Source organism: Pseudoxanthomonas jiangsuensis, assembly GCF_010093185.1.
GTDB classification, from domain to species: Bacteria; Pseudomonadota; Gammaproteobacteria; order Xanthomonadales; family Xanthomonadaceae; genus Pseudoxanthomonas; species Pseudoxanthomonas jiangsuensis.
Map to the genome: position 1 here is coordinate 56,912 of NZ_PDWL01000004.1, position 54,742 is coordinate 111,653.

Genomic DNA, 54,742 nt, shown 5'->3' on the forward strand with positions numbered 1-54,742 from the left:
GGTCGGGGTACCGGCCGGATTGTCGCCCCATTGCGGAGGCGGGGCCATGGCCGGCATGCACCGGGCCCTGCAAAGGCGTGACGCGGGATGCCTCAGTGCAGCGCGGTGCGCACCCCGCCGGCGTCGATCAGGCGCTCGCGGATGCGATCGACGTCGCCGGCTTCCGGGGCCAGTTCCAGGTAGCGGCCCAGGTCCTGGCGGGCGCCGGGCAGGTAGTCCAGCTCGAGGTAGGCCAGGCCGCGGTCGCGCAGGGCCTCGGGCTGTTCGGGCGTGAGCCGGAGCACGCGGTCGGCGCTGCGCGCGGCGCGGTCCCACTCGCCGGCCTCGGCGTACAGGCCGTGCAGGTTGCGCAACACCCGCACCAGGATCGCGCGGTTCGGCGCCGGGGTGAGGATCTGCAGAAGCACGGTGTCGTCCGGGGCCTCGCCCAGATGCGGCTTGGCGCGTTCGCGCAATTCCTCGACCGCCAGCGGGCGGCCGCCGTTGAACGGGTCCATCACCAGCAGGCCGCCGTCGACCGGCAGGCGCACCAGGAAGTGGCCGGGGAACGAGACCCCGTCCAGCGGGATGCCCAGCCGGCGGGCGACTTCCATCTGCACCATCGCCAACGAGATCGGGTTACCCAGGCGCCGGTCCAGCACCTGGTTGAGGTAGCTGTTGCGCGGGTCGTAGTACTCGTCGTGGTTGCCGCTGTAACCCAGCTCCTCGAACAGGTGGCGGTTGATCGCCGCCATCTTCAGCGCACGCGGGCCGATCCCGGCGATCTCGCTGCGCAGGTGCTCGACGTGGGCCTGGACCCGGGCCTCGTACGGCTGCGGATCCAGGTCGGGGTATTCGTCGCGCGCGATCAGCAGCGCGGCCTCGAGCAAGGGCATCGACTCGTCGTCGAGCGTGGCCAGTGCGTTCCAGTCGGGCAGGTGCTGCATTTCTCGGTCCCCCATGTCGCAAGACTGGGGCCGCCGGATACCTCGATCAAGCCCCGCCTCGGCTTCTGTATCGGCCGCCGGCGGCAAGGATTGAGCCGGCCTTCAGCCGCCCGGCGCGGCCGGGATGCCCGGGCCGAAGTCCAGCACGGCGCCGTCCTCCAGCTTCAGCCGCGCGGCCTCGCCGGCGTTCAGTTCCAGCACGTACAGCGCCGGCCGCCGGCTGGGGTAGGCCGGGCAGCGGTTGCCGGCCGAGCAGGGCGGCACGTCGCGCTGCTGCGCCACCAGCCGCCGCTCCCGGTCGAAATAGAGGATGTCCAGCGCGATCCGGGTGTTCTTCATCCAGTACGCCTGCGGCTCCTCGCGGTCGTGGATGAAGATCATGCCGTGGCCCGGCTCCAGCGCGTCGCGGAACATCAGCCCGCGCGCGCGCTCGGCATCGTCGTCGGCGACCTCGACCTGGAAGCGCTCGCCGCCCAGTTCCACCCACGGCGTACGCGCGGAGGCGCAGGCGCTGAGCAGCAGCAGGAGGGGCAGGGCGAGCAGGCGGGGCAGGCGTGACATGGCAGGCAGGGCCGAATGAACGGAACGGGCACCTTCGGAGAAAGGCGGTTTGCGGTCAAGCCGCGGTGCTCCGTCCTACAAGGGGAGTGCGCTCCCAACTGGAGGATGATTCATTGACTGTATCTCTTTTGAGATACATCATGGATCGACTGATCGAGGGAGAAGACCATGGCCGCCCATACTTCGATGCTGCACGTGCGCGTTGACGAGCGACTCAAGGCTGAGGCTACCGAAGTGCTGGCCAATGTCGGCCTGACCGTGTCCGACGCGGTACGGATCCTGTTGACCCGGGTGGCCAGGGAAGGCGGTCTGCCCGCCGGTCTTACCACCGATCCGGATGCGCACGACGCCTGGTTCCGAGCGAAGGTGCAGGAGGCCATGACGGACACCCGCCCGGCTGTGCCCCATGGGCAGGTCATGGATGATGCCCAGGCGCTGATCGACCGGAAGCGTCGTGCCCGCCGCTCTTGAATGGCGGCAGGCCGCACGCCAGGATCTGCTGGCCATCGTCGACTACATCTCCGACGACAACCCGACGCTGCGCAGCGACTGAAGGACGACATCGAGGCCAAGGCATCGGCGTTGCCCGGGAGCCCGAAGATGTACCGGGTCTGGAGGGTGCCCGGCACGCGGGAAATGGTGGTGGGCTCGAACTACGTCGCCGTCTACGCGGAAGACGCGCGTGCCGTCACCATCCTTCGGGTCCTGCACGCCGCCCGGCAGTGGCCGCCGGCTGACACCTGATCCGCCTTACAGCACCCGCGGCGGCTCCCCGCCTACGATCACGATGTCGGCCGCACGGCGGGCGAACAGGCCGACGCTGACCACGCCGGGGATCTGGTTCAGTTCGGTCTCCATGCCCACCGGGTCGGCGATCGAGAGGTTGTGCACGTCCAGGATCCAGTTGCCGTTGTCGGTGACCACGCCGTCGCGCCATACCGGCTGGCCGCCGGTCAGGGCGAGGATGCGGCGGGCGACCAGGCTGCGCGCCATCGGGATCACCTCCACCGGCAGCGGGAAGCGGCCCAGCACCGGCACCTGCTTGGCCGGGTCGACGATGCAGACGAAGGTCTCGCTGGCCTCGGCGATGATCTTCTCGCGGGTCAGCGCGGCGCCGCCGCCCTTGATCAGGCGCTTGTGCGGGTCGCACTCGTCGGCGCCGTCCACGTACAGCTTCAGCGGGCCGGCGGCGTTGGCGTCCAGGACCTCGATGCCCAGCGCCAGCAGCCGCGCGGTGCTCTGCTCGGAGCTGGAGACGGCGCCGGCGATGCGGTCCCTGATCCGGCCCAGGGCCTCGATGAAGTAGGCCACGGTCGAGCCGGTGCCGACGCCGACGATCATGCCGTCCTGGACGTAGTCGATGGCCTTCTCGCCGGCCAGGCGTTTTGCTTCGGACATGGTGGGATTCCGGTTCCTAGAGCAGGTTCATTCCAGCGACAGCAGCAGCTTCCATTGCGCCGCGGTGACCGGGAACACCGACAGCCGGCTGCCGCGCGCGGTCAGCGGGAAGCCTTCGCCCAGCGCGTCGGTGTGCTGCTTGATCTCCTCCAGCGGGATGACCCGTTCGAGCTTGCGCTCGAAGGCCACGTCCACCAGGAACCAGCGCGGCTGCTCGCGGGTGGCCTTGGGATCGTGGTAGGGCGATTTCGGGTCGAACTGGGTCTCGTCGGGGTAGGCGGCGCTGGCCACCCGGGCCACGCCGACCACGCCGGGGACCTTGGCGTTGGAGTGGTAGAACAGCACCCCGTCGTCGACCTTCATCCCGTCGCGCATGAAGTTGCGCGCCTGGTAGTTGCGCACGCCGTTCCAGGGCTCGGTGCCGACCCTTTGGAGGTCGTCGATGGAGAACGCGTCCGGTTCGGACTTCATCAGCCAGTAGCGCTTGCGGGCGGTCATGCGGGTTCGGTCTCGCGGTGCGGCGTGCTGGCGCCGGGGCGCAGCAGGGTCCGGGTTTCGGTGCAGATCGCGTCGGGGACCACGTCCCAGTCGGCCGCTTCCAGCGCGTCGGCCTGCTGGACGTCGAAGCCGGCGCCGACCAGCCAGGGCGGTGCGGCCCGGGTGGTGCGGATCGCGAAGCTGCGATCATACCAACCGCCTCCCATGCCCAGCCGCTGGCCGGCGCCGTCGAAGCCCACCAGCGGCATCACCGCCAGGGCCAGTTCCTCGGCGCGCAGGCCGGAGGCCGGCTCCACGTCCGGTTCCGGGATGCCGAAGCGGTTGGTGACCAGCGGATCGCCGGCGCGCCAGGGGGCGAAGCGCAGGACGTCGCCGTGCAGCAGGGGCAGGCAGTACACCAGGCCCGGCGGCAGCCGCAGCTGCAGCACGTGCAGGCCGATCTCGCCGTCCATCGCCCAGTAGCCGGCCACGTAGCCTTCGCGCGGCAGGAAGGGCAGGGCGAGGATGCGCTGGGCCAAGACTTCGGCGGCGGCGATCCGGGCGGCGGCGGGCAGTTCGCGGCGGCGCTGGCGCAGCTGCCGGCGCAGGGAGGCGCGGTCCTGGGTCATCGATGCGTCGTCCGGGAAGGACCGGCATGATCGCGGAACGCGCCGGCGCCGCCAAGGGCGCGAAAAAAACGACGCCTCCCGGAGGAGGCGTCGTCGGTAGAGGTTCTCCACCATGCCGATGCGGCGAAACGACCTTGAACCCGGGGTTCAAGTGGGAATGCTTGGAAACCATCGGGCTTTCCGCTCATGGCGGACATGCACACCCGGCGTCGTCGCATCCCCGGTGTCGTTTTTAAGGGACAAGGCGAATGTTTTGCCAGCTGTCGAACACGGCAGAGAACGCGAGGGGATTATAGCGCGCGCGCCGGGATTGCCTAGCCCGTCCGTCGGTGCTTCCAGAGGAATCGGCAATGCGGGGTTCAGCCATGCAAGACGGCGTCGATGGATCGGCGCATTCAGTCCGGTGACGTGCCGAGCAGGCCGTCCAGGCGCCGGTGCAGGGTATCCAGGGTGCGGGACAGTTCGCGTTCGCGCGCGTCGCGCTCCTCGCGGGCCTGCTGCAGTTCGTGGGCGAGGTTGAGCGCGGCCAGCACCGCGACCCGGTCCAGCGAGACCATGCGGTTGCTGCCGCGGATCTCGCGCATGCGCGCGTCCAGCAGACGGGCGGCGGCCAGCAGGCTGTCGCGCTCGTCCTCGCTGACGCCGACGGTGTACTCGCGGTCGAGGATCCGCACTTCGACCGGGTGGTTGCCGCTCACGTGTGCTGCTCCAGCGACTTCAGCCGCGCGATCATCGCCTCGACCCGCGAGCGCGCCTGCTCGTTCTTGTTGAGCAGCTGGGCGCGCTCGCCGACCAGCTGCTCCTGCTGCTGGCGCAGGCTGCGGTTCTCGTCGGTCAGGCGCTGGCAGCGCTCGGCCAGCGCCTCGACCCGCGCGGCCAGGGCGCGGAGCTGGGCGATGGCGTCGGCGGAAGGGTCCATGGGCGGCCACGATAGGCAGCGGCCGGCGGGGCGGTCAAGCGGGCGGCGGCCTCAGGCCGGCAGCAGCCCCGGCTGGTGCAGGAAGGCCAGGCAGGCCCGTGCGTCCATCGCCGCGGCGATGTAGTGGCCCTGGATCTCGTCGCAGCCGTGCTCGCGCAGGAACTGCAGCTGCTCGGCGGTCTCCACTCCCTCGGCGACCACGGTCAGGGCCAGCGAGTGGCCCATGGCGATGACGGTGCTGGTGATGGCCTCGTCGTCCGGGTCGTGGGCCAGGTCGCCGACGAACTCCTGGTCGATCTTCAGGGTGGTCAGCGGCAGGCGCTTGAGGTAGGCCAGCGAGGAGTAGCCGGTGCCGAAGTCGTCCACCGCCACGCCCACGCCCAGGCGGCGGCAGGCGTCGAGCACGCTGGCGCTGTGGCTGATGTTGTCCATGATCGCGCTCTCGGTCAGCTCCAGCTCCAGGCAGCGGGCATCGACCCCGGTGTCGGCCAGGATCCGCTGCAGGGTCGCCGCCAGGTCGCCACGCAGGAGCTGGATGGCCGAGACGTTGACCGACATGCGCAGGCCGTGCAGCCCGGCCGCGTGCCACTGGCGCAGGGTCAGGCAGGCCTGGCGCAGCACCCACTCGCCGATCTCCAGGATCAGCCCGGTGTCCTCGGCCAGCGGGATGAACTGGTCCGGCGGGACTACCCCGAACTCCGGATTGCGCCAGCGCAAAAGGGCCTCGGCGCCGACCACCCGGTCCTCGTGCAGGGAATAGCGCGGCTGGTAGACCAGCGCCAGCTCGTCGCGCTCCAGCACCCGCCGCAAAAGGCCGGCCAGGGTGGCGCGGCGGCGGGTGGACTCGTCCATGTGCGCCGAATACACCTGCCAGGTGCGGCGGCCGGCGGACTTGGCCTGGTACATGGCGGTGTCGGCGTGCTTGAGCAGCTCGGTCGGCACCTGGGCGTGGTTGGGGAACAGGCTGATGCCGATCGAGGGCGAGACGGTGATCTCGCTGTGCTCGCCGTAGACCAGCGGCGCGGCGAAGGCGTCGAGCACGCGGCGGGCGGCCTCCTCCGACTCCTCCGGCCGGACCAGGCCTTCCAGGACCACGGTGAACTCGTCGCCGCCCAGGCGGGCGACGGTGTGCTGCGGGCCGACCGCGTTCTGGACCCGCTCGGCCGCCGCGCGCAGGACCCGGTCGCCGACCGCGTGGCCGAGCGAGTCGTTGACGTGCTTGAACCGGTCCAGGTCCAGGAACAGCACCGCCACGTACCCGCCCTCGCGCCGCGCGCGCACGATCGCCCGGGCCAGGCGCTCGGACAGCAGGGTGCGGTTGGGCAGGCTGGTCAGGGCGTCGTAGTTGGCCAGGTAGCGTAGTTCCTGCTCGGCGCGCTTCTGCTCGGTGATGTCGCTGAGCACCACCACGTGGAAGCTGGATTCGCCGCTGCTGTCCTGGATGCCGTTGTGCTTGACGTGGCAGAGGATCTCCTCGCCGTCGCGGCGCGCCATCCAGACGTTGCCCTGCCAGTGCGGGCGGTGCGCCAGCTCGTCGCGCAGGGCGCCGGGCTGGCCGTCGTAGCGCTCCGAGTCCAGGATCGCGAACGGCCGTCCCAGCGCCTCGACGTCGCTGTAGCCGGTGATCTGGCTGAAGGCCGGGTTGACCGCGACGAAGTGCAGGTCGCGGTCGAGCACCGCCACCGCCTCGCTCATGCTGCGCAGGACCTCGCTGGCGATCCGGCGCTCGGCGTCGGCGTGGCGGCTGGCGGTGGTGTCGCGGGCGGTGCCCGCCAGCCGGCGCGGGCGGCCGCCGGCGTCGCGGTCCACGGTGCGGCCGCGCACCCGCATCCAGATCCAGCTGCCGTCGCCGTGCAGGTCGACCCGGTGCTCGGAGGTGAACAGCGGCTCGTGGCCGCGCAGGTGCGCGCGCAGGCGCCGGCGCAGGTGCAGGCGGTCCTGGGGGTGGACCAGGGGCAGCTGGCTGCGGCGGCTGGTTACGGCCAGGGCGCTGCCGTCGCTGCGGCCGCCCTCGTCGCTGCACAGAAGGTGCAGTTCGCGCCGGTCCAGGTCGAAGTCCCAGAACTGCTCGCCCGAGCCCCACAGGGCGACGGTGAGGTGCTCCTCGCGCGCGCGCAGGATCTCGGCCTGCTCGGCATGGCTGCTGCGCCAGTGCCACAGCAGCACCAGCACCAGGAGCAGGAGGCCGGCCGCGAGGGCCATCAGCGCGGCGGTCATCGGCCACCGGTCCGGCGCGGGATTCCACTCGGGCGATGGCGCGCAGCGGAGGCGGGCGGCATGGGGCGACCGGCGTGACGGGGCGATCGCGGCGAGTGTAGGCATGCCGGGGCGAGGCCGACAAGCCGCGTGCACGGAGCGGTTGCTACACTTCGCGGGCCCGCCGCGGGACAGCGCGCGGGCCCGTCCGGACCACAGGGAGCACTCCACGCGCATGCAGCAACTGCCGATCGCCGAAGAGGTCGCCGCGGCCAGCCGCGAGCTCGGACTGGCCGCCTCGGCGGCCGAACTGCACGGGGCGCTGTGCGGATGGCTGTCCGGCGGCGGCGAGGATGTGCCCGCCTGGCCGGGCAGGGTCCTGGCCGATCCGGCCTTGCCGGTCCCGGTCCCGGGTAGCGCCCTGGAGCGCCTGCGCCAGGCCACCGTCGCCCAGCTGGACGACGGCGAGTTCGCCTTCCAGCTGCTGCTGGGCGACGACGGCCAGCCGCTGCGGCAGCGCGCCCAGGCCCTGTTCGACTGGTGCCGCAGCTTCCTCGGCGGTTTCGGCCTGGCCGCGGGCGCCACGCCGCCCCTGTCGGAGGAAGGCGCCGAGGCCCTGCAGGACCTGGGCAAGCTGGCCGGCGCCCGGGTCCAGGACATCGACGAGGACGACGAGGACGAGGACTCGCTCTCGGAACTCGAGGAATTCGTGCGGGTGGCGACCCTCTTGCTGCACGGCGACTGCGTGCTCGGCCCGCGCCACCGCCGCCGCCTGAACTGAGATGCTGCGCGCGCTCACCGGGATCGCCGCGGCGGAGTTCGCGCGCCGCCGCCGGCAGCTGATGCGCATGGCCGGTGAGGACGCGATCCTGGTCCTGCCCGCAGCACCGGTGCGCACCCGCAGCCACGACACCCACTACCCGTACCGCCAGGACTCGGACTTCTGGTACCTGTGCGGCTTCCCGGAGCCGGAGGCGGTGCTGGTGCTGGTGCCCGGGCGCAGGCACGGCGAGGCCCTGCTGTTCTGCCGCGAGCGCGATCCCGAGCGCGAGGGCTGGGACGGCGCGCGCTTCGGCCAGGAAGGCGCGGTGGAGGCGTTCGGCATGGACGACGCCTATCCGATCGACGACCTGGACGAGATCCTGCCCGGGCTGCTGGAAGGGCGCTCGCGGGTCTACTACCACTTCGGCCGCGACGCCGAGTTCGACCTCAAGCTGATCGGCTGGATCAACCGGGTGCGGGCCCAGGTGCGGCACGGCGCGCAGCCGCCGCACGAGTTCCTGGAACTGGGCCACCTGCTGCACGAGCAGCGCCTGTTCAAGTCGCGCGAGGAAGTGCGCCTGATGCAGCAGGCGGCCGAGATCAGCGTGCGCGCGCACCAGACGGCGATGCGCGCGGCGCGCCCTGGCATCCACGAATACGAGCTGCAGGCCGAGGTGGAGCGGGTGTTCCGCGCCTCCGACGCCTGCCCGGCCTACGCCAGCATCGTCGGCGCCGGCGCCAACGGCTGCGTCCTGCACTACGTGGCCAATACCGCCCGGGCGAAGGACGGCGAGCTGGTGCTGATCGACGCCGGCGCCGAGTACCGCAACTACGCCGCCGACATCACCCGCACCTTCCCGGTCAACGGCCGGTTCTCGAAGGAGCAGCGCGCTTTGCACGACCTGGTCGGGGCGGCACAGGCGGCGGCGCTGGCCTGCGCCCGCCCGGGCGTGGCCTGGTCGGCGATCCACGATGCGGCGGTGGAATGCCTGACCGAGGGCCTCCTGCGGCTGGGCCTGCTCAAGGGCGGGCTGGAGAAGAACATCGCCGACGGCCACTACAAGCGCTTCTACCGGCACAAGAGCGGGCACTGGCTGGGCCTGGACGTGCACGACGTGGGCGACTACCGGATCGATGGCGAGCCGCGGCTGCTGGAGCCGGGGATGGTGTTCACGATCGAGCCGGGGCTGTACGTCGGCGCCGACGACAGGTCGGTGCATGCGAAGTGGCGCGGGATCGGCATCCGCACCGAGGACGACGTGCTCATCACCGGCGAGGGCCACCAGGTGCTGACTACCGGGCTGGCGCGTTCGGCGGACGAGATCGAAGCGTTCATGGGGCGGTAGGGCCGGCTCCCAGGGGATTTTGGCCTGGTCGCCCATGCAAAGTCGCTGGGTCCCGGCGTACGCCGGGACGACGGAGGGGCGCGCCACCTGAACACCTGCCTACCCCGATTTCCGGCGACTTGAAATACCTGCCTAGGCAGTTATATCCTGCGCACCCATGCCCCCCCGTACCGACCCCCGCGAAAGCCTCGGCTACCAGGTCGTCGACATCAGCCGGCTGTTCGGCCGCGTGTTCGACCGCCGCGTCGCCCACCTGGACCTGACCCGCGCGCAGTGGCGCACGCTCAAGCGCCTGGCCTGCACCGAAGGCGCGACCCAGGTCGAACTGGCCGACCAGCTCGACATGGAGCCGATTGCCGTGGGCCGGGTCATCGACCGCCTGCAGAAGGCCGGCTTCGTCGAACGCCGCGCCGATCCCAACGACCGCCGCGTCTGGCGCCTGTACCTGCTGCCGCAATCCGAGCAGGTGACCGGCCCGGTCGAGGAAGTGGCCCACGCCCTGCGCAAGGAAGCCACCGCCGGGATCAGCGCCGCCGACCTGGCCACGGCCCTGGCGGTCCTGGACCGGGTGCGCGAGAACCTCCTTCAGCTCGACCGCGAAGGCCGCGGCGAACCCTCCCCCAAGAGTTGATCCACCCATGACCAGCACCTCCGACTCCGCCGCGCCCGAAGCGGCTCCGTCCCCCGTCCGCAAGCGCCGCGTGCCCCTCTGGCTGTGGATCGCCGGACCGCTGGCCGTGGCCGGCTTCTTCGGCTGGGAGTGGGTCCAGTCCAGCCGGCAGGTCGGCACCGACAACGCCTACGTCAAGGCCGAACGCATCCTGGTCGCGCCGCAGGTCGGCGGCCGCGTGGTGGAGGTCGCCGTCGGCCAGAACCAGCCGGTGAAGAAGGGCGACCTGCTGTTCCGGATCGACGCCCAGCCGCTGGAGATCGCCCTGGCCCAGAACGAGGCCCTGCTCGCGCACATGGCCAACAGCGCCAGCGCCAGCCGCGCCAAGGTCAGCGGCGCCGGCAGCTCGATCCAGGCCGCGCGCGAGACCCTGGCCTGGGCCCAGCGCGACCTGGCGCGGATGCAGCAGCTCGCCGGCCAGCAGCTGGTCTCGCGCAAGATGCTCGACGATGCCCGCCACGCCGTGGCCGAGGCACGCACCGACCTGGCCGACGCGATCGCCTCGCAGAGCGAGGCCGCGGCGACCCTCAGCGGCAGCGCCGGCACCGCCACCGAGGACCTGCCCGACTACCGCGCCGCCCTGGCCATGGTCGCCAAGGCCAGGCTCGACCTGGAGCATGCCGAAGTGCGCGCCCCGGCCGACGGCGTGATCGGCACCCACGACCTGCAGGTCGGCGAATTCCTGGCCACCGGCCAGACCGCGATGCCGCTGGTGGCCACCGATCCGGTCTGGATCGAGGCCAACTTCAAGGAGACCGAGCTGACCAGGATGAAGGCCGGCCAGACCGCCACCATCGAGGTCGACAGCTACCCCGGGGTGAAGTGGACCGCGCACGTGGCCTCGATCGCCCCGGCCTCGGGCGCCGAGTTCAGCGTGTTGCCGGCGCAGAACGCCACCGGCAACTGGGTCAAGATCGTGCAGCGGATCCCGGTGCGGCTGGAGATCGACAGTTCGCAGGCCGACGCCCCGGTGCTGCGCGCCGGCATGAGCGCCGAGGTCAAGATCGACCTGCGCAGCGGCGAGGCGGACACCGCCACCGCGGCCGCGCCGCCGGTCCAGTCCGCCGCCGGCCGGCACTGACGCCCGAGGGCTGCCCGCCTCGCCACCGCGGCCGGCAGCGTCGTTCCCCGTTTTCCGAGTTCCCTCCCCATGATCCAGCGCTTCAAGGCTTCCGAGGGCGGCAACCGCGCGTTGCTGGTCGGCTCGGTGATGCTGGCCACGCTGATGCAGGCGCTGGACACCACCATCGCCAACGTCGCCCTGCCGGACATGCAGGGCTCGCTCTCGGCCACCCAGGACCAGGCCTCGTGGGTGCTGACCAGCTACATAGTCGCGGCCGCGATCCTGACCCCGGTCACCGGCTGGCTGGCCGGGCGCCTGGGCCGGCGCCGGCTGCTGATCATCGCGGTGGCCGGCTTCACCGTGGCCTCGCTGCTGTGCGGCATCGCCAGCGGGATCGGCGAGATGGTCCTGTTCCGGATCCTGCAGGGCGTGTTCGGCGCCTCGCTGGTGCCGATCTCGCAGTCGCTGCTGCTCGACGCCTTCCCCAAGGAGAAGCACGGCGCGGCGATGGCCCTGTGGGGCATGGGGATCATGGTCGGCCCGATCCTCGGCCCGCCGCTGGGCGGCTGGCTCACCGAGTACTACAGCTGGCACTGGGTGTTCCTGATCAACCTGCCGGTCGGGATCCTGGCGCTGGTCGGGATCATGGCCAGCGTGAAGAAGGACGCGCCGCACCAGCGGCCGCTGGACGGCATCGGCCTGGCCCTGCTGGCCCTGGGCATCGGCGGCCTGCAGCTGTTCCTGGACCGCGGCGAGAGCCAGGACTGGTTCGGCAGCCTGGAGATCCAGGTCGAGGCCGCGATCGCGTTCCTGGCCCTGTACCTGTACGGCCTGTGGTGGTGGAAGCGGCGCGACCACGCCCTGCTGGACCTGGGCCTGCTGGGCAACAAGAACTTCGCGGTGGGCTGCGTGCTGATCTTCGTGGTCGGCATCGTCCTGTTCGCGACCCTGGCCCTGCTGCCGCCGTACCTCAACGCGCTGATGCACTACCCGGTGCTGACCATCGGCCTGGTGCTGGCCCCGCGTGGGGTGGGCACGATGTTCTCGATGATGCTGGTCGGGCGCATGCTCGGCCGGGTCGACGCGCGCATCCCGATCTTGGCCGGCATGGGCATGATGGTCGCCTCGCTGCAGGGCATGGCCGACTTCGGCACCGAGGCTTCGATCCAGTCCATCGTCTGGCTGGGCGTGCTCCAGGGCGCCGGCCTGGGCCTGGTGTTCGTGCCGATCTCCACGATCGCCTACTCGACCCTGCATCCGTCTCAGCGGACCGAGGCCGCCGGCCTGTTCAGCCTGGTCCGCAACATCGGCTCCTCGGTCGGCATCTCGATCGTGGTGACCCTGTTGTCGCGCGCCAGCCAGATCAACCACGCCGAGATCGGCGCGCGGATCCCGGCCTTCGGCGCCGAGCAGACCCTGATCCCGGCGATCTGGAACCCGGCCACGGCTTCCGGCGCGGCCCTGCTCAACAACGAGCTGCTGCGGCAGTCGGCGGCGATCGGCTACTCCAACGACTTCTGGCTGATGATGGTGCTGACCCTGTGCGCGATGCCGCTGGTGCTGCTGATGCACAGCGGGCGGCATGCGGGCGGCGGCGACCCGGGCGAGGCGGCGGCCGCGGCGCATTGAGCGGCCGTGGCTAGCCCAGGTCCGTGGCCCTGGCCTTGAGCGCGATCAGGATGCGTGCACGGGCGGGTCGCTAGGATCCGTCCATCCCCCACGGAAGCGCATGCAATGAACGAACGGATCGCCCACCCCGGCCTGGCGGCGAAGCGGATGACGGCCGAGCAGGCCGCCGCGCTGATCGGCCCGGGCATGTCGGTGGGCATGAGCGGCTTCACCGGCGCCGGCTATCCGAAGGCGATCCCGCTGGCGCTGGCCGAGCGCATCACCGCCGCCCACGACCGTGGCGAGCCGTTCGCCCTGCGCATCCTCACCGGCGCCTCGACCGCGCCGGAGCTCGACGGCGCCCTGGCCCGCGCCGGCGGCATCGACTTCCGCCTGCCCTACCAGTCCGATCCCGACCTGCGCGCGCGCATCAACCAGGGCGAGATCGAGTACATGGACATCCACCTCGGCCACGTCGCCCAGTACACCTGGTTCGGCTTCCTCGGGCACATGGACGTGGCGGTGGTCGAGGTCAGCGCGATCCTGCCCGACGGCCGCCTGGTGCCGTCCACCTCGGTGGGCAACAACAAGACCTGGCTGGATTTGGCCGACCGGGTGATCCTCGAGGTCAACCACCGCCAGCCGCCGGGCCTGGACGGGATGCACGACATCTACTACGGCACCGCCCTGCCGCCGCAGCGCCGGCCGATCCCCCTGGTGCATCCGGGCGACCGCATCGGCGAGCCCTACCTGCGCTGCGATCCGTCCAAGGTGATCGCCGTGGTCGAGACCGACGCCCCGGACCGGCTCGGTCGCTTCGCCGCGCCGGACGAAACCTCGCGCCGGATCGCCGGCCACCTGGTCGAGTTCTTCCGCCACGAGATCCGCGCCGGGCGCCTGCACGAGAAGCTGCTGCCGCTGCAGTCGGGCGTGGGCAACGTCGCCAACGCGGTGCTGGCGGGGCTGCGCGAGGCCGGCTTCCGCGGCCTGACCGCGTTCACCGAGGTGATCCAGGACGGCATGCTGGAGCTGATCGGCGACGGCACGATCGAGGTCGCCTCGGCCAGCTCGTTCGCGCTCAGCCCGGAGGGCGTGGAGGACTTCGTCGCCAACATCGACCGCTACCGCGAGCACATCGTGCTGCGGCCGCAGGAGATCTCCAACCACACCGAGCTGATCCGGCGCCTGGGCGTGATCGGCATGAACGGCATGGTCGAGGTCGACCTGTACGGCAACGTCAACTCCACCCACGTGGCCGGCACCAGCATCATCAACGGCATCGGCGGCTCGGGCGACTTCGCCCGCAACGGCTTCCTGTCCTGCTTCCTGACCCCGAGCACGGCCAAGAACGGCGCGATCTCGGCGATCGTGCCGATGGTCAGCCACGTCGACCACACCGAGCACGACGTGGCAGTGGTGGTCACCGAGCAGGGCCTGGCCGACCTGCGCGGGCTCTCGCCCAAGCAGAGGGCGCGCAAGCTGATCGAGCACTGCGCCCACCCGGACTACCGGCCGATGCTGCAGGATTACTTCGACCGCGCCTTGCGCGACAGCCGCGGCAAGCACACCCCGCACCTGCTGGCCGAGGCCTTGTCCTGGCACCAGCGCTACCTGGACACGGGCACGATGCGGGCGTGAGCAAGCGCGGGTGCAGGAACGAAAACGGGCGGCACTTGGGTGCCGCCCGTTCTGCTTCAGCCCGCGCGCAGGCTCAGCCCAGCGACGCCAGCCACTCGTCGTCCGAGCCTTCGTTCACGCCCTCGAACAGCGGGGTGGAGAAGTAACGCTCGCCGGTGTCCGGCAGCACCGCCAGCAGGACCGAGCCCTTCGGCGCGTCGGCGGCCACCTTCAGCGCCGCGGCCACGGTCGCGCCCGAGGAGATGCCGACGAAGATGCCTTCCTCGGCCGAGAGCCGGCGCGCGGTGGCGATCGCTTCCTCGTCGGCGACGTTGACGATCTGGTCGGCGACCTCGCGGTTGAGCACTTCCGGCAGGAAGTCCGGGGTCCAGCCCTGGACCTTGTGCGGCTTCCACTCGTTGCCGGCCAGCAGGGAGGCGTTGACCGGCTCGGCGGCGGTGATCTTCACCTCCGGGCGGGCCACGCGCAGGACCTCGCCCACGCCGGTCAGGGTGCCGCCGGTGCCCCAGCCGCTGACGAAATGGTCGAGGCGGCGGCCGGCGAAGTCGCGCAGGATCTCGGCGGCGGTGGTCTGGCGGTGGTAGGCCGGGTTGGCGGGGTTGGCGAACTGGCTGGCCAGGAACCAGCCGTGCTTCTTCGCCAGCTCCTCGGCCTTGCGGACCATGCCGGTGCCGCGCTCGGCGGCCGGGGTCAGCACCACCTTGGCGCCGTAGGCGCGGATCAGCTTGCGGCGCTCGACCGAGAAGGTCTCGGTCATCACCGCCACGAACTTGTAGCCGCGCGCGGCGGCCACCGCAGCCAGGGCCACGCCGGTGTTGCCCGAGGTCGCCTCCACGATGGTGTCGCCGGGCTTGAGCAGGCCCTTGGCCTCGGCGTCGAGCACGATCGCCAGGGCCAGGCGGTCCTTGACCGAGCCGGCCGGGTTGAAGGCTTCCACCTTCACGTACAGGTCCACGTGCGCCGGGGCGACGCGGTGCAATTTGACGACCGGGGTGCGGCCGATGGTGTCGAGGATGCTGTCGTAGATGGCCATGGAAGCTTCCGTTGTGGGTCGTGGATGGGGAAACGCGGGATGAGGGATCAGGCGGCCCGCGCCAGGGCCGGCGCGGGCGGGCCCAGCGGCGCGGCGCCGAACCAGTGCAGCTGCCCGGCCAGCGCGGCCACCTCGCCCAGCACCAGCAGGGCGGGCGAGGCCACGCCGTGGACGCGGGCGGTATCGGGCAGGTCGTCGAGGGTGCCGGTGACCACGCGCTGCTCGGGGCGCGAGCCGTTCTCGATCAGCGCGAACGGGGTGGACGGCGCGCGACCGGCGGCCAGCAGGCGCTCGCGCAGGTGCTCCAGCGCGGCCACGCCCATGTACACGGCCAGGGTCTGGCGTTCGCGCGCCAGCGACTCCCAGTCCACGTCGTCGACCGAATCGCGGCAGTGCGCGGTGGTCAGCCGCACCGACTGGGCGTGGTCGCGGTGGGTCAGCGGGATGCCGGCATAGGCGGCGCAGGCCACCGCGGCGGTGATGCCGGGCACCACCCGGAAGGCGATGCCGTGCGCGCGCAGGAACTCCAGTTCCTCGCCGCCGCGGCCGAACACGAACGGATCGCCGCCCTTGAGCCGGACCACGCGCAGGCCGCCGCGGGCGTAGCGCAGCATCAGCGCGTGGATCTCCTCCTGCGGCATGCTGTGGTTGCCGGCCGACTTGCCGACCTCGACCTTCAGCGCGGCCGGGTTGACCAGTTCCAGCACGCCGGCGCCGACCAGGCGGTCGTACAACACCACCTCGGCCGCCTCCAGCGCACGCAGCGCGTGCAGGGTCAGCAGGCCCGGATCGCCGGGGCCGGCGCCGACCAGGGTCACGCTGCCGGGGAGCAGTTCGAAGGCCCCGGGAATGGCGGTCGGGACGGGTGGCGGCAGGCTCACGGGCGGAATCGGAAACAGTGGGATGCCGACCGTAGCGCCCGCTCATAACAGGCGGAAATAACTTGCCGCGCAATGCACATGCGCTCGGGTTATAAGCGGCGAGGCGGGATGCGGCTACATTCCGGTTCCTGCAGGCCCCTATTCACGTTAGTGTCTCCGCCATGACCCTCACCCAGCTCCGCTACCTCGTGGCCATCGCCGACGCCGGGCTCAACATCACCTTGGCCGCGGCCAGGGTGCATGCGACCCAGCCCGGCCTGTCCAAGCAGCTCAAGCAGCTGGAGGACGAGCTGGGCTTCCTGCTGTTCGTGCGCAAGGGCCGCAGCCTGGAGGCGATCACCCCGGCCGGCGGCGAGGTGCTCGAGCGCGCCCGGGTGATCCTGGCCGAGACCGCCAACATCCGCGCCTACGCGGCCAACCAGCGCCGCGAGAGCCACGGCCAGCTGACCATCACCACCACCCATACCCAGGCGCGGTTCGTGCTGCCGCCGGCGATCGCCCGGATCAAGCGCGAATTTCCTCAGGTCAGCGTCCACCTGCAGCAGTCCACCGAGGGCGCGGCCCTGGACCTGCTCGGCCAGGGCGATGCCGACATGGCCGTGGTCAGCACCGCCGGCGGCGAGCCGCAGGGCGGGGTTGCGGTGCCGCTGTACCGCTGGCGGCGGCTGGCGCTGGTGCCGCGCGGGCACGCCCTGGACCGCGCCGGCAAGGGCCCGGACATCCAGGAACTGGCGCAGTACCCGCTGATCAGCTACGAATCCTCGACCCGGCCCGAGTCCTCCCTGCAGCGCGCCTTCGCCAGCGTCGGCCTGGAGCCGAACCTGGCCCTGACCGCGCTGGACGCCGACCTGATCAAGACCTACGTCCGCGCCGGGCTGGGCGTGGGCCTGCTGGCGGAGATGGCGGTCAGCGCCGGCGACACCGACCTGCGCGGCTGGCCGGCCCCGACCGAGGTCGCCGAATGCATCGCCTGGGCGGTCCTGCCGCGCGAGCGCGTGCTGCGCGACTACGCGCTGGAACTGGTCCACGTCCTGGCCCCGCAGATCGACAAGCGCGACCTGCGCCGGGTGCTGGACGGCAACCAGGACCCGGACTGGCCGCTGCCGCCGACCTGGGAATCGCTGACCCAAACGATCAGCATCTGAGGTTCCCGCTGCCGTCCGCGCTTCAGGGGTGCGGGAAGCGCTTGAGGTAATCCTCGAAGGGCTCGAGGCCGGCATTCCTCCTCCGCTCCTCCAGCCCTTCCGGGTTTTCGATGAGATAGGGCGTTCCCGCTCCCCGGATCTGCGTTCCGTAGATATGGGGCATGCCCTGGCGCACGCGGATCCGGTCCTCGAGCAGGGGCAGGGTGCCGGGCGGCAGTTCCCCCGCCCGATCCGCGGCACGCAGGAGCGGGACCAGTTCCATCTGCAGGTCCAGGTCCGCATGCTGCAGGACCAGGAACGCGCCCAACGACGCCTCCCGCCCGAATTCCGAGACCGGGGGCCATCCGCAGTTGTCGACGATTCCGGCCAGGCGGACCGCGTTTTCCTTGTCCACGTCGGGCGCATTGCCGGTTCGCGAGGCCTGGTCCGAGTGGAGCCTCCGCTCGAGTTCGGTGCGGACGGACCGGGTGTCGCAGATGGCGGGAACCTGGACACCGGTGCCCGCGGCGGAAACGAGCGCCATCAAGCAGGTGCTTTCCTGGCATGGTTGAGTGGCTCGTTCCGGAGGTGGCGGTGTCCTCATCCTAGCGACTGGTCGCCTAGCGGAGGGTTCCAGGTGGCAGGTGTTGGACGCCTTAGCCCTACCCGCCGGCCAGCCGCTCGTACCACTGCCGGTACGGCGTGTTCCTGGCGAGGTGGCGGTTGAAGTCCGGCGTTCCGTCATCCCACCAGACCGGGCCGCGCTCGCCGAGGGCGATCTTCGCGGCGTCGACGGCGCTGCGCGCCGCGGCCAGCGCGTCCGGGTCGGCGGCCGCCATCGCGGCCTTCACCTGCCGCCGCGCGGCCATGAGCGCGGCGACGAGCGCCTCGCGTTCCGCGGCTGGCAGATGCGGATTGGCGAGCCGCCAGAGGCGGTCGCGGACCACCATGTATCGTCCGTCGGGTGTCTGCGGATGTTCCATGTTCGTGGATGTGGCGACTCAGGATGCGTCGATCCGGCGGCGGGGCGTGCGCCCTAGCATCCAGCCCAGCCTGCCCAGGGCCCAGCCGGCGCCGTAAAGCAGCGCGAACGTAGGCAGGCCGATCAAGGCGTAGGCGGCCGTCCAGGACAGCCGGGACAGGCCGGGCACGCCGAGCCAGTCCAGGGCGCCCAGTTGCATCGCCAGCGGCAGCTGGAGCAGGACGAAGGCGCCTTTGGGATCGCCCTCGGCGGCCATCGACCCCCAGACGCAAAGGCCGATGAGCACCGCGTAGAGGACGCACACGGCGAGGCCGATCCTGCTCATGCGACAGGGCTCCCGGAAGATGCCGGTGGCAAGGCGCCCCGGCCTGGATCGCGCCCGCTGTGGCGGATGCGGGGAGCAGGGTAACCGAGACTCAGATGTCCTCGTGGATCCCGCACTCCCGCTTCAGGCCGAAGAAGCGGGTGTCCTCGTCCTTCATGCCCGGCTCCCAGCGGGTGGTGGTGTGGAAGTCGCCGATGGAGACGTAGCCTTCGTGCCACAGCGGGTGGTAGGGCAGGTCGTGCTGCTTGAGGTACTGCCAGACGTCGCGGTCGGACCAGTCGGCGATCGGGCTGACCTTGAGCCGGTCGCCGCGCCACTGCAGCACCGGGGTGTCGGCGCGGCTGGCCGACTGGCTGCGGCGCAGGCCGGTGAACCAGGTGCCGGCCGCCAGCTCGTCCAGGGCGCGGCGCATCGGCTCGACCTTGCGCAGCTGGTTGTAGTTGTCCAGGCCTTCCACGCCCTGTTCCCAGAGGCGGCCGTGGCGGGCCTCCATCCAGGCGCGGCTGACCAGCGGGCGGAACACCTTGAGGTTGAGCCTGAGGCGGTCGGTCAGCTCGTCGGCGAAGCGGTAGGTCTCGGGGAACAGGTAGCCGGTGTCGACCAGGATCACCGGGATGTCCGGCTTCTGCTGCACCAGCATGTGCAGGGCCACCGCCGACTGCGCGCCGAAGCTGGAGGACAGCACCGCATTGCCCGGGCCGTGCTCCAGCGCCCAGGCCACGCGCTGTTCCGCGTCCATGGCCTCCAGCTGCGGGTTGAGCGCGGCCAGGTCGAGCGCGGGCGCGGCGTCGGCGCTGTTGGCGGCTTCGGGGACGTGGGTGGAGGCGGCGGTCAGGCTCATCGGAGATTCCGGACGCAGGGATGCAACGCGGGGATCAGGCGGCCTCGCCCAGCGCGGCGTTCTTGCCCGCCGGCTCGACCAGGACCTGGGTGTGGGTGGGGTAGGGCGGCAGGGCGACCACGCCGGCGCGGTGGAGGAAGTCGCCGAAGCCCTCGCCCTGGCCGCGCTCGGCGGCGTAGCGGGCGAACAGCGGCTCCAGTTCCTCCAGGATCTGCGCTTCGGTGATGTTCTCGCGGTGCAGGGTGTTCAGGCGCTGGCCGCGGTGGTCGGCGCCGAGCATCAGGTTGTAGCGGCCGGGCGCCTTGCCGACCAGGGCGATCTCGCCCAGGTACGGGCGCGAGCAGCCGTTGGGGCAGCCGGAGATGCGCAGCAGGATCGGCGCATCGGCCAGGCCGTGCTTCTCCAGCAGCGGCTGCAGTTTGGCGTTGAGGTCGGGCAGGTAGCGCTCGGCCTCGGCCATGGCCAGGGCGCAGGTGGGCAGGGCGACGCAGGCCATCGAGGCGCGCGCCAGCGCGGTCGGGGCGCGGTTCTCCTGGTCCAGCGCATGGGTGCGGACCAGGGCGTCGATCCGCTCGCGCTCGCCGGCCGGCACCCCGGCGATGATCAGGTTCTGGTTCGCCGTCACCCGGAATTCCTGACCAGGAGCGCCGCCGCGAAGGACGTTGGCGATCTCGCGCATGCCGGTCAGGTGCGGGGCGCCGGGGCGGTCGGCGATGCGGCCGGTCGGCAGCGACAGGGTCAGGTGCCAGCGGCCGTCCTCGCCCTCGACCCAGCCGAAGCGGTCGCCGTTGTGGTCGAAGTGGAACGGCCGCGCGGGCTGCAGCCTGAACCCGGCGCGCTCCTCCATCTGCGCGACGATGTAGTCCAGGCCGTGCTCGTCGATGGTGTACTTGAAGCGGGCGTGCTTGCGCTCGACCCGGTCGCCGTGGTCGCGCTGCACGGTCACCGCGGCGGCGGCGATCGCCAGCACCTGGTCGGGGGCGACGAAGCCGATCACGTTGCCCAGCCGCGGGTAGGTCTTGGGATCGCCGTGGCTGGCGCCCATGCCGCCGCCGATGGCGACGTTGAAGCCGGCCAGGCCGCCGTCCGCGTCGACGACGGCGATCAGGCCGAAGTCGTTGGCGAACAGGTCCACGTCGTTGGTCGGCGGCACCGCCACGGCCATCTTGAACTTGCGCGGCAGGTAGACCTTGCCGTAGACCGGGTCCTCTTCCTCGCCGCTGTCGGCCAGCTTCTCCTGGTCCAGCCAGATCTCGTAGTAGGCGCGGGTTTTGGGCAGGAACTCGAGCGACAGCCTCTGCGCCCACTCGTGCACTTCGGCGTGCAGGCGCGACTGCAGCGGGTTGCTGGCCGCCAGCACGTTGCGGTTGACGTCGCCGCAGGCGGAGATGGTGTCCAGCGCGGCGGCGTTGATCGCCTGCATGGTCGCCTTCAGCTCGCGCTTGATCACGCCGTGGAACTGGAAGGTCTGGCGGGTGGTGATGCGCAGCGAGTGGTTGGCCCAGGTGGTGGCGATGGCGTCCAGCTTCAGCCACTGCTCCGGGGTGAACACCCCGCCCGGGGCGCGCACCCGGATCATGAACTGGTGCGCCGGCTCCAGCTTCTGCCGGCGGCGCTCGTCGCGGATGTCGCGGTCGTCCTGCTGGTAGGTGCCGTGGAACTTGACCAGGCGCTGGTCCTCGAACGACAGCGAGCCGGTGACCGGGTCGGCCAGGCCCTCCAGCAGCGTGCCGCGCAGGCCGCGGCTCTTGATCTTGATGTCTTCGACGGAAGGGTGGCTCATGGCGTTGGCTTTGATCCGGTGGGGTGCGCGGGCGGGCGGCGTCGGGTTCAGTAGACGTCGCGGCCGTAGCGGCCTTCGGTCTGCAGGGCGGTGAGGTACTCGGCGGCGGCCTCGGCGTCGCCGCCGTTGTGCGCGGCCACCACGTCCAGCAGGGCCGCGTGCACGTCCTTGCCCATGGCGATCGAGCCGCAGACGTAGAAGTGGGCGCCGTTCTGCAGCCAGGCGTACAGCTCGGCGCCGCGCTCGCGCAGGCGGTCCTGGACGTAGACCTTGGCGGCCTGGTCGCGGGAGAAGGCCAGGTCCAGGCGGTGCAGCTCACCCCTTTGCAGGGCTTCCTGCCACTCGGTCTGGTAGAGGAAGCCGGTGTTGAAGTGCTGGGCGCCGAAGAACAGCCAGTTGCGGCCGCTCGCGCCGGTCTCGGCGCGCTCCTGGACGAAGCCGCGGAACGGGGCGATGCCGGTGCCCGGGCCGACCATGACGATGTCGCGCGAGGCGTCGGCCGGGACCCGGAAGCGCTCGTTCGGCTCGATGTAGACCGGCACCTGGCCGCCTTCCTCCAGCGCGGCGAGGAAGCCGCTGGCGGCGCCGAGGTGCTCGTGGCCGTGGGCCTGGTAGCGCAGCACGTCCAGGGTCAGGTGCGCTTCCTCGCCCACCCGCTTGCGGCTGGAGGCGATCGAGTACAGGCGCTGGGCCTGCGGCCGCAGCGCGGCGACCAGGGCCTCGTGGTCCCAGGCCGCCGGCCAGCGGCGCAGGACGTCCACCAGCTGGTGGTCGCCCAGCAACGCGGCCAGGCCGGCGGTCTGGGTGGGGTCGAGCAGCTGCTGCAGGGCCGCGGCGCCGGAGCGCTCGGCGTGTGCGGCCAGGAACGGGCGCGACAGCCGGGTCAGCTCGCGCCGGGTGGCCAGCCACTCGGACAGGGGCAGAGTCTCGCTGCCGGAGGTGACAGCGGCATTGCCGTCCAGTTTCGCCGCCTCCAGCACCGCGGCCACCAGCGGCTCGGGGTTGCGGTGGCGGACGCCGAGGGCGTCGCCCGGCTCATAGGCCAGGCCCGAGCCTTCCAGCGACAGCTCGATGTGGCGGACGTCCTTCTCCACCGGGCCGTACTTGAGGAAGCCCTGGCTGCGGAACTCGCGGCCGGTGATGCGCTGGTTGGCCAGCACCTCGGCGGCGAAGGGGCGCTCGTGGGTCCAGGCCGCGGCGGCCGGGCGCAGGGGAGTGACCGTGGCCAGGTGGGCGCCAGCGGCCGGGGCGGAGGCCTTGAGCAGCTCGCCGGCCTTGGCCAGGGCGGCCTCGCGCCAGGGGCCGGCGACGGTGTCGATGTCCAGGTCGGCCTGGCCCAGGTCGGCTACCCGCTGGCCGCCCAGTTCGGCCAGGCGGGCGTCGATCTTGCGGGCGATGCCGCAGAAGTCGGCGTAGCTGGTGTCGCCCAGGCCGAGCACGGCGAACTTCAGCTCCGGCAGCTTGGGCGCGCGCTTGCCGTTGAGGAACTCGGTGAAGCCGATCGCGTCGTCCGGCGGGTCGCCCTCGCCCTGGGTGCTGATGACCACGTACAGCAGGCGCTCGGAGGCCAGTTCGCCGGTGCGGTAGCTGTCGGTGCGGACCAGGCGCACGGCCAGGCCGGCGGCCTCGGCGGCCTGGGCGATCTTCTCGGCCTCGCGCCGGGCATTGCCGGTCTGGCTGCCGTACAGCACGGTCAGGCGCTGGCCGGCCTGGGGCGCGGCCGCCGCGCCGCCGCCGGGCAGCACCGCCAGGTGCGGGGCGCCGTGGCCCTGGGCCAGGCCCGCGGTGTAGCCGGACAGCCACCACAGCGAGGGCGCATCCAGGCCGTCGACCAGCCGGGCCAGCAGGACCTTGCGGTCCTCGTTGAGCGGACTGGGGGGCAGCGCGGTGGGCGCAGCGGTCATCTGTGGCGGGCTCGGCGAACGTCGGGTTCCGACGGGATGCTGATGTTAGGAAAGCGCAAACCGCGGCTGAAACGCCTTGTGGTTATTCGCTTATGCTCTGCGCTTATTTCGCCGGCCGGGCCGCCGCCTGAATACTCGCCGTCCCGAATCGCCCGGACCTGCGTACCTGCGGGGCCGTATGGTGTTCTGCTTTAGGAAAGGCCTGCCGGGCGTTCCGCCGGTCCGGTCTCCTTCCCTCCCTTCCCGCCCTTCGCCGCGCACCCGATGAGCCTCGCCCAACGCCTGTCCCACCTCGACCGCCTGGAGGCGGAGAGCATCCACATCCTGCGGGAGGTCGCCGCCGAGTTCCGCAACCCGGTGATGCTGTACTCGGTCGGCAAGGACAGCTCGGTGCTGCTGCACCTGCTGCTCAAGGCCTTCGCCCCGGCGGTGCCGCCGATCCCTTTGCTGCACGTGGACACGCGCTGGAAGTTCCGCGAGATGATCGCCTTCCGCGACCAGCGCGCCGCCGATACCGGGGTGGAGCTGCGGGTCCACATCAATCCCGACGGCATCGCCCAGGACATCGGCCCGGTCAGCCACGGCGCCACCGTCCACACCGACGTGATGAAGACCCAGGGCCTGAAGCAGGCGCTGGACAAGTGGCAGTTCGACGCGGCCATCGGCGGCGCGCGGCGCGACGAGGAGAAGTCGCGGGCCAAGGAGCGGGTGTTCTCGTTCCGCAACGAGCACCACCGCTGGGATCCCAAGCGCCAGCGCCCGGAGCTGTGGAACCTGTACAACGCCCGCATCCGCAAGGGCGAGAGCGTGCGCGCGTTCCCGATCTCGAACTGGACCGAGCTGGACGTGTGGCTCTACATCTACCGCGAGAAGATCCCGGTGGTGCCGCTGTACCTAGCCGCCGAAAGGCCTGTCGTCGAGCGCGACGGCGCCCTGATCATGGTCGACGACGAGCGCCTGCCGCTGAAGCCGGGCGAGGTGCCGCAGCTGAGGAAGGTCCGTTTCCGCACCCTGGGCTGCTACCCGCTGACCGGCGCGATCGAGTCGCAGGCCGACACCCTGGAGAAGATCATCGCCGAGATGCTGGTGGCCACCAGTTCCGAGCGCCAGGGCCGGGTGATCGACCACGACCCGACCGCGTCGATGGAGAAGAAGAAGCTGGAGGGGTATTTCTGATGAAGAGCGGTGATTCGTCATTCGTGATTGGTGATTCGGAAAAGCAGGGGCCGGCTGCGAGGAATGCCGCCTTTTCGAATCACCAATCACCAATCACCAATCACGGCGAAGATGGTGCCATAGGCGCCTATCTTCGCCAGCACGAGGACAAGCCGCTGCTGCGCTTCATCACCTGCGGCAGCGTCGACGACGGCAAGAGCACCCTGATCGGGCGCCTGCTGTGGGAGAGCAAGCGCCTGTTCGACGACCAGCTGGCCGCGCTGGAGGCCGATTCGCGCCGCCACGGCACCCAGGGCGAGCGGATCGACTACGCGCTGCTGCTGGATGGCCTGGCCGCCGAGCGCGAGCAGGGCATCACCATCGACGTGGCCTACCGCTACTTCGACACCGACAAGCGCAAGTTCATCGTCGCCGACTGCCCCGGCCACGAGCAGTACACCCGCAACATGGCCACTGGCGCCTCCACCGCCGACCTGGCCGTGGTCCTGGTGGACGCGCGGAAGGGCCTGCTGGCGCAGACCCGCCGGCACAGCTACATCGTCTCTTTGCTGGGCATCCGCCACGTGGTCCTGGCGGTGAACAAGATGGACCTGGTCGGCTACGACCAGGCCACCTTCGACGCGATCGCCGACGGCTACCGCGCGCTGGCCGCGCAATTGGGCATAGCGCATGTCCAGGTGATCCCGTTGTCGGCGCTGGAAGGCGACAACCTGCTGCATGGTTCGGCCAACACCCCGTGGTACCGCGGCCCGGCCCTGCTCGAGCACCTGGAGACGGTGCAGCTGGAAGGCGGCGACGCCGGCGGCGGCCTGCGCCTGCCGGTGCAGTGGGTCAACCGGCCCAACTCCGAGTTCCGCGGCTTCGCCGGCACCATTGCCGGCGGCGAGGTCGCGCCGGGCGACGCGGTGGTGGTGCTGCCTTCGGCGCGGCGCTCGACCGTGGCCCAGGTGCTGGGCCCGGACGGCCCGGTCGAGCGGGCCTTCGCCGGCCAGGCGGTGACCCTGACCCTGGCCGACGAGATCGACATCAGCCGCGGCGACGTGATCGCCGCCGCCGGCGATCCGCCCGCGGTGGCCGACCAGTTCGCCGCCCACGTGCTGTGGATGAGCGACGCGCCGCTGCTGCCGGGCCGGCCGTACTGGCTGAAGATCGGCGCCCGCACCGTGGCCGCCAGCGTCAGCGAGATCAAGCACCGGGTGGACGTGAACACCCAGGAGCACCTGGCCGCCAAGCGCCTGGAGCTGAACGAGGTCGGCTACTGCAACCTCAGCCTGGAAGAACCCATCGCCTTCGCCGCGTACGCCGAGAACCGCGCGCTCGGCGGCTTCATCCTGATCGACCGCCAGAACAACGACACCGTCGCCGCCGGCACCCTGGACTTCGCCCTGCGCCGCGCCGACAACGTGCACTGGCAGCACATCGACGTGGACAAGCGCGCCCGCGCGCGGATCAAGGGCCAGGTGCCGAAGGTGCTGTGGTTCACCGGCCTGTCCGGCGCCGGCAAATCCACCGTCGCCAACCTGGTGGACAAGCGCCTGCATGCGCTGGGCTACCACACCTTCGTCCTGGACGGCGACAACGTCCGCCACGGCCTCAACCGCGACCTGGGCTTCACCGACGAGGACCGGGTGGAGAACATCCGCCGGGTGGCCGAGGTGGCGCGGCTGATGGCCGACGCCGGGCTGATCGTGCTGGTCAGCTTCATCTCCCCGTTCAGGGCCGAGCGCCAGCTGGCGCGCGAGCGCTTCGAGCCGGGCGAGTTCCTGGAAGTGTTCGTCGACGTGCCACTGGCGGTGGCCGAGGCGCGCGACGTGAAGGGCCTGTACCGCAAGGCCCGCGCCGGCCTGATCCCCAACTTCACCGGAATCGATTCGCCCTACGAAGCGCCGGAGCAGCCGGAGGTCCATCTGGACGCCACCGCCGCGCCCGAGGCGCTGGTGGCGCAGGTGCTGGAGGCGCTGGAACTGGACTGGAGCGCCGGCGGCACCTCCTGGCTGTGAGGCGCACCCGGCGCAGGCCGGCGGTGCACATGACAAGTGGTGATATGCCATAGGTCATGTGCACCGGAAGGCGCACTCGAACGTTCATGCGAAGTCGCTACACTCGGCCCGTTCAGGATCGGACTTCCGCATGCGCAACACCGCTTTGCCGCGCGGCCCCTGGCCGGGCGCGCTCGTCTTCCTGCTGTCCGTCTTCCTGCTGTCCGCCTGCGGGCGCGACGATGCCGACGCCGGTCATGAGCAGGCGCCGGCCACGGTCACCACCCAGCGGCTGCAGACGGTGCGCTGGGCCGACGAGCTGAAGGCGCTGGGCACGGCCCACGCGCGCGAATCTGTGACCATCACCGCCAGCGTCACTCAGACCATCGCCTCGGTCGAGTTCGACAGCGGCCAATACGTGGAGAAGGGCCAGCCGCTGGTCACCCTGGTGCAGGGCCAGCAGGCCGCCGGCGTGGCCGAGGCCGAGGCCGGACTGCGCGATGCCGAGCAGCTGTACGAGCGCAACCGCCGCCTGGCCGAGCAGCAACTGATCGCGCGTGCGTCGCTGGACACCCAGCGCGCCGCGCTGGAGGCCGCGCGCGCGCGGGTGGCCACGCAGAGGGCCACGGTCGCCGACCGCACCATCCGCAGCCCGTTCGCCGGGGTGCTCGGCCTGCGCCTGGTCAGCGCCGGCTCGCTGGTCGCCCCGGGCACGCCGATCACCACCCTGGACGACGTCTCCACGATCAAGCTGGACTTCACCGTGCCCGAGGCACAGCTGTCCCTGCTGCGTCCCGGCCAGCGGATCGTGGCGCGCAGCGAGGCCTGGCCGGGCGAGACCTTCGCCGGCGCCATCGCCACGATCGACTCGCGGGTGGATCCGGGCTCGCGCGCGGTCACCGTGCGCGCCGAGGTCCCCAACCCGGACGGCCGGCTGCGCCCGGGCATGCTGCTGGAGGTCGGGATCGAGCGCGCCGCGCGCGAGGCCCTGGCCATCCCCGAGCTGGCCCTGCAGCAGAACGGCGCGCGTTCCAGCGTGTTCCGGGTGGAGGCCGACGGGGCCACGGTCAGGGAAGTGCCCGTGCAGACCGGTGCGCGCCGGTTCGGCGAGGTCGAGATCGTGTCCGGGCTGAAGGCCGGCGACCGGATCGTGGTCGAGGGCACGGTCAAGCTGCGCGACGGGGCGAAGATCAGGGACCTCGGCGCGGCGGCGGAAGGGTCGCGGCCGGAGGCGTCCGGCCCCCAGGCCGACGCCACCGGCGAAGACGCCGCCGGCCCGGAGCGCTGAGCCATGCGGCTGTCCGACCTGTCGATCAAGCGCCCCGTGTTCGCCACGGTGATGTCGCTGATCCTGATCGTGCTCGGCATGGTCTCGTTCACCCGCCTGCCCCTGCGCGAACTGCCCGACGTCGATCCGCCGGTGGTCTCGGTCGACACCACCTACATCGGCGCCTCGGCCGCGGTGGTCGAGAGCCGCATCACCCAGGTGCTGGAGGACGCGATCAGCGGCATCGAGGGCGTGGACGTGATCACCGCCTCCAGCCGCAACGGCCGCTCGGACATCAACATCGAGTTCACCCTGACCCGCGACATCGAGGGCGCGGCCAACGACGTGCGCGACGCGATCAGCCGGGTCGCCAACCGCCTGCCCGAGGACGTGGACCCGCCGCGGGTGTCCAAGCAGGACAGCGACTCCTCGCCGATCATGTTCCTCAACCTGAGCGATGCCGGGTCGAGCATGCAGCAGCTGACGGACTACGCCGACCGCAACCTGGTCGACCAGTTCTCCTCGATCGACGGCGTGTCCTCGGTGAACATCGGCGGCGGCCAGCGCTACGCGATGCGGGTGTGGCTGGACGCCAGGGCGTTGAGCGCGCGCGGGCTGACCGCCGACGACGTGCGCGACGCCCTGCTGCGGCAGAACGTGGAACTGCCCGGCGGCAGCATCGAATCGAAGGACCGCGAGTTCGCCCTGCGGGTGATGCGCGGCTACCGCGAACCGGCCGATTTCGCCGGCCTGGTGGTCGGCAAGGGCGAGGACGGCCACGTGGTGACCCTGGGCGAAGTGGCCCGGGTGCAGCTGGACTCGGAGGAGCGCCGCGCGTTCTACCACGGCAACGGCGTGCCGCAGATCGGCCTGGGCATCGTCGCCACCTCCACCGCCAACTCGCTGGAGGTGGCGCAGAACGTGCGCGCGCTGGTCGGGCGGATCGCGCCGACCCTGCCCGAGGGCATGAAGATCACCGTGGCCTACGATTCCACGGTGTTCACCGACGCGGCCGTGCACGAGGTCTACAAGACCCTGGCCGAGGCGATCGTGCTGGTGCTGCTGGTGGTGTTCGTGTTCCTGGGCAGCGTGCGCGCGGCGCTGATCCCGGCGGTGACCGTGCCGGTGTGCGTGACCGCCGCGTTCATGGCCCTGTACGCCAGCGGCTTTTCAATCAACCAGCTGACCCTGCTGTCGCTGGTCCTGTCCATCGGCCTGGTGGTGGACGACGCGATCGTGGTCCTGGAGAACTGCCAGCGCCGGGTCGACCTGGGCGAACCGCCTTTGCTGGCGGCGCGGCGCGGCACCGCGCAGGTGGCGTTCGCGGTGATCGCCACCACCGTGGTGCTGATCGCGGTGTTCCTGCCGATCGCCTTCATGGAGGGCAATACCGGCCGGCTGTTCCGCGAGCTGGCGGTGGCGGTGGCCGGCGCGGTGGCGATCTCCGGCTTCGTCGCCCTGACCCTGACCCCGATGATGTGCTCGCTGCTGCTGCGGCCGCATGCGCACCGCCGCGGCTTCAACGACTGGGTCGACCGCCGCCTGGATGCGCTGACCCGCCGCTACCGCGGCCTGGTGGCACGGGTGATCGGCCGCGGCTGGCTGCTGGTGGCGGCTATGCTCATCACCTTCGTGGCCAGCGGCCTGCTGTACCGGCTGGTGCCTTCGGAACTGGCGCCGGCCGAGGACCGCGGCGACTTCAACATCACGGTGACGGGTCCGGAAGGCGCCGGCTTCGACTACATGGTCGTGCAGATGACCGAGATCGAGAAGCGCCTGCTGGCCTACGCCGGCGACGAAGGTCCGCTGTCGCGGGTGATCATCCGCGTGCCCGGCGGCTTCGGCGGCCAGGGCGCGAGCATGAACAGCGGCCGCTCCACCGTGTTCCTCAAGCCGTGGGAAGAGCGCACGCAGAGCACCCAGGAAGTGATGGAGGAGGTGCGCCGCAAGCTGGCCGACATCCCCGGCGTGCGCCTGAGCACCGAGGTGCGCCAGGGCCTGGTGCGCGGCTTCGGCCGCCCGGTGCAGTTCGTCCTGCGCGGACCGACCTACGAGACCCTGGCGCAGTGGCGCGACCGCATGCTGTTGCGGATGGAGGGCAACCCGCGCCTGGTCAACATCGACTCGGACTACAAGGAAACCCTGCCGCAGATCCGGGTCGAGATCGACAAGGCCCGTGCCGCCGACCTGGGCGTTCCGGTGCAGGCCATCGGCAGCACCCTGCAGACCATGCTCGGCTCGCTGCGCGCGGGCACCTTCGAGATGGACGGTGAGGAGTACTACGTGATCCTGCAGGCGCCGCTGGAAAGCCGGCGCAACCTCGGCGACGTCTCCGGCCTGTACGTGCGCTCCACCACCAGCGAGCAGCTGATCCCGCTGTCCAACCTGGTCAGGACCAGCGAACACGCCGAGGCCAGCACCCTGAGCCGCTTCAACCGCATGCGCGCGGTCACCCTCAGCGCCGGCCTGGCGCCGGGTTACACCGTGGGCGAGGCGCTGGAGTACCTGCGCACGATCGCCGCCGAGGAACTGCCGCCGGAGGCGCAGTTCGACTACAAGGGCGAGTCGCGCGAGTACGTGCGCTCCAGCGGCGCGGTGTTCTTTACCTTCGGCATGGCCCTGCTGGTGGTGTTCCTGGTGCTGGCGGCGCAGTTCGAGAGCTTCCTGCATCCGCTGGTGATCATGCTGACGGTGCCGCTGGCCATGCTCGGCGCGCTGCTGGGTCTGGCGATCTGGGGCGTGAGCCTGAACCTCTACAGCCAGATCGGCATCGTCATGCTGGTGGGCTTGGCGGCCAAGCACGGCATCCTGATCGTGGAGTTCGCCAACCAGCTGCGCGACGAGGGCCGGCAGGTGGTCGAGGCGATCGTCGAGGCTTCGGCGGTGCGCATGCGTCCGATCCTGATGACCTCGGTGGCGATGATCTGCGGCGCGGTGCCGCTGATGCTGTCCAGCGGCGCCGGCGCGGCCAGCCGCGAGGCGATCGGCGTGGTGATCGTGTTCGGCGTGGCCTTCTCCACTTTGCTGTCGTTGTTCGTGGTCCCGGCGTTCTACGCCCTGCTGGCACCCTACACCCGCTCGCCCGATGCGGTGGCGCACGAGCTCGAGCGGCTGGAGGCGGAGACGCCGCCGGTGGGCGGCCATGGCTGAGGAGGCGGGAAGCGATCCGGGCCTGTTCCTGGCCGGCGACGGCTTCGTCCTGAGGCCGTGGCGTCCCGGAGACCTGGACGCACTGCTGCGCCATGCGGACGATCCGCAGGTCCCGCGCGGGCTCAGCGACCGCTTCCCGCATCCGTACACGCGCGCCGACGGCGAGGCCTTTCTCGCCGGCAAGGTGGTGGACCTCTCCCAGGCCCTGGCGATCGAGATCGCGGGCGAGGCCTGTGGCGGCATCGGCCTGCGCCGCGGCACCGGCGAGCGCGCGCATTCGGCCGAGCTGGGCTACTGGCTGGGCCGGGCGCATTGGGGCCACGGCTGGATGACCCGGGTGGTCGCCCGCTGCCTGGACTGGGCGGTGCCGGCCCTGGAGCTGGAGCGGATCGCGGCCGAGGTCCTGGACACCAATCCCGCCTCGGCACGGGTATTGGCGAAGAACGGCTTCGTGGAGGAAGGCCTGCGCCGGTCGGCGGTGCGCAAGGCCGACGGCCTGCACGACCTGCGCCTGTTCGCACGGGTCTGGCCGGCGACCGGCCGGGTGGAGCGCTGACCCTGCGCGGCGGGCGGGGTTGCGGTTATCTTTCCCGCACTCGCGGCGCATGCCGCATTCCCATCCGCGCACCATCAACGGTCGGAGACCCGTCCCCGTGGAAGCCTTTCTTGCCTGGTTGAACGGCATCATCTGGAGCAACGCGCTGATCGCGCTGTGCCTGGGTGCCGGCCTGTGGTTCTCCTTCCGCACCCGTTTCATGCAGGTGCGCGGCTTCGTCGAGATGTGCCGGCTCACCGTCACCGGGCAGAAGTCCGAGGCCGGCGTGTCCTCGTTCCAGGCCCTGGCGATCTCCATGGCCGGGCGCATGGGCATCGGCAACATCGCCGGCGTGGCCACCGCGATCGCCTACGGCGGGCCGGGCGCGGTGTTCTGGATGTGGGTGATGGGCTTCCTCGGCGCCTCGACCTCGTACATCGAGAGCACCCTGGCGCAGATCTACAAGGAGAAGGATGCCGAAGGCCGCTACCGCGGCGGCCCGGCCTACTACATCGAGAAGGCCATGGGCCTGAAGTGGTACGCGCTGGTGTTCGCGGTCGCCACCATCGTGGCCACCGGCTTGCTGCTGCCGGGCGTGCAGGCCAACGCCATCGCCGACAGCGCCAGCAACGTCCTGTGCGGCGGCGACGCCGGCCTGTGCGCGGCGGCCGGCGGCGCGGGCGCGCTGAAGCTGTGGATCGGGATCGTCGTGGCCGCCTTGCTGGCGCTGATTATCTTCGGCGGGATCAAGCGCATCGCCACCTTCGCCGAGGTGGTGGTGCCGTTCATGGCGCTGGCCTTCATCCTGATGGCGGTGCTGGTGATGGTGTTCAACGCGGAGAAGGTGCCGGGGATGTTCGCCGACATCTTCTCCAGCGCCTTCGGCGCGCACGCGGCGTTCGGCGCGATCCTCGGCCAGGCCATCGCCTGGGGGGTCAAGCGCGGCGTCTATGCCAACGAGGCCGGCCAGGGCACCGGCCCGCACGCGGCCGCGGCCGCCGAGGTCTCGCATCCGGCCAAGCAGGGGTATGTGCAGGCGTTCGCGATCTACTTCGACACCATGCTGGTGTGCACCTCCACCGCCTTCCTGCTGCTGTCCACGGGCATGTACAACACCTTCCAGGTGGTCAAGGAGGGTGGCAAGGAAACCCTGGTGGCGGTGTTCACCGGCGTGCCCGGGGTGCAGCCCTCCGAGGGCGCGCAGTTCACCCAGGCCGCGGTCGAATCGGTGCTGCCGGGCTGGGGCGCGGGCTTCGTGGCGCTGGCGCTGTTCTTCTTCGCCTTCACCACGATCATGGCCTATTACTACATGGCCGAGACCAACCTGACCTACGTCGCCGGCACCCGCCGCACCCATCCGCTGGCGACCCTTCTGCTGCGCCTGGGCATCGTCGCCATGGTGGTGTTCGGCGCCTACCACAACGCGGCCATGGCCTGGACCCTGGGCGACATCGGCGTGGGCCTGATGGCCTGGCTGAACATCGTCGCCATCCTGATCCTGCAGAAGCCGGCGTTGCTGGCCCTGCGCGACTACGAGCGGCAGAAGAAGCTGGGCCTGGACCCGAGCTTCGACCCCGACGCGCTGGGCATCCGCAACGCCGGCTTCTGGAAGAAGCGCTGACGTGGCCGGTCCCTGGGATCGCGGTCCGCGTCCGCCGCGCGACGGCGCACCCCCGCGTGGACGACCGCGCCCGGAGGCGGCGTCCGGGCCGCGCGGGGATGCCCGGCGAGCGGATCCGGCCGGCGAAAGCCGGCCGCGGCCGTCCGCCGCCGAGCGCGGCCCGGCATCGCCGTACCGGGGGCGCGAGGGCGAGCGGGGCCAGGACCGCGGCCGCGACCGCGATACGACGCCCGGTGCGACCCAGGCGGACGCCGCGCCGGCGCGCCCGGCGCACCGCGACGAAGTGCGGCTGTACGGCCTGAACGCGGTGCAGGCGGTGTTCGCCCGCCGGCCGCAGGCGATCCGCAAGCTGTACCTGCTGCAGTCGCGGATCCACGCGCTCAGGTCCTTGCTGGCCTGGTGCGTGCAGCACCGGGTCGGCTACCGGGTGGTGGACGAGGCCGACCTGGAACGGCTGGCCGCCAGCGCCCACCATGAAGGCGTGGTCGCCGATGTGTTGAAGGTCGAGCCCGCGCCGCTGGCCGACTGGCTGGCGGCTTCGCCGGCCGCCGCGCCCACGCTGGCGATCTGGCTGGACGGCGTCGGCAATCCGCACAACTTCGGCGCGATCCTGCGCTCGGCCGCGCACTTCGGCGCGGCGGTGCTGCTGCCGGCCGGTTCGCCGTTGGCCCTGTCGGGCGCGGCGGCGCGGGTGGCCGAGGGCGGCGCCGAGGCGGTGCCGCTGGTGCGCCTGCCGGAAAGCGGCGCGGCGCTGGCGCAGCTGCGCGCGGCCGGCTTCGGCCTGGCCGCCACCGTGGTCCGCGATGGCGAGGATCTGTTCGCCGCGCCCTTGCCGGCGCGGCTGGTCTACGTGATGGGCGCCGAAGGCGAGGGCATGGACGCGGCGCTGGCCGCGGCCTGCGATGCGCGGCTGTCGATCCCGGGCAGCGGCGCGGTGGAGAGCCTCAACGTGGCCGCGGCCACCGCGGTGTTCCTGGCGCAGTGGGCCGCGCGCCGGGCCGTGTAGGAGCCGGTCTTGCCGGCGACCACCATGGCGGATGCGTCTGCGTGAAACCGGGTGCCATTGATGCGTCCGCCTCCACGGTCGCCGGCAAGACCGGCTCCTACAAGGCAGAACCGGCGACGCGTGGGGCGGGCACGGCCAGGTGCAGCACCGCGCCACCGCCGCCGGCGGCCAGTTCCAGGGTGATCCTGCGATGGCCGGCGTCGATCCGGCGCGACTCGCGGCGCACGTCGGTGGCGCTGTCGCCATCGCGCCACAGGGTGGCGCGATAGTCGGCCGCCGGCAGGAAGTCCAGGTCCAGCTCCAGCGTGCGCGCTTCCTCGTCGCCCATCGCGCCGATGTACCAGTCGCGGCCGCTGCGCCGCGCGACCACGATGTAGCGGCCGATCTCGCCGGCCAGCACCCGGGTCTCGTCCCAGCTCGCCGGCACGATCGAGATGAAGTCGGCGCCCGGCGCGAGCGCGTGGAGCTCGGCGGCCACGACCTGCCGCGGGCGGCCCTCGGCCTGCGCCGCTACCGGCGCGGCCGGCTCGACGTACACCTCGGGGCTGTCGGCCACCATCTGCAAAGGACTGTCGTAGACCACGAACATCGCCAGCTGGTGGGCGCGGGTGCCCATCACCTGCGGGCCGAGGAAGGACACCTCGAAATCCCGCGGCAAGGCATTGCGGAAGCCGCCCGGGGTGTAGTCCATCGGACCCAGCAGCATCCGGGTGAAGGGCAGGGTGAGGTTGTGGCCCGGGGTGATCCGCCGGCTCCACTTGCTGTTCTCCGCGCCGAGCACGCCCTCCTGGGTCAGGTATTGCGGCCAGGTGCGGTTGAGCCCGGTCGGGCGATAGGCGCCGTGCAGGTTGAGCATCAGCCGGTGCCGCGCCGAACTGCGCATCATCGCGTGGAAGAACTCCACCATCTCCTGGTCGTCGCGGTCCATGAAGTCGACCTTGACGCCCTTGATCCCCATCCCGGCGTACTGCGCGAACACCGCGTCCATCCGCGGCGCCAGCGCCTTCCAGTGCGCCCACACCCAGATGCCGACCCCGCGCCGGCGGCCGTATTCGATCAGCGCCGGCAGGTCCAGCTGCGGGATCGGGCGGGTGATGTCGGCGCCTTCGTTGTAGCGGCCGTTGCCGGTACTGCCGACGTACCAGCCGTCGTCGATCAGCATGTATTCGAGCTTGAGCGCCGCGGCGTGGTCGATGTAGCGGCGGATGGTGGCGGTGTTCATGCCGGCGTCCTGCACGTCCGCGGCCAGGCCGCCGGACCACCAGTCCCAGGCGGTCTTGCCCGGGCGGATCCACGAGGTGTCGGCGATCGCGGTGGGCGGGTTCAGGCTGGAGATCAGGTTCGACTCGACCAGGGCGCCGGGACTGTCGCCCAGCATCAGCACCCGCCACGGGGTGAGGTGGCCCGCGGCGGCGACCTGGTCGCGCGACAGGCGCACGGCCAGCTGCGGGGTGTCCAGGCGCGGCGACAGCTTGGCCTCCACGCCCAGCTCGCCGTCGCCGCGGCCGGTGAGGTAGAGGCCGGCGTAGCGGTCCAGGTCGGCCTCGGCGATGGCGAAGGTGGTCGCGCCCTGGCCGGTGGCGCAGACCAGCGGCAGTTCGATCAGGTGGTGCGGGCGCAGCCGCGAGGCGGCGATCGGGTCGTACTCGCCCTCGTGGCTGGTGCCGAAGCGGCCGAGGTTGAGCGCATGGCAGGCGTAGTCGCGCGGGAACAGGAAGCCGGTGAGGTCCTCCTTCACCAGCAGGTCGCCGGTGGCCGGCACAGGCAGGCGGTAGCGGAAGGCGATGCCGTCGTCGTAGGCGCGCAGGACCAGGCCGAGGGTGCGGCCCTTGTCGTCGGCCAGTTCGATCTCGAGCTGGCGGTAGTGATCGCGCACCTGGCGGGTCTTGCCGGCGACGAGTTCATACCTGGAGTCGTGCTCGTCGTAGCGATGGCCGGCCAGGCGCAGGCCGCGTTCGATGCGCTCGTCCTCGCCCAGCTGCACGCCCAGCGGCGAAGGCAGCAGCACCGCCTGGCCGTCGCGGCTGACGGCGTAGCGCGCGCGGCCGTCGCCGTCCAGCGACACGGTCGCGACGGAGCGGCCGTCCGGCGAGCGCAGCTCCAGCGGCGGCAGGTCCGCGGCATGGACCGCCCCGGACGGCAGCAAGGCACCGAGCATGAGCCAAGGCATGACGATACGACGCATCGATTCCCCTCCAGGATCAAACCCGCCGGAGGGTAACCGCTTGTCCGCGCAGTGTCTGGAATAGCTGGGCGACGCATCCGGCATAGCCGCTTCCACCGCGGGAGGATGATCGTCGACGACTCAAGCCATGGCGGAGCCGGCTCCTACGGCGCCGCCGCCTTCGCCCCGCTGCCGAAATCGCCCTCCGCATCCGCCGCCAGGTACGCGAACACCGCGTACGCGGCCACGTTCTGCGCCAGCGCCGCCGGGTCGATCTTATCCAGGGTGTCGTCGGCGGTGTGGTGCAGGTGGAAGTAGTCGCTGCCGTCCTGCGCCAGCCAGGCCCAGGTCACGCCCTTGGCCACCAGCGGGCCGACGTCCGGGCCGGCACTGCCCTTGTCGGGCGCGTACTCGATTCCCAGCGGCGCCAACGCCTGCGCGATCTGCTCGGTCGCCGCGCGCGCGTGTTCCGGCGCGCCGGTGTTGAAGGCGTAGATCCGGCCGGCGCCGAAGTCGCTCTCGGCGGCCAGCTGGTGGCGGCCGGCGTCGGCGGCGTGCGCCTCGGCGTAGGCCTTGCCGCCGAGCAGGCCCTGCTCCTCGTTGGCCCAGGCGATCACCCGGATGCTGCGCGCCGGGCGCCGCGGCAGCTGCGCGACCAGGCGCGCGGCTGCCATGGTGATGCCGACGCCGGCGGCGTCGTCCACCGCGCCGGTGCCCAGGTCCCAGGAATCGAGGTGGCCGCCGATCACCACCACCTCCTTCGGCAGGCTGCGCCCGGTGACCTCGCCGATCACGTTGTGCGAGGTGTACTGGCCGTCCCAGCCGCAGTCCAGCGCCAGCTTCACCGTCACCGGCCCACGCGCGGCCAGGCGCGCGAGCTGGTCGGCGTCGGGGATGCTCAGCGCGGCCGAGGGCACCGGCACCAGGCCCTCATCGAAGCGGGTGATGCCGGTATGCGGCACGCGGTGGTTGTCGGTGCCGGCCGAGCGCATCAGGAAGCCCGCCGCGCCCTTGCGGACCGCCAGCGACGGGCCCTTGGCGCGGATCGCGCCGCCCTCGCGGTAGCCTCGGCCGTCGCGCGCGGCCTGCATCTGGAAATCGACGAAGGCGATCCGGCCGGCCAGCGAACCTTCCGGCGCGGCCTCCAGCGCGGCCAGGTCGGCGAAGCGCACCACCGGCGCCTCGACCGTGCCGCCCGGGCTGCCGCCCAGCGCGGTGATCGCCAGAGGCTGGGCATGGGCGCCGACCACCGCGGCCTGTTCGCCGCGCCGCTCCCACTTGGGGAAGGTGACCGGCTCGGTCCAGACCTTGTCGAAGCCCAGTTCGCGGAACTTGGCCTGGGCCCAGGCCACCGCGCGTGCGTCGGCCTCGCTGCCGGCCAGGCGCGGGCCGACTTCGGTGGTCAGCGATTCGACGATCTTCCAGCCGGTGTCGTCGGCCAGGGCGCGCTCGCGCAGCTGCGCCGCCTGCTGCAGCGAACGCTCCGGAATCCGGGTCTCGGCCGCATATGCGGGCGCAGCGGCGAGCAGGGCGGCGGAAAGGGCGACGGCGAGCAGTGCGGTGCGCATGCGGACTCCGGACGAAGGTGAGCCGCCGAGCCTAGCAAAGCGGCGCCCGCCATCCCCGTGCGCTTGGTCACGGCGCGCGGCGGGCTTCGGCTTCAGCGCTTGAGCGAGTCGCGGATCTCGCGCAGCAGCACGACTTCTTCCGAGGGCGCGGCCGGTGCGGCCGGGGCCTCCTCCTTCTTCCGCGCCAGGCGGTTGACCACCTTGACCAGCAGGAAGATGGCGAAGGCCACGATCACGAACTGGATCACGGTGTTGAGGAATTCGCCGATGCCGATCACCACCGCCGGCACCGCGTTGCCGGCGGCATCGACCGTGGCTTCCTTCAGCGTCCAGGCCCACTTGGAGAAGTCCACCCCACCGACCAGCAGGCCGATCGGCGGCATGATCACCTTGTCCACCAGGGCGGTGACGATCTTGCCGAACGCAGCGCCGATCACCACGCCCACGGCGAGGTCGATGACATTGCCGCGCATGGCGAATTCCTTGAACTCGCTGATCATGCCCATCGCAGTCTCCTTGTCGTTGTCGGGTGCCGTGGCGGCACGCGGGGCTTGTAGCCTAACCCGGAAGCCGGCGCCTGCCGATCATGCCGCGACCTGGCCGCGCAGGGTGGCCACGCCTTCGAGATCGGCTTCGAAACGGTCGCCGGGTCGCAGCGCGGCCACGCCGGCCGGGGTGCCCATGAACACCAGGTCGCCGGCGCGCAAGGCGTACAGCTTGGACAGCTCGTGCAGGATCTCGGCCACGTCCCAGATCAGGTCCGACAAGGGCGCCTGCTGGCGCAACTGGCCGTTCACCTGCAGCGACAGCCTGCGTGGGCGCAGTTCGCCGGCGTCGGCGGCCGGCACCAGCTCGGCCACCGGCGCGGAATGGTCGAAGCCCTTGGCGGTGTCCCAGGGCAGGCCCTTGGCCTTGGCGGCGGCCTGCAGATCGCGCCGGGTCAGGTCCAGGCCCACGGTGTAGCCGAACACCAGCGCCAGTGCCTGTTCCGGCGGCAGCACCCCGGATGGCGCGTCGAAGCCGATCGCCACAACCAGCTCGACCTCGTGGTGCAGGTCGGCGGTGGCCGGCGGATAGGGCACGGTCCCGGTAGTGACGACCGCGTCCGCCGGCTTCATGAAGAACACCGGGGTGCCGCGCTCGGCCTTCGATGCCGGGGCGCTGGCACCCATCTCGCGGGCGTGGTCGGCGAAGTTGCGGCCGACGCAGTAGATCCGGCGCACCGGGAAGGTGCCGCCGCCACGCACGGGAATGCGCGGCACGGCCGGGGCGGGGATGACATCGGTGGGACGCGTATCGCTCATGGCCGGCCCGGCGGGTGGGGGGGCCGACAGTCTACCCGCGGAGGCGTGCGTGGCCGCCCGCGAGCGGCGGCAGATTTCAGTGCGAGGGCAGCACCGGCTTGCGCAAAACCCGGTACTCGGCATCGACCACGCGGCCGGAAGCGGCGGCGCGCGCCTGGCGGCCGCGCAGCAGCTTCCACGCCAGGCCGGCGGCGATCATCGCCGCGCCCACGAACACGCTGAAGAACACCAGCACGGCCAGCAATGCCAGCCCGACCAGGCCCAGGGCCACGCGCAGCAGCGGCGTGCGCGGCTTGCGCGGCGAGAACAGGGCGTTGAGGACGGTGGTATCGAAGCGGAACGCGCGGAATTGCATGATGTGCTGCCGTGCCAGAATGGCGGGTGGCCGGCAGTATCGGCCGGATGCCGGGCGGGGTTGTGATGAGTTCGTTAAACCGGGAGCCACTGGTCAGCCTGGACGCGCTGGCCGAAGGCGCTTTGGCCGAGGTCGAAGCCGTGCTGGATGGCGACGCCGAATCGCTGGTGGTGTACCGGCAGGGCATGGCGGTGCGTGCCTGGCTGAACGTCTGCCCGCATGCCGGCCGGCGCCTGGACTGGGCGCCGGGCCAGTTCCTCAAGAGCCGCGAGGGCCACCTGGTCTGCGCCGCGCACGGCGCCGCGTTCGAACTGGAGGGCGGGCAGTGCGTGTCCGGCCCCTGCCGCGGCGACGCCCTGCGCCCGGTGGCGGTGGAAGTGCGCGACGGCCAGGTCTGGCTGGCCTGATCCTGTGCAGGGGCTGGCGGCTCAGCGGCCCCAGAACATCAGGTTGACCACGCCCACCGCGACCACCGCATAGATCAGCGACAAGGGCCCGCCCACCCGCCACATCAGCCGCGAGGTGTAGCCGGCCGGGCCGGTGATCATCGAGATGATCGGGTTGGAGGCCGTCATCAGGTTGTTGGAGGCCGACAGCGCGGTGACCAAAGCGAATGCGGTCGGGTCGCCGCCCACCGCCAGGGCCAGGTTGATGGCGATGGGCACCATCACGATGGTCGCGCCGACGTGGCTGATCACCAGCGAGAACGCGGTGGTCAGCAGCGCGACCACGATCTCCAGCACCCAGGGTGGGGTGCCCTGCGGCAGCTTGTCGAGGGTGTTGCCGGCGATCCAGGCCGCGGTGCCGCTGCTGTCCATCGCCCAGCCCAAAGGGATCAGGCAGGCGGTGAGGAACACCGTCTTCCAGTTGATCGCCGCGTAGGCCTCGTCCATCTTCAGCACCCCGGCCAGCAGCATCCCGGCCACCCCGGTCATCAGGGTCAGCGCCACCGGCAGCCGCGCGAACAGCGCCACCGCGATGGTGAAGGCGAAGATCCCCATCGCGATCTTGAACTTGTGCGGCCGCTGCTCGCCCTTGGGGTAGTCGGTGACCACGGCGAAGTCGCGGCTCTCGGCCGCGCGCGCCAAGTCCTGCCAGATGCTGTGGAACACCAGCATGTCGCCGGCGCGCAGGGCCACCGCGCGCACGTCCTCGCGGATCACCTGCTTGTCGCGGTTGATCGCCAGCAGGCTGATCCCGGCCTGGTGGCGCAGGCGCAGCTCGCGCGCGCTCTTGCCGATGTAGCGCGAGGTCGGCGGCACCACCGCCTCGGAGATGCCGGCGCGGGCCGGGTTGAACAGGTCGCCCAGGTTGCGCAGGCGCGAGGACATGCGCAGGAACTGGTTCTGGGCGAAGTCGGCCACCTGCTGGCGCGGGCCCATCGCCCCGATCACGCTGCCGACCCAGATCCGCATGTCCGCCGGCGGCGCCAGCCGGGTGTCGTTGCCGGACTTGAGCGCCAGCAGCAGCGGCGCATCGTGCAGCGACTCGGCCTCGGCCACGGTCATGCCCACCAGCGGGCTCTCGGCGCTGACCACCAGTTCGTAGACGTCGCCGTCGATGCCGTAGGTGCGGGCGAAGTAGCCCTCGGTGCTGGACGGGGTGACGTTCTCGCCGCCGCCCTCGTTCTGCGCCAGCTTGCGGTTGCCGTAGAAGCGGAAGTACAGCAGGGAGGCGACCAGCAGGACGATGCCCACCGGCGCCGGCGCGAACATCGGCAGGGGTTCCAGGGTGGCCATGCCCGAGGGCAGGTTGTTGTTGGCCGACACCAGCAGGTCGTTGAGCAGGATCAGCGGCGAGTTGCCGACCATGGTCAGCGCCGCGCCCATCACGATCGCCGCGGCGATGGGCAGCAGCAGCCGCGACAGGGCCAGCCCGGTGCGCGAGGACAGGCGCGCAGCCACCGGCAGGTACAGCGCCATCACCGACGGGTTCTGCATGAACGAGGAGTTGAGGCCGGCGATGACCGTGGTCATCAGCATCAGCCTTTGCTCGATGCCGTGGCCGCGGCGCAGCAGCCAGGCCGCCAGCCGGTTCAGGGCGCCGGTGCGGTCCAGGCCGGCGCCGAGGATCATGGTCGCCATGATGCTCATCACCGCGTTGCCGGAGAAGCCGCTGAAGATCTCCTCCGGCGCGATCAGCCCGGTCACTCCCAGCACCACCAGCACCACCAGCGCGACCAGGTCGGCGCGGATGCGCTCGAACAGGAACATCGCCATCGTGAACCCGACCAGGCCCAGCACCAGGCGCATGTCGTTGGTCAGGGTCAGTCCGGATTCCATCGTGCGCCGCAGTCCCTAGGGCGTGGAGGAGCGGCCGGCGCGGATCGGTCCGGCGGCGGCCGCGGCGGGGTTCATGTCCGGTCCGAGTCTAGCGCCGGCGCGTCGAGGCGGTCGTACAGCAGGTCCCAGACGCCGTGGCCAAGCTTCACCCCGCGGCGCTCGAAGTGGGTTTCCGGCCGCCATTCCGGGCGCGGCACGTGGCCGCGCGGGCCGGCGCGGTTGGCCAGGCCGGCGGTGGCCTCGAGCACGTCCCACATGTGTTCGGCATAGGGCGCCCAGTCGGTGGCCAGGTGCAGGCGGCCGCCGGGGCGCAGCTTGCGCACCAGCAGCGCGGCGAACTCCGGCTGGACCAGGCGGCGCTTGTTGTGGCGCTTCTTGTGCCAGGGGTCGGGAAAGTAGATCCGGATCTCGTCCAGGGCGCCGTCGGCGATTTCCTGCCGCAGCACTTCCACCGCATCGTGGTGGTAGACGCGCACGTGGTCGCTGCCGTCGGCGGCCAGGGCGTTGAGCAGGCGGCCCACGCCGGGGGCGTGCACTTCCAGGCCGATGTAGTCGCGCGCAGGATCCTGGCGGGCGGCGAAGCGCAGGGCCTCGCCGTTGCCGAAGCCGATCTCCAGCACCTTGGGCGCGCCCCGGCCGAAAGTGGCGTCGAGGTCGCGCGGAACGCCCGTGTAGTCCAGGCCGAAGCGCGGCCAGGCCTCGTCGAACGCGCGCTGCTGGGCCGGGGTGAAGCGGCCCTGACGCAGGACGAAGCTGCGGATCTCGCGCCGGCCTTCGCTCGGGGTGTAGGGCTTGGGCGGGGCCTTGGCGCCTTCGCTTTCGAACGGATTGGTCATCGCAGGACTCAGCCGATGAGCCCGTCCACCGGCGAGGACGCGCTGGCGTAGCGCTTGCGCGGGATGCGCCCGGCCAGGAACGCCTCGCGCCCGGCCTCGACCGCCTTGCGCATCGCCCCGGCCATCAGCACCGGATCCCTGGCGCCGGCGATGGCGGTGTTCATCAGCACGCCGTCGCAGCCCAGTTCCATGGCGATGGCCGCGTCCGAAGCGGTGCCCACGCCGGCGTCGACCAGCACCGGGACCTTGGCGTTCTCGATGATCTCCAGCAGGGTGTAGCGGTTCTGGATACCCAGGCCCGAGCCGATCGGCGCGGCCAGCGGCATCACCGCGCAGCAGCCGATCTGCTCCAGCTGGCGGGCCAGGATCGGGTCGTCGCTGGTGTAGACCATCACGTCGAAGCCGTCGGCCACCAGCAGCTCGGCGGCCTTCAGGGTCTGGACCACGTCCGGGTACAGGGTGCGCTGGTCGCCCAGCACCTCGAGCTTGACCAGGGTGTGGCCGTCGAGCAACTCGCGCGCCAGCCGGCAGGTGCGCACCGCGTCCTCGGCGGTGTAGCAGCCGGCGGTGTTGGGCAGGATGGTGTAGCGCTCCGGCGGCAGCACGTCGAGCAGGTTGGGCTCGCCCGGGTTCTGGCCGATGTTGCTGCGGCGGATGGCGACGGTGACGATTTCGGCGCCGGCCGCCTCGGTGGCGCGGGCGGTCTCGTCCAGGTCCTTGAACTTGCCGGTGCCGGTGAGCAGGCGGGAACGGAAACTGCGGCCGGCGATGACCAGCGGATCGTGCGTGGGGGCGGTATTCATCGCGGGATTATGGCCCGCGGGTGGCGGCCGAGACCACCGTCGCAGACGTGACGCCGGCGTCAGCCCCCGCCCAGCGCGTGCACGATCTCGACCCGGTCGCCGGCATCCAGCACCCGGGCCGGATGCGCGCCGCGCGGCACGATCTCGCCGTTGACCTCCACCGCCACCCGGCGCCCGGCCAGGCCCTCGGCCTCCAGCAGGCCGGTGAGGGTGGTGCCTGCCGCGAGCGGGCGCGGCTCCCCGTTGAGGACGATCTCCATGCCGCGATTGTCGCACCGCCGGGCGCCGGCTTGCCGCAGCGCAGCGTGAATGCGGACGGGCATCGGTGGAACCATGTGAACCCTACGCGGCCGTACGCTCGCCGTCCGTCCCGCCTTCCGCCGGAGCCGCCTCGCGCGCGCCGGCCCTTTCGGCAGCACAGGAGACCCCATGTCCGCCCCCCGTCCGCTCCGCTCGGCGCTCGCCGTCGCCCTGGCCCTCGCGGCCGCCCCGGCCCTGGCCGGCGAATACTCCGGCACCGTGTTCTTCGGCGACAGCCTCACCGACTCGGGCCACTTCCGGAACCAGCTCCCCGAGTCCGTGCGCCCGGTGACCGGCAAGTTCACCACCAACCCGTCGCTGGTCTGGGCCGAGTACCTGGCCCGGTACTACGGCGGCGACGGCGCCACCGACAACCAGGGCGGCGAGAACTACGCCCAGGGCGGCTCGCGGGTGACGGTGCAGAACGGCGCGGCCGAGTCGACCGTGTCCCAGATCACCCGCTACCTGGCGGCCAACGGCGGCCAGGCCGATCCCGGCGCGCTGTACACGGTCTGGACCGGCGCCAACGACATCTTCGCGGTCGCCGCCGGTGCGCCGGCGCAGTCGACCATCGCTACCGCGGTGGGCGGCGTGGTCCAGGCGGTCGGCGCCCTGGATGCGGCCGGCGCCCGCTACATCCTGGTGCCGAACCTGCCGGACATGGGCATCACCCCCAACGCGATCGCCGCCGGCGCCGCGGGGCAGGCGGCGCTCACCCAGCTGGCCTCCGGCTACAACACCGCCATGTACGGCGCCCTGGCCCAGGCCGGCTACCGGGTGATCCCGCTGGACACCTTCAACATGCTGCGCGAGATCGTGGCCAGCCCGGCGACCTACGGTTTCCGCAACGTCACCCAGACCGGCTGCCTGCCGCCCAGCGGCAGCTCGCTGACCTGCAACCCGACCTCGTACGCGGCTGCGGACGCCGCCAGCGCCTACCTGTTCGCCGACGGCGTGCATCCCTCCGGCGGCGCCCACGCGATCCTGGCCGACTATGCGCTGTCGGTGCTGGAGGGCCCGCGCCTGGCCGCGGTGGTCCCGCATTCCGCCGCGGTGGTCGGACGCAGCCGCGCCGAGCAGGTGGCCCACCACGTCGGCGCCCGCCGCGGGGCCGGCCTGGGCTGGTGGGGCGGTGTGCGCGGCGACGGCCAGCGCTACGAGCACGGCGACTTCTACGACGGCATGGCCCCGTCCGGCCTGTTCGGCGTGGACTGGTCCGACGGCAACGGGCTGGTGGCTGGCGGCTTCCTCGGCTATGGCCGGATGGACGCCGACTTCGGCCAGCGCCGCGGCGGCTTCACCCAGGCCGACAGCACCATCGGCGGCTTCCTCGGCTGGTACGGCGAGAAGGCCTGGGTCAACGCCCAGGCCAGCTATACCCGCCTGGACATCGACGTCGACCGCGAGGTGGTGATGGGCCCGGCGGTGCGCCGTCACTCCGGCTCCACCGACGGCGACAACACCGCCGTGGGCCTGGCCGCCGGCTACGGCTTCGGCGAAGGCGCGCTGCGCCATGGCCCGGTCGCCGGCCTGCTGTGGCAGAAGATCGGGGTCGACGGCTGGACCGAGAGCAACCTGTCCTCCAGCGCGTTGGCCTATCCGGACCAGGACCTGGATTCGCTGGTCGGCAGCCTGGGCTGGCAGGCCAGCTTCGACACCGGCGACTTCGTCCCGTACCTGCGCGCGACCTGGGACCACGAGTTCGAGGACGCCCCGGCCGAGGCCCGCGCCAGCCTGCAGACGGTGCCGGGCCTGGAGTACGCGGTCCCCGGCCTGGTCCAGGACGACGACTTCGCCACCGTGGTCCTGGGCGCGCGCTTCGGCGTGTTCGGCCTGCAGGCCGACCTCGGCGCGCGGACCACGGCCGAGCGCAAGGGCGGGGCTGACAACGGCGTGTTCCTGACCCTGGCCGGCGGCTTCTGAACCGCGCGGCGGCGCGATGGCCGGACAATCGCCGATGCCATTGCGCCGCCGGCCCGCGGCCGCATAGACTTCCGCTCCCACGCGGGTGTAGTTCAATGGTAGAACTGCAGCTTCCCAAGCTGCTAACGTGGGTTCGATTCCCATCACCCGCTCCAGACACCGCAAAACGCCGCGCGATCCGCGGCGTTTTGCTTTCCGGGGCGTGCGCCCAGGCCGATGCCGATGAAGCTGGCGATCCTTTCCCGCAACGGTTCGCTGTATTCGACCCGGCGCCTGGTCGAGGCGGCGCGCGTGCGCGGCCACAGCGTGCGGGTGCTCGATCCCCTGCGCTGCTACCTGCGGATCGCGCCCGGCGGTTTCGCCATGCGCTACAAGGGCCGGCCGGTGGCCGGCTACGACGCGGTGATCCCGCGGATCGGCACCTCGGTCACCCGCTACGCCACCGCGGTCCTGCGCCAGTTCGAGCTGATGGGGGTGTACAGCCCCAATCCGTCCGATGCGATCCTGCGCGCGCGCGACAAGCTGCGCGCGCACCAGCTGCTGGCCGCGCAGGGCATTGGCCTGCCGACCACGGTGTTCGGCGACAACCCGGACGACACCGACGACCTTTTGTCCCTGCTCGGCCCGCCGCCGCACGTGATCAAGCTCAACGAGGGCACCCAGGGCGCGGGGGTGATGCTGACCGAGAAGGCCTCGGCCTCGCGCGCGGTGGTCGAGACCCTGCGCGGGCTGTACGCCAACTTCCTGGTCCAGGAGTTCGTGGCAGAGGCCGCCGGCGCCGACCTGCGCTGCTTCGTGGTCGGCGAGCGGGTGGTAGCGGCGATGCGGCGGCAGGCGCCGGAGGGCGAGTTCCGCTCCAACCTGCACCGCGGCGGCGAGGCCTTCCCGGCGCAGGCCTCGGCCGAGGAGCAGGCGGTGGCGGTGCGTTCGGCGCGAGCGCTGGGGCTGGAAGTGGCCGGCGTGGACCTGGTGCGCTCGACGCGCGGCCCTTTGGTGCTGGAGGTCAACTCGACCCCGGGCCTGGAAGGGATCGAAGCGGCCTGCCAGGCGGACGTGGCCGGAGCGGTGATCGAGCACATCGCCACCCGGGTTTCCTGAAAAATCAAGCGGTTATGCCTGAATACGGGTTCCCTGGACCGATCGGCGGGGGCGGTTTTTAACACCCGTTTAATCGAAACCGGCTTAGTCTCCCCCGACCGCAACTCCCTCGTCAGCCGGCGGGCCATGCCGCCGGATGCAGCGAAAGAGATACGGTAATCGGGGCATCACTTCGGCCCAGGCGGCGTCGCCGCTTGGGCCTTTTTGTGCCTGCGGCACCGGGCCGCCGCCGTTGTTTGCCCCGTCACACGGGCATTGGGCATTATCCGGAGCAGGTGCCGCCACACGCCGTGGCCGGGGCGCCCCATTCCAACAATCCTGAGGTGCGACGTGTACAAGCTGCCAATCGCCATCCTGCTCGGCCTGGGCCTGAGCGCGTTCGGGGCCGATGCCCGGATCCAGCACGACGGCGGGTCGTTCTCCCCCGAGCAGGGCCTGCACGTCGGCGCCGGGTTCCAGGCCCAGCGCAGCGCCATCCTCAAGGCCCTGGACGACGGCAAGACCTACGCCGAGATCAGCGTCGACAACCGCCGCAACGTGCGCGAGTCGCTGGAGCGCATCTCCGGTCTGCTCGGCGACCGCCAGCGGGTCGAGGAACTTCCCGAGCACGCCCGGATCGAACTGATCAACGAGCAGGAGAAGGTCAACGTCCTGCTCGGCCAGGCCCGCGAGGACAGCCGCCTGGTCTGCACCCGCGAGAAGCAGATCGGCTCCCTGCGCTCGGTCAGCAAGTGCGCGACCGTGGCCGAACGCCGCCGCGCGCGCGAGGCCTCGCAGCAGGAGATGTTCGAGATGGGCCGGCACGGGACCAAGATCGAGAGCAATTGACCGTCCCCCGCCGCAGATCCGGAGAGAACGTGCGCATCCTCGTCATCGAAGACAACAGCGACATCGCCGCCAACCTCGGGGACTACCTCGAGGACCGCGGCCACACCGTCGACTTCGCCGCCGACGGCGTGACCGGCCTGCACCTGGCCGTGGTCCACGACTTCGACGCGATCGTGCTCGACCTCAACCTGCCGGGGATGGACGGCATCGAGGTCTGCCGCAAGCTGCGCAACGAGGCGCGCAAGCAGACCCCGGTGCTGATGCTCACCGCCCGCGACAGCCTGGAGAACAAGCTGGCCGGCTTCGACTCCGGCGCCGACGACTACCTGATCAAGCCGTTCGCGCTGCAGGAAGTCGAGGTCCGGCTGAACGCCCTGGCCCGCCGCGGCAAGGGCGTGCAGACCCGGGTGCTCAACACCGGCGACCTGGAATACAACCTGGATACCCTCGAGGTCCGCCGCGAGGGCCGGCTGCTGCAGCTCAACCCGACCGCGCTGAAGATCCTGCAGGCGCTGATGGAGGCCTCGCCGGCGGTGGTCACCCGGCAGGAGCTGGAGACCCGGGTGTGGGGCGAGGAGCTGCCGGACTCGGACTCGCTGCGCGTGCACATCCACGGCCTGCGCGCGGTGGTCGACAAGCCGTTCCCGGTGCCCTACATCCAGACCCGCCATGGCATCGGCTACCGGATCGCGGCACCCGAAGTTGGCAACTGACGGCGCGGCAACCGACGGCGTCGCGCCGGCCCCGCGCCGCCCGCGGCGTTTCCGCCGCCGGCTGCGCACCCGCATCATCCTCTCGTTCCTTCTGCTGGGCACCGGCCTGACGGCGCTGTTCGCGTTCCTGACCGACTACGCGCGCCAGCGCGTGGAGAACCAGCTGGTCGAGGACGTGATGAACCGCAACATCGACGAGTACGCGCGGCGCTATGCCCTGGACCCGTCGCGCAGCCCGGACCTGCCGGTGCAGCAGATCCGCGCGTTCGTGTTCCCGGCCGAGCGCTTCGACCGGGTGCGGCAGGAATACCCGGAGTGGGCGCAGCTGCCCAACGGCAACCACACCATCACCGACATCGGTCCGGACGGCGAGCCGTTCCCGTACAAGCTGGCGGTGCGCAAGACCCCCGACACCTGGTTCTTCCTGGCCTACGACATGAGCCAGGCCGCGCGCGGCGAGGCCCAGCTCAAGCGCGCCCTGTTCGCCTCGATCCTGCTGTTCAGCGCGCTTTCCCTGCTGATCGGCTGGTGGTCGGCCTCGCGGGTGATGCGGCCGGTGACCGAGCTGGCGGCGCGCCTGCGTGCCTACCGTGGCAGCAGCCAGCCGAAGAAGCTGGCCAGTCATTTCCCCGAGGACGAGGTCGGCCAGCTGGCCGAGGCCCTGGACGACTATTCCACCCGGCTGACCGAGGTGGTCCAGCGCGACCGCGAGTTCAACGCCGACGTCAGCCACGAGCTGCGCACGCCGCTGGCGGTGATCAAGGGCGCGGTCGAGCTGCTGCTCTCGCGCCCGGACCTGGACGAGCGCACCCGCGCGCGCCTGCAGCGGATCCAGCGCGCCGAGCAGCAGTGCAGCGACCTGATCGGCTCCCTGCTGCTGCTGTCGCGCAACGAGCGCGGCCAGGGCCAGAGCGACGTGGCCAAGGTCGCCGAGCAACTGCTCGACTCGCACCGCGCCCAGCTCGGCGGCAAGCCGCTGGAACTGCGCCTGGAAGGCGGCCCGGGAATGGTGATCGATGCGCCGGAAGCGGCGCTCTCGGTCGCCCTGGGCAATCTGGTCGGCAACGCGGTCAAGTACACCCCGGCCGGCGAAGTGGTGGTGCGGCTGGTGCCGGGCGCGGCGCAGGTGGTCGATACGGGGCCCGGGCTGAGCGAAGAGGACGCGGCGCGGCTGTTCCAGCGCGGCTACCGGGGCACCCATGCCGGGCACTCGCAGGGCGCCGGCATCGGCCTGTCGATCGTGGGTCGGCTGTGCGACCTGTACGGCTGGGACGTGAGCGTGCACCCGCGCCAGGATGGGCAGAGCGGGGTGGTGGCGACGCTGTCGTTTGCCGGTGCGCGCCCCATCGCGGAGGCGTAGCGTCCGCCGCGGCCGCCATCGCCACGGGCGCGAAGCGGCCGCGCCTAAAGATCCGCGGCGCGCCCGCCGATAACGACAACGGGAAACCATCCGCCGGGGGGGGGGGGATGAGCCTGGTTCCGTTGCGTCGTTCCGAAGTACGGGTGGGAAAGCGCGCCCGCTTCGACATCTACGATCCCCACGGCAACAAGCTGCTGTCGCGGGGCATGCTGGTGGCGAGCGAGGGAATCCTCGAGCGGCTGCTGGAGCGCGGCTGGCGCGACGCCGACGAGATGGCGGACGCCGCCCAGGCAGCGGCGCCGGTGGCGACGCCGTTCGACCGGATCGATGCGCTGTGCGGCGAACTGGGCGGGCTGCACGAGATCGCGGCCACCGGGAGCTCGCCCTCGCTGGCCGCGGCGTTCCACGCCCTGGCCGAGCGTCTGGCCGACCAGCTCCAGGCGGCCCCGGACACCGTCCTGGCGGCTTTCCAGCTCGCTGCGCCGACGACACGCCGGCGGCGCGGATGGCGCACGTGCGCGTGCTGTGCGAGCTGGTCGCCGAGCGGCTGCAGCTGGAACCGGCCGAGCGCCGCACGATCCGGGCCGCGGCACTGAGCTACGACCTGGGCATGCACGCCATGCGCGAGGATCTGTCGGCCCATCCCGGCGCCCTGAGCCCCGCCCAGCGGGCGCGCCTGCGCGAGCATCCGCGGCTGGGCGCGGACCTGCTGCGGCGCGCGGGCGTCGCCGACGAGGCCTGGCTGGAGGCGATCCTCGGCCACCACGAGCGGATCGACGGCAGCGGTTACCCGCGCGGGCTGTCCGGCGACGGCATCGGCCGGCCCGCGCGGATCCTGGCCGTGGCCGACATCTATTCGGCGATGATCCGGCCGCGCGCCTACCGCGGTGCGCTGAACGCGCGCGAGGCCATGCGCACGATCTTCCTCGAGCGCGGCCGCCTGGTGGATGCCGAGCTGGCGGCCCTGCTGGTCAAGTCGATCGGCATGTTCCCGCCGGGCAGTTTCGTGCGCCTCGCCAACGGCGAGATAGCCGTGGTCACCGCGCGCACCGACAACGCCAGCCTCCCGGAGCTCCGCTCGGTGGTGGCTATGGACGGTTCGCCGCGGACGATGCCGTCCCCGCGCGATCCGCAGGATCCGCTGTACGCGATCGTCTCCGAATACCCGATCAGCGAGTGCAGGTTCCCGATGGCCCCGGTCCGCAGGCTGTGGACCTGAGCCGGGGCGGCCTACAGTGAGATCCAGAAGCAGCCGAAACTGCGGCGCAGGCCGAACACGGTGCGCGCCGGGGTCGCCGTGCCCGCCAGGGTCTGCTCCAGGCGCAGGGCGACCGGGCGTGTGCGTGGGGGTCTGGGTGCGGATGCAACGCTGGTGCCGGCCAGCGGTGCCTCCGTAGGCGCATCCGCGGTCGAAGCGGAAGTGATCCAGCGCGACTGCCAGGATGCGGGCGGCGGCGTGGCTTCGGCCGTCCCCAGGTCGACCGCGCCCGCAGCCAGGATGTCCGGCGCGGCGACCATCCCGGCATCCGCCGGCTCGGTGGGCATCACCGGGGCGATGTCGAGCAGGGGCCTGGCCCCCACCGCCTCGAGCCGGTCCAGGATCCGGCGCGCGCCCGCGTCGGAAGTGCCGGTCCAGTCGTAGACGCTGGACAGCCGGTTCACGTCGCCGGACTGCACCGCCGCGCCGATCTCGCCGACCAGGGCGCTGAGGGTGCGCGGGCAGCCGCCGCGGTACAGGCGCGGGCCGCCGTCGAGGGTGTTCCCGTTGCTGGCGGGCGGCGGCAGGCGCGCGACCGCGCCGAGGGCGTCGCAGCGGCGGTCGGTGTAGATGGCGCGGCCGTCGGGATCGACGCAGCGCTGCACGGGCGCGGCCGCGTGCAGCGGCCGCGGAGGCACGGCCAGCGCCGCCGTGGCGGCGATCAGCAGGGCGGGCAGGGCGGGCAGGCGGCGCATGGTCGACAGCCTAGTGGCGCTCGCCGTGCACGGAAAGCGAACGCGGTCGCATCGCGCCGCATCGCCTGCCGCCTCCGGCTCAGGCCAGGCGCTGCAGGACCGCTTCGGTCGGCTTGGCCAGATTGAGGGTGTAGAAGTGCAGGGCCGGGGCGCCGCCCTCGAGCAGGCGCCGGCACAGGGCGGCGACCGCGTCGGCGCCGAACTCGCGTACCGCGGCGGCATCGTCGCCGAAGGCCTGCAGGCGGCGGCCCATCCAGCGCGGGATCTCGGCGCCGCAGGCCTCGGAGAAGCGCCGCAGCTGGGAGTAGTTGGAGATCGGCATGATCCCGGGGATCACCGGGATGTCCACGCCCAGCCGGCGGGCGTCGTCGACGAAGCGGAAATAGGCGTCGGCGTTGTAGAAGTACTGGGTGATGGCGGCGTCGGCGCCGGCCTCGACCTTGGCCTTGAAGTGGCGCAGGTCGGCCAGCGCGTCCTCGGCCTGCGGATGGGTCTCCGGATAGGCGGCGACCTCGATCCGGAAATGGTCGCCGTGCTCGGCCCGGATCAACTCGACCAGCTCGGCGGCGTAGCGCAGGTCGCCGGGATGGCCCATGCCCGAGGGCAGGTCGCCGCGCAGGGCGACGATCCGGCGGCAGCCGATCGCCCGGTACAGCTTCAGCAGCTCGCGGATCTCCTCCCGGGTGCCGCCGACGCAGGACAGGTGCGGGGCCGCCTCGAAGCCGTGCTGCTGGTGCAGGTGGCGCACGGTCTCGGAGGTGTAGCTCAGGGTCGAACCGCCGGCGCCGAAGGTGCAGGAGACGTACTCGGGCGCGTGCGCGGCCAGTTTCGTCGCGGCCCGGTCCAGCTGGGCGCGCTGCTCGTCGGTCTTGGGCGGGTAGAACTCGAAGCTGATGTGGGTCATCGCGGGCGGGCTCGGCGGGTCGGCCGGGATAATATCTCTTTATCGCGATGAAAGTGAAGATATGCGTCGTGGCGGTGCGCCCCGGCAAAGGGCGCGCCTGGGCGGCTGGTTCTACGCGGTGGCAGCGGCGCTGGCCTTCGCCGTCACCGGCCTGGAGCCGGTATACCGGGTCGCGGCGCTGGCGACGGTGGCGGTCCTGTTCGCGCTGGCCTGCCTGCGGGTGCTGGTGCCGCTGGCGGCGCAGCCGGACGAGCGCGGCGCCTTGCGCTACCTGCGCGCGATCTGGGCGGTGGTGCTGGCCAATACCCTGGTGTGGGGCGCGTTCAGCGCCTGGGCGCAGGCGGCCCTGCCGGATCCCGCGCCGCTGATCGCTTTGCTGTTCTCCGGCGCGTTCGGCATGGCCCTGGCGCACACCATGTGCATGCGCACCGTGCCGTCGATGCTGACCATCCTGCTGGTGATGCTGCCGACCCAGGCGGTGCTGTGGCGCAACGTGTCGGCCGGCGTCGGTGCGATGTGGCTGATCTACACGGTGTACATGCTGTTGGTGATGCGCCGCAGCCACCGCGAGTACCGCACCCGGATCGAGCTGGAGGAGGAACTGCGCCACCAGCGCAACCTGTTCGAGCGCCAGAGCCGGCTCGACGGCCTCACCGGGCTGCCCAATAGGCGCGAGTTCTCCGCCTGCCTGGAGCGTGCCCATCGCGCCGGCGCGGAGGGCGCGCCGCTGTCGCTGTTGATCCTGGACATCGACCATTTCAAGCGGATCAACGACAGCTTCGGCCACCTCGCCGGCGACGCCTGCCTGCAGGCCTTCGCGCAAAGGCTGCAGGCCTTCTTCCCCGGTGAGGGCGGCGAGCTGTGCGCGCGCCTGGGCGGTGAGGAGTTCGGGGTGATCCTGCCTTCGGACGGCGCGGCCGCGGGCGCACGGGCCGAGGCGTTCCGCGCGGCCCTGGCCGGCTCGGGGCTGGCGTTCGACGGCCAGCGCGAGCCGGTGACCGTGAGCATCGGCTGCGGCGGCTTCGACCCGGCGCGGCATGCCGATGCCGACGCCCTGTACCGGCATGCGGACGCGGCGCTGTACAAGGCCAAGCTCGGCGGCCGCGACCGGGTCGAATACGCCCTGTAGGCGCCGCGGCGGCCATGCGCCGGGGCGGCAGGCGATAGACTCGCCGCCCCATGGCCGAGCCTGCAGCGCATGTCGATCGTCCTCACTCCGTTCGCCCGTACCCGCCTGTTCCCCCGCCAGTCGCGCGCCAACACCATCCAGGACTGCAGCCCGGAGGCGTTCGAGCGGCACCTCAACGCGCACCCGCCGCTGGCGGTGCTGGACGGCTACGCCCCGTTCTGCAAGCTGCACGTGCACCGCAACTGGACCTCCACCCGCTGCCTGACCGTGCCGGTCACCGCCGACAACCGCCACCTGCTGCGCTCGGCCTACGAGGCGCGCTCGCGCGAGGAGCTGCCGGTACTGGTGCGCTGGTTCGAGGGCGTGCAGCCGCCGGTGGCCGAATACCTGGTGGTGATCCTGTACAGCCGCGCGCAGCTGGCGAAGGAGGGCAGCCCGATCGAGGCCGACTGGGGCGTGGTCGGCTGCCTGTACACCCTGGAGCCGGAGGAGATCCCGATGGCGCCGGTGACGATGATGCGCAACGCGCTCGGGGTGGAGGAGGGCGGTTCGGGCGTGCCGCTGGACCGCGAGGCCTACCGCCGCAGCGTGGAGTTCTGGGAGCGCAACGCCAACTGGCGGCCCTGACGGCGCCGGATCTCGCCCGACGCGATCGGGGCTCAGGATTCCGGCCGCGCTGCCGATCTATTCCTGGCTCCCCTGTCCGGTCGCCGGCATCACGCGGTGGCCGCGGGGCGCGGATCCTTCACTGCAGTCGAGGCGCATGGGCACTTTCCCGATCATCGTCATGGCCGCACTGGGCGGCTGGGCCATCCTGATGACCGTGCTGGCGCTCGTCTCGGGCCGCCACCTGCGGCGCGAACGCCAGGAGCATGCGGAGGCCCAGGAGCGCATCGCCCGCTACCGTGCGGCGGTGCAGCGGCTGGAGCGGAAGGCGGCCGCCACCGCGGCCAGCTTCGAGGCCCTGCAGCAGGAATACCTGCAGCTGAAGCGGGCCGCCGAGGACCGCGAGCAGGCGCCGCCGGAACGGCCGATCCCGATGATCGTGATCGACAGCCTCGACATCTCCGGCGAGGTCGGCACCCTGTTCGAGCACGTGGCGCGGGTGGCGACGGCGGTCAGGAACTACAGTGCCTACACCCGCGGCCACTACGGTCCGGAGCCGAACAAGGCCCGCTACGACCTGCTGTGGCTGGCCGACTGCCTGCATACCTTCGACCGGATCGGCAAGGCCCTGGCCGGAGGCAGCCAGCGCTCGCTCGCGGCCGCCTGCGAGGAACTGCTGTCGATGTACGGCATGTACCTGAAGGACGGCTCCGGCTACGACAGCCGCGACACCTTCCGGCGGCTGTCGGAGAAGGTGCCGCTCGCGGGGGTGACCGAGGCGATCCAGTCGATCGCGATGAAGACCGCGCAGGTGCC

General features: G+C 71.5%; 54 protein-coding genes, 1 tRNA gene and 1 other RNA gene (1 of these 56 only partly in view). 28 read left to right on the forward strand and 28 right to left on the reverse strand.

The annotated features are described in order from the left end of the window. Positions 1–92 precede the first annotated feature (92 nt). Together CSC62_RS03805 and CSC62_RS03810 are read right to left on the reverse strand one after the other, a co-directional pair. Positions 93–926, reverse strand: a complete 834-nt coding sequence (locus tag CSC62_RS03805) for a SirB1 family protein (protein WP_425501987.1) — start codon at positions 924–926, stop codon at positions 93–95. Between the two features lie 102 nt (positions 927–1,028). Further along, positions 1,029–1,487 (reverse strand): DUF192 domain-containing protein, encoded by a 459-nt coding sequence (locus CSC62_RS03810; RefSeq protein WP_162404846.1) that lies wholly within the window; start codon positions 1,485–1,487, stop codon positions 1,029–1,031. 168 nt (positions 1,488–1,655) lie between these two features. Between CSC62_RS03810 and CSC62_RS03815 the strand changes: the two genes are divergently transcribed. Both CSC62_RS03815 and CSC62_RS17980 read left to right on the forward strand, forming a co-directional pair. Next, complete coding sequence (locus tag CSC62_RS03815; protein ID WP_162404847.1) at positions 1,656–1,958, forward strand: type II toxin-antitoxin system RelB/DinJ family antitoxin; 303 nt, start codon at positions 1,656–1,658, stop codon at positions 1,956–1,958. A gap of 90 nt (positions 1,959–2,048) precedes the next feature. Then, positions 2,049–2,231, forward strand: coding sequence for a type II toxin-antitoxin system RelE/ParE family toxin (locus CSC62_RS17980; RefSeq protein ID WP_246194174.1), 183 nt, complete (start codon positions 2,049–2,051; stop codon positions 2,229–2,231). A 6-nt stretch (positions 2,232–2,237) separates the two neighbouring features. Here the strand turns inward: CSC62_RS17980 and rpiA are convergent, their stop codons facing one another. From rpiA to CSC62_RS03855, 7 genes are all read right to left on the reverse strand, one after another. Next, positions 2,238–2,885, reverse strand: coding sequence for a ribose-5-phosphate isomerase RpiA (rpiA, locus tag CSC62_RS03825; protein WP_162404848.1), 648 nt, complete (start codon positions 2,883–2,885; stop codon positions 2,238–2,240). 27 nt (positions 2,886–2,912) lie between these two features. Next, positions 2,913–3,383, reverse strand: coding sequence for an EVE domain-containing protein (locus CSC62_RS03830; RefSeq protein WP_162404849.1), 471 nt, complete (start codon positions 3,381–3,383; stop codon positions 2,913–2,915). Continuing rightward, positions 3,380–3,991 carry a 5-formyltetrahydrofolate cyclo-ligase gene (locus tag CSC62_RS03835; protein WP_162404850.1) on the reverse strand — a complete coding sequence of 204 codons (612 nt, stop codon included), beginning with the start codon at positions 3,989–3,991 and terminating at the stop codon, positions 3,380–3,382. Before CSC62_RS03835 ends, CSC62_RS03830 begins: the two co-directional genes overlap by 4 nt. A 100-nt stretch (positions 3,992–4,091) precedes the next feature. Continuing rightward, positions 4,092–4,273, reverse strand: a non-coding RNA gene (ssrS, locus tag CSC62_RS03840) — 6S RNA. Positions 4,274–4,386: 113 nt separating this feature from the next. Continuing rightward, entirely contained in the window at positions 4,387–4,689 is a 303-nt protein-coding gene (locus CSC62_RS03845; protein WP_162404851.1) for a cell division protein ZapA, read from the reverse strand. Beyond that, entirely contained in the window at positions 4,686–4,910 is a 225-nt protein-coding gene (locus tag CSC62_RS03850; RefSeq protein ID WP_162404852.1) for a TIGR02449 family protein, read from the reverse strand. Before CSC62_RS03850 ends, CSC62_RS03845 begins: the two co-directional genes overlap by 4 nt. Before the next feature lie 51 nt (positions 4,911–4,961). Beyond that, a complete protein-coding gene (locus tag CSC62_RS03855; RefSeq protein ID WP_162404853.1) occupies positions 4,962–7,127 on the reverse strand; it encodes a putative bifunctional diguanylate cyclase/phosphodiesterase in 2,166 nt (721 codons plus the stop codon). Between the two features lie 214 nt (positions 7,128–7,341). Between CSC62_RS03855 and CSC62_RS03860 the strand changes: the two genes are divergently transcribed. From CSC62_RS03860 to scpC, 6 genes are all read left to right on the forward strand, one after another. Further along, positions 7,342–7,887, forward strand: a complete 546-nt coding sequence (locus CSC62_RS03860; RefSeq protein WP_162404854.1) for a UPF0149 family protein — start codon at positions 7,342–7,344, stop codon at positions 7,885–7,887. A 4-nt stretch (positions 7,888–7,891) separates the two neighbouring features. Next, positions 7,892–9,214, forward strand: coding sequence for an aminopeptidase P N-terminal domain-containing protein (locus tag CSC62_RS03865; RefSeq protein ID WP_162404953.1), 1,323 nt, complete (start codon positions 7,892–7,894; stop codon positions 9,212–9,214). A gap of 157 nt (positions 9,215–9,371) precedes the next feature. After that, positions 9,372–9,845, forward strand: a complete 474-nt coding sequence (locus CSC62_RS03870; protein WP_162404855.1) for a MarR family winged helix-turn-helix transcriptional regulator — start codon at positions 9,372–9,374, stop codon at positions 9,843–9,845. 7 nt (positions 9,846–9,852) lie between these two features. Continuing rightward, positions 9,853–10,965: an HlyD family secretion protein gene (locus CSC62_RS03875; protein WP_162404856.1), complete on the forward strand. Its 1,113-nt coding sequence runs from the start codon at positions 9,853–9,855 to the stop codon at positions 10,963–10,965. A 69-nt stretch (positions 10,966–11,034) separates the two neighbouring features. Beyond that, positions 11,035–12,576: an MDR family MFS transporter gene (locus tag CSC62_RS03880; protein ID WP_211368924.1), complete on the forward strand. Its 1,542-nt coding sequence runs from the start codon at positions 11,035–11,037 to the stop codon at positions 12,574–12,576. A gap of 105 nt (positions 12,577–12,681) precedes the next feature. Then, the gene (gene scpC / locus CSC62_RS03885) at positions 12,682–14,193 is read left to right on the forward strand and encodes a succinyl-CoA:acetate CoA-transferase ScpC (RefSeq protein ID WP_162404857.1); all 1,512 of its coding nucleotides are present in this window, start codon (positions 12,682–12,684) and stop codon (positions 14,191–14,193) included. A gap of 73 nt (positions 14,194–14,266) precedes the next feature. On the opposite strand, the gene cysK is transcribed toward scpC, so the two are convergent. Next, complete coding sequence (gene cysK, locus CSC62_RS03890; protein WP_162404858.1) at positions 14,267–15,226, reverse strand: cysteine synthase A; 960 nt, start codon at positions 15,224–15,226, stop codon at positions 14,267–14,269. Between the two features lie 47 nt (positions 15,227–15,273). Further along, positions 15,274–16,107 (reverse strand): uroporphyrinogen-III C-methyltransferase, encoded by an 834-nt coding sequence (gene cobA, locus CSC62_RS03895; RefSeq protein WP_162404859.1) that lies wholly within the window; start codon positions 16,105–16,107, stop codon positions 15,274–15,276. A 161-nt stretch (positions 16,108–16,268) separates the two neighbouring features. Here cobA and CSC62_RS03900 point away from each other — a divergent pair, with 161 nt between their 5' ends. Beyond that, positions 16,269–17,252 carry a LysR family transcriptional regulator gene (locus CSC62_RS03900; protein WP_162404860.1) on the forward strand — a complete coding sequence of 328 codons (984 nt, stop codon included), beginning with the start codon at positions 16,269–16,271 and terminating at the stop codon, positions 17,250–17,252. A gap of 22 nt (positions 17,253–17,274) precedes the next feature. Here the strand turns inward: CSC62_RS03900 and CSC62_RS03905 are convergent, their stop codons facing one another. The 6 genes from CSC62_RS03905 to CSC62_RS03930 form a co-directional block, all read right to left on the reverse strand. Then, positions 17,275–17,775, reverse strand: a complete 501-nt coding sequence (locus CSC62_RS03905; protein ID WP_162404861.1) for a DUF6624 domain-containing protein — start codon at positions 17,773–17,775, stop codon at positions 17,275–17,277. Positions 17,776–17,893: 118 nt separating this feature from the next. Next, positions 17,894–18,214: a hypothetical protein gene (locus CSC62_RS03910; protein ID WP_162404862.1), complete on the reverse strand. Its 321-nt coding sequence runs from the start codon at positions 18,212–18,214 to the stop codon at positions 17,894–17,896. An 18-nt stretch (positions 18,215–18,232) separates the two neighbouring features. Further along, positions 18,233–18,538 carry a hypothetical protein gene (locus CSC62_RS03915; protein WP_162404863.1) on the reverse strand — a complete coding sequence of 102 codons (306 nt, stop codon included), beginning with the start codon at positions 18,536–18,538 and terminating at the stop codon, positions 18,233–18,235. A 91-nt stretch (positions 18,539–18,629) separates the two neighbouring features. Continuing rightward, positions 18,630–19,379 (reverse strand): phosphoadenylyl-sulfate reductase, encoded by a 750-nt coding sequence (locus CSC62_RS03920; protein ID WP_162404864.1) that lies wholly within the window; start codon positions 19,377–19,379, stop codon positions 18,630–18,632. A gap of 34 nt (positions 19,380–19,413) precedes the next feature. Continuing rightward, positions 19,414–21,162 carry an assimilatory sulfite reductase (NADPH) hemoprotein subunit gene (cysI, locus tag CSC62_RS03925; protein WP_162404865.1) on the reverse strand — a complete coding sequence of 583 codons (1,749 nt, stop codon included), beginning with the start codon at positions 21,160–21,162 and terminating at the stop codon, positions 19,414–19,416. Positions 21,163–21,209: 47 nt separating this feature from the next. Continuing rightward, entirely contained in the window at positions 21,210–23,066 is a 1,857-nt protein-coding gene (locus CSC62_RS03930) for an assimilatory sulfite reductase (NADPH) flavoprotein subunit (protein ID WP_162404866.1), read from the reverse strand. A 264-nt stretch (positions 23,067–23,330) separates the two neighbouring features. Between CSC62_RS03930 and cysD the strand changes: the two genes are divergently transcribed. From cysD to CSC62_RS03965, 7 genes are all read left to right on the forward strand, one after another. Then, positions 23,331–24,242 (forward strand): sulfate adenylyltransferase subunit CysD, encoded by a 912-nt coding sequence (cysD, locus tag CSC62_RS03935; protein WP_162404867.1) that lies wholly within the window; start codon positions 23,331–23,333, stop codon positions 24,240–24,242. After that, positions 24,242–26,242, forward strand: coding sequence for a sulfate adenylyltransferase subunit CysN (gene cysN / locus CSC62_RS03940; RefSeq protein WP_162404868.1), 2,001 nt, complete (start codon positions 24,242–24,244; stop codon positions 26,240–26,242). The genes cysD and cysN overlap by 1 nt, the downstream gene beginning before the upstream one ends. A gap of 130 nt (positions 26,243–26,372) precedes the next feature. Further along, positions 26,373–27,509 carry an efflux RND transporter periplasmic adaptor subunit gene (locus tag CSC62_RS03945; RefSeq protein ID WP_162404869.1) on the forward strand — a complete coding sequence of 379 codons (1,137 nt, stop codon included), beginning with the start codon at positions 26,373–26,375 and terminating at the stop codon, positions 27,507–27,509. A gap of 3 nt (positions 27,510–27,512) precedes the next feature. Next, positions 27,513–30,638, forward strand: coding sequence for an efflux RND transporter permease subunit (locus CSC62_RS03950; RefSeq protein WP_162404870.1), 3,126 nt, complete (start codon positions 27,513–27,515; stop codon positions 30,636–30,638). After that, the gene (locus CSC62_RS03955) at positions 30,631–31,194 is read left to right on the forward strand and encodes a GNAT family N-acetyltransferase (protein ID WP_162404871.1); all 564 of its coding nucleotides are present in this window, start codon (positions 30,631–30,633) and stop codon (positions 31,192–31,194) included. Before CSC62_RS03950 ends, CSC62_RS03955 begins: the two co-directional genes overlap by 8 nt. 97 nt (positions 31,195–31,291) lie before the next feature. Further along, positions 31,292–32,794, forward strand: a complete 1,503-nt coding sequence (locus CSC62_RS03960) for an alanine/glycine:cation symporter family protein (protein ID WP_162404872.1) — start codon at positions 31,292–31,294, stop codon at positions 32,792–32,794. A 1-nt stretch (position 32,795) separates the two neighbouring features. Next, positions 32,796–33,800 carry a TrmH family RNA methyltransferase gene (locus tag CSC62_RS03965; protein ID WP_162404873.1) on the forward strand — a complete coding sequence of 335 codons (1,005 nt, stop codon included), beginning with the start codon at positions 32,796–32,798 and terminating at the stop codon, positions 33,798–33,800. A gap of 97 nt (positions 33,801–33,897) precedes the next feature. Here the strand turns inward: CSC62_RS03965 and CSC62_RS03970 are convergent, their stop codons facing one another. From CSC62_RS03970 to CSC62_RS03990, 5 genes are all read right to left on the reverse strand, one after another. Beyond that, positions 33,898–35,985, reverse strand: coding sequence for a glycoside hydrolase family 97 N-terminal domain-containing protein (locus tag CSC62_RS03970; protein WP_162404874.1), 2,088 nt, complete (start codon positions 35,983–35,985; stop codon positions 33,898–33,900). Positions 35,986–36,128: 143 nt separating this feature from the next. Then, positions 36,129–37,532 (reverse strand): M28 family peptidase, encoded by a 1,404-nt coding sequence (locus tag CSC62_RS03975; RefSeq protein ID WP_162404875.1) that lies wholly within the window; start codon positions 37,530–37,532, stop codon positions 36,129–36,131. A 92-nt stretch (positions 37,533–37,624) separates the two neighbouring features. Beyond that, positions 37,625–38,038 carry a large-conductance mechanosensitive channel protein MscL gene (mscL, locus tag CSC62_RS03980; RefSeq protein ID WP_162404876.1) on the reverse strand — a complete coding sequence of 138 codons (414 nt, stop codon included), beginning with the start codon at positions 38,036–38,038 and terminating at the stop codon, positions 37,625–37,627. Positions 38,039–38,116: 78 nt separating this feature from the next. After that, positions 38,117–38,836 (reverse strand): fumarylacetoacetate hydrolase family protein, encoded by a 720-nt coding sequence (locus CSC62_RS03985; protein ID WP_162404877.1) that lies wholly within the window; start codon positions 38,834–38,836, stop codon positions 38,117–38,119. 76 nt (positions 38,837–38,912) lie between these two features. Then, on the reverse strand, positions 38,913–39,191 hold the full coding sequence (locus CSC62_RS03990; RefSeq protein ID WP_162404878.1) for a hypothetical protein: 279 nt from the start codon (positions 39,189–39,191) through the stop codon (positions 38,913–38,915). Positions 39,192–39,256: 65 nt separating this feature from the next. Here CSC62_RS03990 and CSC62_RS03995 point away from each other — a divergent pair, with 65 nt between their 5' ends. Beyond that, a complete protein-coding gene (locus CSC62_RS03995) occupies positions 39,257–39,598 on the forward strand; it encodes a Rieske (2Fe-2S) protein (protein ID WP_162404879.1) in 342 nt (113 codons plus the stop codon). A 21-nt stretch (positions 39,599–39,619) separates the two neighbouring features. On the opposite strand, the gene CSC62_RS04000 is transcribed toward CSC62_RS03995, so the two are convergent. The 4 genes from CSC62_RS04000 to thiS all read right to left on the reverse strand — a co-directional run bounded on the left by CSC62_RS04000 (position 39,620) and on the right by thiS (position 43,372). After that, positions 39,620–41,473, reverse strand: coding sequence for an SLC13 family permease (locus tag CSC62_RS04000; protein ID WP_162404880.1), 1,854 nt, complete (start codon positions 41,471–41,473; stop codon positions 39,620–39,622). 71 nt (positions 41,474–41,544) lie between these two features. After that, entirely contained in the window at positions 41,545–42,309 is a 765-nt protein-coding gene (gene trmB, locus CSC62_RS04005; RefSeq protein ID WP_162404881.1) for a tRNA (guanosine(46)-N7)-methyltransferase TrmB, read from the reverse strand. Between the two features lie 8 nt (positions 42,310–42,317). Then, positions 42,318–43,112 (reverse strand): thiazole synthase, encoded by a 795-nt coding sequence (locus tag CSC62_RS04010; RefSeq protein ID WP_162404882.1) that lies wholly within the window; start codon positions 43,110–43,112, stop codon positions 42,318–42,320. A gap of 59 nt (positions 43,113–43,171) precedes the next feature. Next, complete coding sequence (thiS, locus tag CSC62_RS04015) at positions 43,172–43,372, reverse strand: sulfur carrier protein ThiS (RefSeq protein WP_162404883.1); 201 nt, start codon at positions 43,370–43,372, stop codon at positions 43,172–43,174. Positions 43,373–43,541: 169 nt separating this feature from the next. Between thiS and CSC62_RS04020 the strand changes: the two genes are divergently transcribed. The 8 genes from CSC62_RS04020 to CSC62_RS04055 all read left to right on the forward strand — a co-directional run bounded on the left by CSC62_RS04020 (position 43,542) and on the right by CSC62_RS04055 (position 50,553). Further along, on the forward strand, positions 43,542–45,335 hold the full coding sequence (locus tag CSC62_RS04020; RefSeq protein ID WP_162404884.1) for an autotransporter outer membrane beta-barrel domain-containing protein: 1,794 nt from the start codon (positions 43,542–43,544) through the stop codon (positions 45,333–45,335). An 81-nt stretch (positions 45,336–45,416) separates the two neighbouring features. Next, a tRNA-Gly gene (locus tag CSC62_RS04025) sits at positions 45,417–45,490 on the forward strand. A gap of 67 nt (positions 45,491–45,557) precedes the next feature. Further along, the gene (gene rimK / locus CSC62_RS04030; RefSeq protein ID WP_162404885.1) at positions 45,558–46,433 is read left to right on the forward strand and encodes a 30S ribosomal protein S6--L-glutamate ligase; all 876 of its coding nucleotides are present in this window, start codon (positions 45,558–45,560) and stop codon (positions 46,431–46,433) included. A gap of 330 nt (positions 46,434–46,763) precedes the next feature. Next, positions 46,764–47,261: a hypothetical protein gene (locus tag CSC62_RS04035; RefSeq protein ID WP_162404886.1), complete on the forward strand. Its 498-nt coding sequence runs from the start codon at positions 46,764–46,766 to the stop codon at positions 47,259–47,261. 29 nt (positions 47,262–47,290) lie between these two features. Beyond that, on the forward strand, positions 47,291–47,974 hold the full coding sequence (locus CSC62_RS04040) for a response regulator transcription factor (RefSeq protein WP_162404887.1): 684 nt from the start codon (positions 47,291–47,293) through the stop codon (positions 47,972–47,974). Further along, positions 47,931–49,334, forward strand: coding sequence for a sensor histidine kinase (locus tag CSC62_RS04045; protein WP_162404888.1), 1,404 nt, complete (start codon positions 47,931–47,933; stop codon positions 49,332–49,334). The genes CSC62_RS04040 and CSC62_RS04045 overlap by 44 nt, the downstream gene beginning before the upstream one ends. A 107-nt stretch (positions 49,335–49,441) precedes the next feature. Continuing rightward, a complete protein-coding gene (locus CSC62_RS04050) occupies positions 49,442–49,930 on the forward strand; it encodes a hypothetical protein (protein ID WP_162404889.1) in 489 nt (162 codons plus the stop codon). Beyond that, positions 49,840–50,553, forward strand: a complete 714-nt coding sequence (locus CSC62_RS04055) for an HD-GYP domain-containing protein (protein WP_162404890.1) — start codon at positions 49,840–49,842, stop codon at positions 50,551–50,553. Before CSC62_RS04050 ends, CSC62_RS04055 begins: the two co-directional genes overlap by 91 nt. Positions 50,554–50,564: 11 nt before the next feature. Here the strand turns inward: CSC62_RS04055 and CSC62_RS04060 are convergent, their stop codons facing one another. Continuing rightward, the gene (locus tag CSC62_RS04060) at positions 50,565–51,287 is read right to left on the reverse strand and encodes a hypothetical protein (RefSeq protein ID WP_246194172.1); all 723 of its coding nucleotides are present in this window, start codon (positions 51,285–51,287) and stop codon (positions 50,565–50,567) included. A 79-nt stretch (positions 51,288–51,366) separates the two neighbouring features. After that, complete coding sequence (gene metF / locus CSC62_RS04065; protein ID WP_162404891.1) at positions 51,367–52,191, reverse strand: methylenetetrahydrofolate reductase [NAD(P)H]; 825 nt, start codon at positions 52,189–52,191, stop codon at positions 51,367–51,369. Positions 52,192–52,252: 61 nt separating this feature from the next. Here metF and CSC62_RS04070 point away from each other — a divergent pair, with 61 nt between their 5' ends. The 3 genes from CSC62_RS04070 to CSC62_RS04080 all read left to right on the forward strand — a co-directional run. Next, positions 52,253–53,320, forward strand: a complete 1,068-nt coding sequence (locus CSC62_RS04070) for a GGDEF domain-containing protein (protein ID WP_162404892.1) — start codon at positions 52,253–52,255, stop codon at positions 53,318–53,320. Between the two features lie 69 nt (positions 53,321–53,389). Continuing rightward, positions 53,390–53,947 carry a DUF3228 family protein gene (locus tag CSC62_RS04075; protein WP_162404893.1) on the forward strand — a complete coding sequence of 186 codons (558 nt, stop codon included), beginning with the start codon at positions 53,390–53,392 and terminating at the stop codon, positions 53,945–53,947. A 136-nt stretch (positions 53,948–54,083) separates the two neighbouring features. Continuing rightward, positions 54,084–54,742 carry the 5' portion of a hypothetical protein gene (locus CSC62_RS04080; RefSeq protein ID WP_211368925.1) on the forward strand. It continues 82 nt past the right edge of the window, so 659 of the gene's 741 nt are visible here — the first part of the coding sequence; it begins with the start codon at positions 54,084–54,086; its stop codon lies off the right edge, out of view.

What these genes read in the sequence shown, in the direction of transcription:
- rimK (WP_162404885.1), top strand. Translation starts at nt 45,558, where the DNA reads ATGAAGCTGGCGATCCTTTCCCGCAACGGTTCGCTGTATTCGACCCGG.
- CSC62_RS03860 (WP_162404854.1), top strand. Translation starts at nt 7,342, where the DNA reads ATGCAGCAACTGCCGATCGCCGAAGAGGTCGCCGCGGCCAGCCGCGAG.
- cysD (WP_162404867.1), top strand. Translation starts at nt 23,331, where the DNA reads ATGAGCCTCGCCCAACGCCTGTCCCACCTCGACCGCCTGGAGGCGGAG.
- CSC62_RS03975 (WP_162404875.1), bottom strand. Translation starts at nt 37,532, where the DNA reads ATGCGCACCGCACTGCTCGCCGTCGCCCTTTCCGCCGCCCTGCTCGCC.
- cysI (WP_162404865.1), bottom strand. Translation starts at nt 21,162, where the DNA reads ATGAGCCACCCTTCCGTCGAAGACATCAAGATCAAGAGCCGCGGCCTG.
- metF (WP_162404891.1), bottom strand. Translation starts at nt 52,191, where the DNA reads ATGACCCACATCAGCTTCGAGTTCTACCCGCCCAAGACCGACGAGCAG.
- CSC62_RS03900 (WP_162404860.1), top strand. Translation starts at nt 16,269, where the DNA reads ATGACCCTCACCCAGCTCCGCTACCTCGTGGCCATCGCCGACGCCGGG.
- mscL (WP_162404876.1), bottom strand. Translation starts at nt 38,038, where the DNA reads ATGGGCATGATCAGCGAGTTCAAGGAATTCGCCATGCGCGGCAATGTC.
- CSC62_RS03870 (WP_162404855.1), top strand. Translation starts at nt 9,372, where the DNA reads ATGCCCCCCCGTACCGACCCCCGCGAAAGCCTCGGCTACCAGGTCGTC.
- scpC (WP_162404857.1), top strand. Translation starts at nt 12,682, where the DNA reads ATGAACGAACGGATCGCCCACCCCGGCCTGGCGGCGAAGCGGATGACG.
- CSC62_RS03955 (WP_162404871.1), top strand. Translation starts at nt 30,631, where the DNA reads ATGGCTGAGGAGGCGGGAAGCGATCCGGGCCTGTTCCTGGCCGGCGAC.
- CSC62_RS03950 (WP_162404870.1), top strand. Translation starts at nt 27,513, where the DNA reads ATGCGGCTGTCCGACCTGTCGATCAAGCGCCCCGTGTTCGCCACGGTG.
- thiS (WP_162404883.1), bottom strand. Translation starts at nt 43,372, where the DNA reads ATGGAGATCGTCCTCAACGGGGAGCCGCGCCCGCTCGCGGCAGGCACC.
- CSC62_RS03880 (WP_211368924.1), top strand. Translation starts at nt 11,035, where the DNA reads ATGATCCAGCGCTTCAAGGCTTCCGAGGGCGGCAACCGCGCGTTGCTG.
- cysN (WP_162404868.1), top strand. Translation starts at nt 24,242, where the DNA reads ATGAAGAGCGGTGATTCGTCATTCGTGATTGGTGATTCGGAAAAGCAG.
- CSC62_RS03805 (WP_425501987.1), bottom strand. Translation starts at nt 926, where the DNA reads ATGCAGCACCTGCCCGACTGGAACGCACTGGCCACGCTCGACGACGAG.
- CSC62_RS04045 (WP_162404888.1), top strand. Translation starts at nt 47,931, where the DNA reads ATGGCATCGGCTACCGGATCGCGGCACCCGAAGTTGGCAACTGACGGC.
- CSC62_RS03990 (WP_162404878.1), bottom strand. Translation starts at nt 39,191, where the DNA reads ATGCAATTCCGCGCGTTCCGCTTCGATACCACCGTCCTCAACGCCCTG.
- CSC62_RS03905 (WP_162404861.1), bottom strand. Translation starts at nt 17,775, where the DNA reads ATGGCGCTCGTTTCCGCCGCGGGCACCGGTGTCCAGGTTCCCGCCATC.
- CSC62_RS04020 (WP_162404884.1), top strand. Translation starts at nt 43,542, where the DNA reads ATGTCCGCCCCCCGTCCGCTCCGCTCGGCGCTCGCCGTCGCCCTGGCC.
- CSC62_RS04010 (WP_162404882.1), bottom strand. Translation starts at nt 43,112, where the DNA reads ATGAATACCGCCCCCACGCACGATCCGCTGGTCATCGCCGGCCGCAGT.
- rpiA (WP_162404848.1), bottom strand. Translation starts at nt 2,885, where the DNA reads ATGTCCGAAGCAAAACGCCTGGCCGGCGAGAAGGCCATCGACTACGTC.
- CSC62_RS03835 (WP_162404850.1), bottom strand. Translation starts at nt 3,991, where the DNA reads ATGACCCAGGACCGCGCCTCCCTGCGCCGGCAGCTGCGCCAGCGCCGC.
- CSC62_RS04000 (WP_162404880.1), bottom strand. Translation starts at nt 41,473, where the DNA reads ATGGAATCCGGACTGACCCTGACCAACGACATGCGCCTGGTGCTGGGC.
- CSC62_RS03915 (WP_162404863.1), bottom strand. Translation starts at nt 18,538, where the DNA reads ATGAGCAGGATCGGCCTCGCCGTGTGCGTCCTCTACGCGGTGCTCATC.
- CSC62_RS03810 (WP_162404846.1), bottom strand. Translation starts at nt 1,487, where the DNA reads ATGTCACGCCTGCCCCGCCTGCTCGCCCTGCCCCTCCTGCTGCTGCTC.
- CSC62_RS03945 (WP_162404869.1), top strand. Translation starts at nt 26,373, where the DNA reads ATGCGCAACACCGCTTTGCCGCGCGGCCCCTGGCCGGGCGCGCTCGTC.
- CSC62_RS03815 (WP_162404847.1), top strand. Translation starts at nt 1,656, where the DNA reads ATGGCCGCCCATACTTCGATGCTGCACGTGCGCGTTGACGAGCGACTC.
- CSC62_RS04075 (WP_162404893.1), top strand. Translation starts at nt 53,390, where the DNA reads ATGTCGATCGTCCTCACTCCGTTCGCCCGTACCCGCCTGTTCCCCCGC.
- CSC62_RS04055 (WP_162404890.1), top strand. Translation starts at nt 49,840, where the DNA reads ATGGCGCACGTGCGCGTGCTGTGCGAGCTGGTCGCCGAGCGGCTGCAG.
- CSC62_RS03850 (WP_162404852.1), bottom strand. Translation starts at nt 4,910, where the DNA reads ATGGACCCTTCCGCCGACGCCATCGCCCAGCTCCGCGCCCTGGCCGCG.
- CSC62_RS03985 (WP_162404877.1), bottom strand. Translation starts at nt 38,836, where the DNA reads ATGAGCGATACGCGTCCCACCGATGTCATCCCCGCCCCGGCCGTGCCG.
- cysK (WP_162404858.1), bottom strand. Translation starts at nt 15,226, where the DNA reads ATGGCCATCTACGACAGCATCCTCGACACCATCGGCCGCACCCCGGTC.
- CSC62_RS04070 (WP_162404892.1), top strand. Translation starts at nt 52,253, where the DNA reads ATGCGTCGTGGCGGTGCGCCCCGGCAAAGGGCGCGCCTGGGCGGCTGG.
- CSC62_RS03875 (WP_162404856.1), top strand. Translation starts at nt 9,853, where the DNA reads ATGACCAGCACCTCCGACTCCGCCGCGCCCGAAGCGGCTCCGTCCCCC.
- CSC62_RS03920 (WP_162404864.1), bottom strand. Translation starts at nt 19,379, where the DNA reads ATGAGCCTGACCGCCGCCTCCACCCACGTCCCCGAAGCCGCCAACAGC.
- CSC62_RS03930 (WP_162404866.1), bottom strand. Translation starts at nt 23,066, where the DNA reads ATGACCGCTGCGCCCACCGCGCTGCCCCCCAGTCCGCTCAACGAGGAC.
- CSC62_RS03830 (WP_162404849.1), bottom strand. Translation starts at nt 3,383, where the DNA reads ATGACCGCCCGCAAGCGCTACTGGCTGATGAAGTCCGAACCGGACGCG.
- CSC62_RS04050 (WP_162404889.1), top strand. Translation starts at nt 49,442, where the DNA reads ATGAGCCTGGTTCCGTTGCGTCGTTCCGAAGTACGGGTGGGAAAGCGC.
- CSC62_RS04060 (WP_246194172.1), bottom strand. Translation starts at nt 51,287, where the DNA reads ATGCGCCGCCTGCCCGCCCTGCCCGCCCTGCTGATCGCCGCCACGGCG.
- CSC62_RS03855 (WP_162404853.1), bottom strand. Translation starts at nt 7,127, where the DNA reads ATGACCGCCGCGCTGATGGCCCTCGCGGCCGGCCTCCTGCTCCTGGTG.
- CSC62_RS03970 (WP_162404874.1), bottom strand. Translation starts at nt 35,985, where the DNA reads ATGCGTCGTATCGTCATGCCTTGGCTCATGCTCGGTGCCTTGCTGCCG.
- CSC62_RS03910 (WP_162404862.1), bottom strand. Translation starts at nt 18,214, where the DNA reads ATGGAACATCCGCAGACACCCGACGGACGATACATGGTGGTCCGCGAC.
- CSC62_RS03995 (WP_162404879.1), top strand. Translation starts at nt 39,257, where the DNA reads ATGAGTTCGTTAAACCGGGAGCCACTGGTCAGCCTGGACGCGCTGGCC.
- trmB (WP_162404881.1), bottom strand. Translation starts at nt 42,309, where the DNA reads ATGACCAATCCGTTCGAAAGCGAAGGCGCCAAGGCCCCGCCCAAGCCC.